The sequence below is a fragment of the Marinomonas flavescens genome (genome assembly GCF_004352835.1).
GTDB classification, from domain to species: Bacteria; Pseudomonadota; Gammaproteobacteria; order Pseudomonadales; family Marinomonadaceae; genus Marinomonas; species Marinomonas flavescens.
The window spans coordinates 1-52,336 of sequence record NZ_SJSB01000023.1 but is presented as its reverse complement, the minus strand read 5'-3'; the positions used below and the strand labels follow the sequence as shown (position 1 = coordinate 52,336).

Sequence of the window (52,336 nt, the reverse complement as noted above, 5' to 3'; positions counted from 1 at the left end):
TGGGACGAATAAACAATCGCCCAAGAAAGTGTCTAGGGTTCAAGCAACCAGCTATGATTTTCAAGGAATTATGCTTGGTTGCTTGAAATGAAAAGTGTCGCACTTCGGACTTGAATTCAGGATAAACTCGTATTAGAAACAGGTTATTATCAGAATTTTGAGGTTTTTCTTCATGCCTTACTGCCAGAATTGAAAGCCTATGCAGCTTTCAATCACTGTCAATCAATTCAGGTACTTGAAACGCTACCGACATCACTAAAAGTTAAGCTAGCTTTTATGTTAAAAGAGTAAAGCTGAAAGCAAAAAAGCGACCCAATGGTCGCCTTTTCAATATCATTATTTATAAGTAAAAATGAGTAAAAAAATTACTTATTTATCACCTTTTCCCATAGGTTTTTTGCCTTTACCGTGATTCATTTTATCGCCACACTTTTGGTGTTGTTTTTTCTCAATGTCAGCAAATTTCGCTTTTTGCTCTGGCGTTAAAATATTCAGCGTTTGGAATTGCTTTTCTAATCTGTTTACTTGGCGTTCGACTCGATTATTTTGTTCTTCTTTCACCATTGCTGTCGCTTTGGATTTATCGAATTTGTCGGCAAGTAATAATTCATTCATTTGCTTATCATGTTTCGCCATTTTGACTTTCATCTCTGCGCCATTAGCTTGACGAAGCGCTTTAATTTTCTGTTTCTGTGCATCGGTTAAGTCTAGGCGCTTAATAATGCGAGGCGTCAAATTTAGTCCTGGAGCGCATTGCTCCATACGAGGATTTTTATGATCACCTTTTTGATTGTTCTTATCTCCATTACTCGCTGCAAATGCACTCGCAGTACCTAAAGCAATTGGAAACATAATCGTAGCTAAGATAATTTTTTTTGCCATTTTCATAGTATATTCCTTATTAATAATTTAGATGTTCGCTACATCGGGTGCTTCCTAAATAGCGAGTGAGACTAGAATAGAACGTAGAAAGTAAACTGACGTATATCGAAGGTAAATTATCGTAAAGTCAGGACGACTACTGACATTTCTCAGTAAAATGAAGCCTGTTCTTGCTTATCTTTAGGCATGTATTTTTTTAGAACTCTTTTGTTAGGAATATTCCATGGCACACATTCTCTTAATCGATGACGATACTGAGCTCACAGACCTACTCAAAGAAGTCTTAACACTGGAAAACTTTACTGTTTCAACCGCTCAAGATGGCGAAGCAGGGCTAAATGCAATGGACAGCAGTATCGACTTAATCCTATTAGATGTGATGATGCCAAAATTAAATGGCATTGAAACACTAAAACGACTTCGTGAAACGTGGGAAGTGCCAGTGCTTATGCTTACAGCAAAAGGAGAAGAAATAGATCGCGTTATCGGCCTTGAATTAGGTGCTGATGATTACTTACCTAAGCCATTTAGTGAACGCGAACTGCTCGCTAGGATTCGAGCCATCTTACGCCGTGCTCAAAACACAAAAGACAACAAAGAAAGTAACAACAATAAACGCAACGACTATATTACCTACCAAAATATTAAACTTTACCCTGGTAAAATTGAAGCCTATTGCAATGATCAACTATTGGATCTGACCAGTACAGAGTTCGCTCTTTTACATCATTTTTTACTTCACCCAGGGCAAGTGATTACCAAAGATACCTTGAGTTTGGATGTCCTTGGCAAGCGTCTTGCGGCTTTTGATCGAGCCATTGATATGCACGTGTCTAATCTTCGAAAAAAACTACCAGAGAGGGCCAACAATAAGCCTCGGATTAAAACCCTTCGTGGTCGTGGCTACCTATTAGTGGAGGAAGAATGATACGTTTGCCTAAAATTACCAGCTTATACGGTCGTATTTTTGCTATTTTTTGGTTCACTATGTTTCTAGTGTTACTTGCGGTTCTGGCTTTACCACACCTTGATCCACGTAAAGTGAAAGATATTCCTAACAATAAATACAAAGAATTTTTAAACATTAGGAATCATATCGAAAATCGTTTTTCCCTCGAACATAATATTTCGAAAATCACTCAAACCATGGTATCCAAATACAATCAGAACGAGTCTAAAGAAGCACAAAAACAAATAAAAAATGATGAGAAAAATTTCAAAATCAATGGTCAACCAATGTTTTTTATCGTTAATAATGAAGGGAATGTTCTCACTCGATATAAAGCCCCAAATTTCATTTATCGAACCTTGCGAAACTTCATTACCTCGCTTGAAGATCCAACTATTCCAAGGCAAAGACTTTACGGACGTTTTATGGTTTCAGGACCAATACCAATCGTCTTAGCGGGTTCTAATTATCAATTTTATATTGGTGAAAAATGGAACCGTCCACCCAGTTTTTTAATCAATTTATTTGATCATCCATTCCAACTTTTATTAGTCGTAATGTTAGTCAGTACACCATTTTTACTCTGGCTTTCTTGGGCACTAAGCCAACCCGCCCGTCTATTAGAAAGAGCCGCTCAAAGCGTAGCAAGGGGCGAGTTTAAAATAGACCCTAAGTTGGAGAAGGGCTCTTCTGAGTTTCGTCAGGCCGGTGCTAGCTTTAACCAAATGGTGGAAGCAATTAATCAGATGATATCCCGCCAGCAACGCCTACTGTCAGATATTTCTCATGAGCTTAGATCCCCACTCACTCGCCTTAGAATGGCGCAAGCGCTAGCAATAAGAAAACAAGGAGAAAGCCAAGAATTAACACGGATTGATACGGAAGCCCAACGCCTTGAACAAATGATTAGCAAACTACTTGAGCTTTCTCATATGCAAGTAGATAGTCATTTAAATCGGCAAAATCAGCCGCTACAAAGCATTTGGGAAGCGCTATTAGAAGACACTCAATTTGAAGCAGAACAAATGGGCAAACACTTAACCTTCACGGCAATCCCTGAGCGTAATATTAACGGCCACCCTCAACTTCTGGTAAGCGCCTTAGAAAATATTGTTCGTAATGCGATCTACTATGGAAAAGACAAAATACAGGTGTCTATGAGAGTCATTGCTGAGCAATTAGTGATTCGAGTAGAGGACGACGGTGATGGGGTTCCAGAAGAAGAACTAAGTGCTATTTTCAGACCATTTTATCGAGTTTCGACAGCCAGAGATCGCCATAGTGGTGGAACAGGGCTAGGGCTATCCATCACTGAAAGTGCAGTACGCCAACATAACGGAAGTATTAAAGCCGCTCGAAGCTCTCTTGGAGGACTGCTAATAGAAATTCATCTGCCATTAAACTGATGACCATCAAATGACAGTAGACTAGAGGCCAGCAATTATCTCATTGAACGCCTCTAATCTACTTTTAGAAGTTTAATAACTATTCCGTTACTAGATCACCTATATTTCCTGAGCGTTTTTTAATCACAAAAAAGCTACAGATCAACATTACGCCTGTCACACCGATGGTGGCAAAGGTTTCAGGGCGATAGTCTGGGGAAATACACATATAACCCAGCACCATCAAAATCACGGCTATTGCAGCCCAAGTTAAGCCAGGGAAAAGCCACATTTTAAAGTCAGGCGAATTACCTTCTTTTTCCATTGCTGTGCGCATTCTTAATTGTGAAACCGCAATCACAAGGTAAACAACAAGAGCGATTGCCCCTGTTGTAGAAAGTAGGAAGCTAAATACCTCTCCTGGAAATACGTAACTGGCAAAACAACCAATAAAACCTGCAATTGTTGACGCTAGAACCGCTAAATGAGGAACACCATTTGAGGATAGTTTTTTTGCAACCGCAGGAGCATCGCCTCGACGAGCAAGCGAATAGAACATACGAGAAGCGGTATACAAGCCAGAGTTCATACAGCTACACACGGCAGTTAGCACAACAATGTCCACCAATAACTTTGCATGGGGTACATTTAGTGACATCAATACATACTGAAAAGAACCTTGTTTAAGCGCTGGATCGTTCCAAGCCACTAAGGACACAACAATAAAGATAGAAAGCAGGTAAAACAAAGCAATACGATAGAGAACAAGTTTCGTTGCTAGACGAATTTTCGCTTTTGGATTTTCTGATTCAGCGGCGGCAATTGTTACAATTTCAGCCCCAAAGAAAGAGAAAATAGTCACTAACACACCTGCCAATACAGCCCCAAAGCCTTTCGGCATAAAGCCACCATGAGAATATAAACTAGCAACGCCACTCACATGAGCAAGCGGCCAAAAACCAAAAACAGCTAAGCCTCCCACAACTATAAAAGCAATAATGCCAATAACTTTAATCAGAGCAAACCAGAATTCAAACTCACCAAAGCTCTTTACATGCCATAAATTGGAAATTGTCAAAACAATCATGATCGCAACAGCAAATTCCCAAGAGGCAATATTTTGAAACCAAGCATGAAGTATATTGGCCCCTGCAATCGCTTCAACAGGGATAACTAACACCCAAAACCACCAATATAGCCAACCAATGGTAAAACCTGCCCACGGCCCAATTGCCCGCGCTGCGTAGGTTGAAAAAGAGCCTGAGTCAGGATTAGATACAGCCATTTCACCCAACATTCGCATTACCAATAAAACCAGTAAACCTGTTAATGCATAAGAAATTAGAATCGCTGGCCCTGTTGTAGAGATCGCATTGGCAGAACCAACAAATAAGCCCGCACCTATGATTCCGGCTATTGAGATCATTGAGACCTGTCTACTCGATAGCCCTGCCCCTAATTGTCCACTTTCCGCGTTATTGCTCATCGTCAAATTATCCCGCTACTTGTATAAAGTTTTTATATAATTGAATTTTTCAGACTGATATATGCAACGGCAAGTGAGCATAATCTTAAATTTTATGAGTCTCATTCAAGGTAAAAAAGCCTCGAACGTTATATATTAGAAAGATTAAAACGCTCTCTGCCATAACAATATTGCATTAACTAGTTACATCAATGTTTGCCTTACCTCAAGCAAAGCACTCACATTAAATTACATAACTTAACGCTATTGGGCTTATTCTTGACTAAAAGATTAGATTTTAAAGTCAGTTCGTATCTGAAAATATATATACTTATTACTTCATATGTAGGGATTATTTTGAATTTGAAAAACAATAAAATGCATGACTAAAAAATAAAATTTCTTTTTATATCAATAGAACTTTATGATTTTAGTGCTTTTTTTGATAATATTATGAGTCAATTTTGGAACCACTCTTACCTCAAATTTATTTGTATTTTGTGAGTCTCCAATAAAAACGATAACAATGCTTTATTTTGAATAAAACACAAATTAGTCAATATTTAGTCAATATAATGCACTATTTATGAATTAAAAAATGAAGACACATCGCACTCCATTAAATTACTGGAATCAGCTTTTCTGCTCCTAAGAAACTTCCCTTTAAAAATACGCTTATCGTTATATGGCACTCTCGAATAGGCGCGACTGCCTGCACACGCTACACCAAGATAATAATTTACAGTGGCCTGATAATTTGCCTGTTTGTGACATTCAAATAAGATATGATTTAATTCAAAACCTTCATTCTGAAACATAGCGAGATAACACATTGCAGAAAAAAAATAGTAAAAACTTCGCTACTATTTCGGATGTTGCTAAATACGCTAAAGTCGGAAAAACCAGCGTGTCCCGCTATCTAAACGGTGAACAAGATAAACTATCTGAGCTATTAAGAGAGAGAATTTCCAGCGCGATAGAACATCTGGATTTTCGCCCAAATCATTCCGCTCGTATGCTAAAAGCAGGCCACTCAAAACTGATTGGATTATTACTTGCGGATGTCACAAACCCTTATTCCATTGATATTCTTCAAGGCATAGAGCAAGTTTGTCGACGTGAAGGCTACATGTTAATGGTATGCAATACTGATAACGAAAAAGAGTTACAGAAAAGCTACTTAGAATTGCTTGAAGCTCATCGAGTAGATGGACTCATTGTTAACACTGCAGATATGGCCTCTCAGCAACTCAATCACCTTAAACAAGTCTCTTGCCCTCTGGTTCTTGTCGATAGAATTGACACTTCCTTAGGAGTTGATTCCGTTGGTCTCGATAATGAAGCGGCTGTGATCGTCGCTTGCGAGCATTTACAAGATAGATCGTATGAAGCCATTCTTACCATTACAGAATCAATGGAAGTGGCTCCTCGTAAAGCGCGGGTAGACGCTATAGAAGCCTTTTGCCAACAAAGTTCGACTCTCTCATGCAAGTCTGTAGAAATAGATAAAAACAACGAACCTCACCTTATCAAAACCATTAGCGATTTTATGGGTGCTAACAAGGAGTTCAAAAAAACCATTTTTGCGATCAATGGAGTCACGACCTTGTGCGTAGCTAAAGCACTGCAAAAAATGGGGCTGAGTATTGGTCCACAACTTGGTCTAATCAGTATTGATGATCCAGAATGGGCTCAACTTTTCGAGGGTGGTATTACCGTTATGCGACAACCTAGCCGTGAAATCGGAGAACGAGCTTGCAATAGACTGCTGTCTCGCATCCAAGGAAATACGGAGCCTGCACAACACATCCAGTTGGCAGCAAAGCTTATTATTCGCCAATCAACCTAGATCCCAAAGCGTACTTCACAAGCAATAGACTCTATTCATGGAACCGATCCCATGATATTGTTATTATGCTTGATGTGATCAATATACATACAAAAAGAGTACTCACAGAGTCTGCTTTTTAGGTCATCATTCTCGCACTGATTCTTGTTACGGTGAGGCGCTATCTTTTAGTGGATAACCCTCTCAATATAAAAACACAGCCAAAATCGCTCTATACAGTCACTATAAATCTAAGAAGAGAGACAATAATGCAAAACAATCCTACGCCATCATTTGTCACACTGGGTGAAGCCATGGCGCTATTTATTGCGAAAAATTCTGGTGCTCTTTCTGAGGTAGAAGAGTTTAGCCGCGCGCTCGCTGGGGCAGAAGTAAATGTTGCAATAGGAATGGCACGTTTAGGATTCCCTTCTTCCTACATAAGTAAAGTGGGCCAAGATTGTCTTGGTAAATTTATCCGACAGGCTATTGCAAAAGAACAGATTGGAACCGAGAGCATCACAGAAAGTACTGAGCATGCCACCGGCTTCATGATGAAATCAAAGCAAACTGATGGTAGCGACCCTAGTGTTGAGTATTTTCGTCGTAACTCTGCCGCCTCAACATTAAATGCCTCGGACATTGATCGTGAGCTTTTCAGTGCAGGCAACCATCTACACTTAACTGGCGTTGCCGCGGCGGTTTCAAGCTCCATGAGAGAAGCCGTACAACAAGCACTGACGTTCGCAAAAGAACAAGGTTGCAGCATCAGCTTTGATACAAACTTGCGCCCTTCCCTTTGGCCGGATACCGCCACCATGGTCCGCACGATTAATCAGCTCGCCTTTGCTAGCGACATTGTTCTACCGGGCGTAGAAGAAGGTAAAATTCTCGTTGGCAGTGAAGACCCTGAAACCATCGCAGATTTTTATCTCAACCACGGAGTAAAAACCGTGATTGTAAAACTAGGTGGCCAAGGTGCTTATTACAAAACCTCAACCGGCGAATCCGCCACCATTGCAGGTTTCCCTGTCGCGCAGGTTGTAGATACGGTCGGCGCGGGAGACTGTTTTGCAGTGGGAGTGATATCTGCATTACTAGATGGAGAGTCAACAGAACATGCCACTCGCCGAGGCAACCTATTTGGCTCTCTGGCCGTGCAGGTTCGCGGTGATAGTGAAGGCTTACCAACTCGCGCTCAACTCAATGAATTAGTTCAGGTATAATCCAATGCGCAAAAAAGTCATCTTATACAAAGCCATTCCATTGCAAGAACGTAAACGACTTGATGAAATATTTGATGTCACTTACTTTGACTCGATAGATGACTCAAATAGAGACGCTTTTTTTACTGCACTAGCGGAAACCGATGGCATTATTGGTAGCAGTGTTGAGATGAGCTCTAATGTATTAAACAAAGCACCAAGGCTCAAAGCGGCTTCCACAATTTCTGTTGGTACAGACCAATACGATTTAGACTATCTTGCTAAGCGCAATATTCCATTAATGCATACTCCTGATATTCTTAATGAAACCACTGCAGATACGATCTTTACTCTTATCATGTGCACCGCTAGACGCGCCATTGAACTGTCAAATATGGTTCGAGAAGGGCGTTGGATAAAGAGCATTGGCGAAGAGCAATATGGCACAGATGTACATGGAAAAACCTTAGGTATCATAGGCATGGGGCGCATTGGTTACGCCATTGCAAAACGCGCCCATTTTGGTTTTAACATGCCGATACACTATAGTAATCGCAGTCAAAATGAGGTCGCTGAAAACGACCTAAATGCGACTTACATGAACATGGAAACCTTACTGAAAACGTCTGATTTTATCTGTGTAATGGCACCATTAACGGCCCAGACTAAGCACCTGATCGGTGAAAAAGAATTTGCTCTCATGAAAGAAAGTGCCATTTTTATTAATGGCTCACGAGGCAAAGTTATCGACGAATCAGCGCTTATTGACGCGTTAACTAGAGGCTCAATACGCGCAGCAGGGTTAGACGTTTTTGACATTGAACCATTACCAGCCAATTCACCTCTGTGCAAACTCGACAACGCAGTATTATTTCCACACATCGGCTCTGCAACCGCAGAAACCCGCCTAAATATGGTTGCTTGCGCGGTTGATAACCTTATTCGCGCGTTAAACGGAGACCTATCCAAAAATTGCGCTAACAAACACTTATTCAACCGCTAATCCTTCTATACATACGAGTTATTAAGTCACCCTCATTTAGAGGACCTCTGATATGAATTAAAAGACGTAAATGGCATTCGATTAAACATTAAAATCGTCGTCGAACCCACCACCGAAGTCATCAAAACCGCCTCCCATATTGTCAAAACCGCCTTGATCCATGCTGTTATCTGCGAAACCACCTTGATCGAAGCCTGATTGACCAAAGCCATTATTTTGATCGAAACCTGCTTGTCCGAAGCCGCCTTGATCTGCACTGCCGCTATCAAAGCCATTATTTTGATCGAAACCTGCTTGTCCGAAGCCGCCTTGATCTGCACTGCCGCTATCAAAGTCATTATTAGCAAAATCACCTTGTCCAGCATCACCTTGTCCCATTCCATCTGAATTATAGTCTTGTCCCATTCCAGCTTGCCCTGTGGGGTCTTCTTGAATGACATCTACCATTTCAGTCGGTGTATGATGCCCAAACATATTCATCAACATGCTACCGACTACCACACCGCCAGCAACACCTGCGGCGGTTTGAAGCGCTCCACCTAAAAAGCTGCGATTACCACCATTCGCGGCATAGCCTTGGTTTGGTTGACCTTGACTAGATTGACCTTGAGTAGATTGCCCTTGTGCATAACTTTGATTTTGAGAGAAGCCTTGGCTATTTTGTTGAGTACCACGACTGCCCCAACCAGATTGTCTATTAGACTGTCCATTGGATTGCCCATTATTATGAGCTCCGCCGCCAAACAAGCCTGATAAAAACCCTCCGGAACTGGGCTTTTCTGCTTGAGCTCGCTCCAAATGCTCTACTCTTGCATTTAATCGTTTCAGTGCGGCTTCCTGCATGATAATCGTTTGTGCCATGTAATAAGGGGCTGATGGCTGCTGAACCAGGTGTTTATTAATTTGAGACTCTGCCTGTGGATCTCGCTCCCCCGTTTGCTTTTCAGCCTCTTTTACACGCTCAAATAATTGGTCAATTAGTCGTCCTGCATCATCACTCATAGCCATACTCCCAAAACAATAAATCATCATATTTTTATAAGAGGTCATCTAATCCTCACTCCTTATTAGAATAAGGGCGGTCGAGAAACGAACAAGCGAGTAGAGAGTCAGGAAAAAGGAAAAATAATCAGCAATCGAGGGATTGTCTAATAAACTGGCGGGACTTGCTTAATAAGGGAGCTTACTTAATAAAAAGACGTACTTAGTAAGTAGAGTGAATCCAAGAGCTGCTAGGGGAAGGAGCGGCTAGAAACACAAGAGCCAGACTCACTAGCATGAGTCTGGCTCTTTAAAATAAAGACAGCGACTTATTCGTCGTCTGCTTCACCTTCTGGGCGTTTCATACGATTAGTAGGTGTCGCCAAGATTTCTAGATAAAATGTTTCCCAAGCTTGGCTTTCTGCAAAACTGATTTTGTCATTAATTTCAGCAACATGAATCACATCTGCGGTTTCAGCTGTTTTACCAAACTTACAGTCAAAACCCCAAAAATCAGCGTAATCAGGTAATGTCTTATTACGCTCGCGTTTTAGGTATTTTTTAACGTCTGCTTTGGCAGCTTCAATTAAACGAGGGTAAGCAATTTTTGGGTGAGATAGCTGAAATGTCTTTTTCATTGGAATCCTACAGGTTAAGAATGAGGCTGCTATTAAATGCCGCCTTCTAATGATGCGCATGATAACGGAATATCAAAGCGCTAGCCATGAATATGCAAATCTTGTACTCGAAATCATCACAGAAAACCGTAGAGAATTAAGCATGCGATTCGCCTTACGCAAAAAGACGCATGTACACCCAGTGAATATCTCAAAAGTACTCTTTTTTATCCTGATAAGCCTGCTTAAGATGCTCAATAAGTAATCTGAGTTTTTCTGGCAAATATTTAGTAAAAGGATAAATCGCGTAGACACCTAACCGTCTAGGTTGAAACTCAGTCAAAATAGCCACGAGGCTTCCTTGTTGTAAATCTTCATAGACGCTACAACGAGGCACATACACTATTCCAAAACCGGCCAAGGCGGCCTTGCGTAATGCTTGAGCATTATTGGTCGCAAAACTGCCATTGATTCGAACACTTTTTTCCTCTCCAGCTTGAGTAAAACGCCAATCAAATGAACCGTGAGCTTGGTAAGTATAAGCAAGGCAGTTATGATTTTTCAGCGATTCTAATGTCTTGGCTTCACCATGCTTTTCCAGATAACTTGGTGAACAGCAGACCACCCAGTTTGACTGGATTAGCGGTTTGGCAATCAAACTAGAATCTTCTAATTTACCAGTGCGTATCGCCAGATCTAGCCCTTCTGCGACCAAATCAACAAAGTCATTTTCTAGTCGTATGTCCACGCTGATATTAGGATATTGCTGACAAAAATCCGCCACCGCCTCAGCCAATAATAATTCACCTGAAATCGTCGGCACTGACATCTTTATCGTCCCCGTTAAACCTTGGCTGTAGGTCGAAACCGAGGCAATCGCGTCACTCACTTGGCCTTCAATATTTTTAGCATGGACGTACAAACTCTCCCCTGCTTCCGTCAGGCTTAGTCGTCGTGTGGTACGGCGAATTAATTGAACGCCAAGGGACGCTTCCAATTTACTGATTTTTTTACTCAACGCAGGCGTGGATAAGCCCACTTGCTCTGCCGCTTTATTAAAAGAACCATGATCAGCCACACTTACAAAAAGCGTTAAATCTGCAGCATTCACTTTCATTACACCGTTTTAAGAAATAGTTTATTAGTTTATGTCGTATTTATCGCAAATAAAACTCAGTCTATACTTTGTTTTTAAACAATCTATCCCTCATTAGCTGATTTCTAGGAGTAACGTAATGCGACTCAAGGACTGCCATAACTTTCAGGATTTTCGAACGCTGGCCAAAAAACGCCTGCCAAGTCCAATTTTCAATTATATTGATGGCGGCTCTGATGATGAATCGACTTATCGACGCAATACCGCCGCTTTTGAAACCTGCGACCTGGTGCCTAGCGTCCTAACTGGGGTAAAAGACATTGATTTGTCCGTCACCGTAATGGGCCAAAAATTGGCCATGCCGGTGTACTGCTCCCCCACTGCATTACAACGTTTATTCCACCATCAAGGCGAACGTGCCGTAGCAGGCGCCGCTGAAAAATACGGCACCATGTTTGGCGTGTCTTCCCTCGGTACCGTCAGTATGGAAGAAATCGCGAAGCAAGTTGATACACCGCAGGTTTACCAGTTTTACTTCCATAAGGACCGAGGTTTAAACCGCGCCATGATGGAGCGAGCAAAAACTGCCGGCGTACAAGTCATGATGTTGACGGTAGATTCGATCACCGGTGGTAATCGTGAACGAGATCTGCGTACTGGTTTTTCCATTCCCTTTCGTTTAACACTCTCAGGGATGCTGCAGTTTGCGCTGAAACCCATGTGGGGCATCAATTATGTCACCCATGAAAAGTTCCGTTTACCGCAACTGGATGAACACATAGACATGGGCTCTGGCGCGACCTCCATCGGCGATTACTTTACCAATATGCTCGATCCATCAATGAACTGGGATGACGTCGCTGAGATGGTGAAGTTTTGGGATGGCGAATTTTGCTTAAAAGGCATTATGAGTCGAGAAGATGCCCGTAAGGCGGTAGAGATTGGTTGCACAGGAATTATCATTTCCAATCATGGTGGTCGCCAACTCGATGGATCTCGAAGCTCTTTTGATCAGCTTGCTGAAATAGTGGATGAAGTTGGTGATGAAATAGATGTCATTTTCGACAGTGGCGTACAGCGCGGAACTCATGTTTTAAAGGCATTGTCACTGGGGGCTAAAGCCGTTGGTATTGGCAGAATGTATCTTTACCCTCTCGCGGCAGCAGGGCAACCTGGAGTGGAAAGAGCATTAGGCCTTATGAAAGCCGAACTAGAACGGGATATGAAATTAATGGGGAAAACGTCGGTGAGCCAACTTTCTAGAGACAATTTAAGGTTTCGATCTTAGCCTTAAAATAGGCTCCAAATCGAAAGCTAAATTCAGATACTAAGTGCGAACAAGTGGAACTAAAGGCTCCACTTGTTCATCGCATTTTTCACAATGAGCGATAACGCTATATTACGCTTTTTTCTTTAAAGATTTTTTTAGTTTATCAATTTTGCTTTTTTGTTTAGCCACTTTTTCTTTACGTACTTTGATTTCTTTTTTGATTGATTTCACTTCTTTATTAGACATACATCTTTCCTTTTATGGTTGAGGGATACACTTGAATGAAGGGCTAGACTAAAGCTTTTTCTATAAATCAGATACGTAAAAACAGAAATGTCATCAAAGATTCACGCAACTGAAACCTAATAGAAATATTTAAAATATAGAAAAACAACCGATAAATGAAACAATAACACCTACTAATACCTTACATAACCTCCTTTCAAACAGTCTAAAAAAATAGATTTTTCGTTACTATTTAGCGCTTTGATTTTAAAAAAATATTTATTTTAAATATTTTTCTAAGTTTTTCATTTCTTAAAATGACCTATCTTTAAAACAGAGTTGCACGCATTAAAATTAAACGCCATCATTAGAAATAAATTTCTAATATAAACAAATAAAAGAGAACAAAATGCACTTAGATAACATAGATATGCAACTACTTGCCTTAATTCAACACGATGATAGTATCTCCGTAGACCTGATAGCGAAGCACGTTGGGCTTTCTAAAACACCGTGCTGGCGACGTATTCAAAAGCTTGAAAAAGCAGGTTATATAAAGCGTCATGTTGCTTTATTAGACGCAGATAAATTGGAATTGGGTGTATCGGTTTTTGTTCAAGTCAAAACCAATCAACATGATGCCAATTGGGCAATGGAATTTGCCAAGGTAGTGGCTGAATTCCCTGAAATTGTTGAATTTTACCGAATGGCAGGAGACTACGATTATTTAATGCGAGTACTGGTAAAAGACATACCTGCTTATGACCGATTTTATAAACGATTAATTAGTGTAACAGCGTTGACCGATGTCACCTCAAACTTCGCGATGGAACAAATCAAGTACACCACGGAGTTACCGCTACCCTTACAGACAAGTAAGTAATGTCTAAAAGATAGCTTACATACATAAAGTAAGTACTTACTTTTAAATTGGTAGGTTTTCGCATTGGTAGAAGTAGAGAAGTGAACACACGTCGCGCTGGCATAATAACGATACCGAGGAAAAACGAATGCTGAGTACCGACCAGACCTCTTACACACAGACTAATGTAGAAAGCATTAAAAACGCTCTAATCGACCGAATTCATGAAAGTATTATTGGCAAAGATACTCAGATAAAAACACCGTTTGGTCTACGTACATTAACCTACGCAGACTACACAGCTTCCGGTCGTAGCCTTCAGTTTATTGAAGACGCTATGCTCAATTACGTACTGCCCTTTTACGCAAACACTCACACGGAAGCCAATGCGACAGGCCAACAAACTACAGCATTTCGTGAGCAAGCAAGACAACAAATTCGCCAAGCAACTCATGCTAGTGACGAAGAAGACCTTGTTCTCTTTTGTGGCAGTGGCGCTACCAGTGCTATTAACACCCTTATCACGCAGCTTGATTTACGCACTTTAACGAAAGACGAGAAAGCGAACACTTACGTATTCATTGGCCCCTATGAACACCATTCCAATGAACTCCCATGGCGCGAGTTAGGTGCTAATGTCATTCGTATTGATGAATCATCAGAAGGTGGTGTTTGTTTAAATTCATTGGAAAATAATCTCAGAAAGCACCAAGGGAAACGACTGATTGGCAGTTTTAGTGCCGCTTCCAATGTGACTGGCATATTGTGCGACCAAGACGCCATCACTTCTCTATTGCGCCAGTATAACGCCCTGTCTTTTTGGGATTTTGCGGCGGCGGCTCCCTATATCGACATCGATATGAACCCTATAGACAATAAAAAGGCGCATAAAGACGCTCTTTTCTTTTCAACTCATAAGCTCGTTGGTGGCCCAGGTACACCAGGTGTTTTGATCGTAAAACGTGCCATCATACAAAATACAACTCCTAGTACGATCGGTGGTGGAACTGTGTCGTTTGTGACACCGGATGACCATACCTTTTTACCCATAGGCGAACGTCGAGAAGAAGGCGGTACCCCAGCCATTACAGAATCCATTCGAGCGGGCTTGGTATTCCAAGTTAAGCAAAGTGTTGGGGGGAAAACCATCGAAGAACGCGAACATATCTGGGTTCAGCAGACCAATCAACGCTGGGCAAAAAATTCCGCCATAGAGCGATTAGGTCACGCAACAGCGCCAAGGTTATCCATTACCGCTTTTCGTATCCGCACAGATTACGGCTACCTACATCATGGTTTTGTGACAGCGCTATTGAATGATTTATTTGGCATTCAAGTACGAGGCGGCTGTTCTTGCGCCGGACCTTATGGCCATAAACTATTAGGAATTGATCATCAGCGTTCGCTTCGCATTCAAGAGGCTCTTTCTCATGGAGAGAAACTCGTTAAGCCAGGCTGGGTACGCTTTAACCTTAACTACTTTTTGAATCAATCTGATGTGGATTTTATTCTTGATGCCATTGATTTTATAGCAAAAAATGGCCTTACTATTCTGCCTTATTACGCTTATGACCAAGCTACTGATTTATGGCGTTTTCAAGGTCAAGAAACAGCTTGCCTTGCTCTCAACAACCTTTTTGACTGCCCTACTATTCCAACAGAAAAAAATATATCTAGTAAAGCAAGCACATTTAAAAAAGCCTATTTCGAAGAGGCTCAAAATATTATGACAAACTGTCAAAACAACGTATATATCAAACAAAATCAACCCTTTAATACGCGATACAATGATATTCGAGATTTCGTTTTGGTAGAAAATATTCTCTAGTGACTATTAGATAGTATTTTCTTATTTTGTCATTGGCTGCAGCGTTTTTTATGTTGCACCAATGACAAAATACATTGGCGTAGAGCAAACTCCTTTCATTAATTCTCATCTTTAATTTCTTTAAATACTGATAAAATAACCATATATAAGAATAGCAATCATTCTTCTCAGTGTGATTTACAACATACGATTACAGTACACCGTTATATTTTTTGTTTTTATTCAATGAATGACATAAAAAGTTGATAAAGTTCTTCCTATACCCCGAACTTGTTTACATAAAAACACTCTACAGTACATAACAATAGGCAAATCTCACAAATATACGGATATTTATCGGGATAATTTTATGTATTTTAGGCACCCTAAAACCTTATTTTCTTTTATTTTACTGATAGTTGCTGCCAGTATAAGCAGTCACGCATCGACATTGAAAAGTGTTCTTGATCGTGGGGACTTAAATTGCGGAGTCTATCCTGATGATCCTGGAAGAAGTGCAATTTCTATCAAAGGACATTGGCAAGGTTTTTACGTCGACTTTTGCCGCGCCGTTGCAGCCGCCGTTCTTAAAAACCCAAATTATGTAAATTACGTCGAAGTTCGTTCAAAAACACGCTTTACCAGCCTTATTGATAAAGCGACTGATGTAGTGATGTACAGTTCAACATGGACGTTAGGCCGAGAGAGCACTTACCATGTTAACTTCCCTGCTATTTATTTTTTTGATACTCAGGGTTTTCTAGTACGAAAAAGTTCAGGCATTCATTCAATTGCGGATTTAGACGGTAAATCCATTTGTGTCACCAATAACACAACATCTCAACGAAATCTTGAAGATTTTCTCGCAGCAAAGCAGTTTAAAACTCGTATCATCTATTCAAAAGGAGATCAGTTTTTTCGAAGTAGTGCCTGTGACGCTTACAGCGCAGACAAGATGAATTTATTAATCACTTTAGAAAATAATACGGATCGTAAAGATGAGTACTTAATCCTACCCACAAACCTTTCACGAGAGCCAATAAGCCCAACGGTTCGAGATGATGACTCACAGTGGAACCGTATCATTCGCGCTGTTATTTTGGCCACAATTTTGGCAGAAGATAAGGGCATAACCTCTGAGAATGTTGACGCCATTCGAAGCCATAGTAATGACGTAGAAGTGACAAATTTATTGGGTATTACAGGAAATATTGGTGAGGTACTTGGTTTAGATAAAAATTGGGGCTATCGTATCATCAAATCCGTTGGCAACTACTCGCAAATATTTGAGCGTAATTTAGGGGCACTCTCTCCAATAGAGGCGAATCGAGGCCTAACTGCATTATGGAAAAACGGAGGTGTTTTATTCGCACCACCGTTTAAATAAATTAATACAACAAGCTGTATGTCATAGTTACAGAAAGTGGTAGGGAGACAATGAATGATAAGTACTACCACCGTAAAATTAGACCCAAGAAAGCAATTAGGTTTTCGTCTAAATTTGGTGCTTCTTTGTGTGCTCTGCTTTTATCTTATTACCACAGCTTACAGCATTTGTGTACTCTGGCAGCAAGCACAAGAGTTTAAAAACCTTAGTAACATTCATTTTGAACGCGCTATACATGCAGCTGAACTGTCTAGAGACGCTGAACAAATAGCATCTCAAGCCTTAGAAAAAATGATCATTCAAGATTATAGCAATGTCTACTATCAGTCCTTAAGTAACACTCCGGGAAAAGTATTCGAGTCTATTAGGAGTAAGCTCTACGCCAACACGCCTAAAGAACAAGCCATTCTTAATGACATTGACAACATGACAAAGCCCTACTTCAAAACCCTTAAAATACTTGATTCCTACCTGCTTAAGGAACAGCACCTTGCTCTACAGCAGAAATTTATCTCTAAATCATTACGTAATTTACAAGTCGCTATTCCAACTGGAGAAGATCTCGCACCACAGCAGCAATTTTTTTCCAATTTGTTTTTAAAAGCCATTAATATTACTGTTCTTGTCCAGAACTCAACTAGCCGTGGAGAGCTACAACGCCAAAAAAATAATCTTAGCGCCCTCATGGCGAACATGTATTACATGAACAAATTATCACCATCACAATCATCTCTTCTTAATGATTTACAGCAGACTAGTGAGCAAGCCTTTTCAATTCGACAGCGCTTTCAAAGCCAGCATTTGGCTACACTTTCTGCGATTAGACAAACAAGGCAATATGCCCAGCGGTTAAGCGCTACTTCTTTTGACTTCTACATGCTGCTAAAAAATGCGACATCTAAAGCCACACAGAAACACGATGCATTAATTCGTCAGGTCATTATTAATATCGTGCTTTTCAGTATCGCATTTTTGGTGTTAACGGCTTTCGCATATTGGTTCATCCAGCATTATCTAATCTATCGGCTTCATCGCTTAAACTCAGTCATGCTAAAACACGTTAATGGCTTAACAGTGCCGATTCCACAAACAGGAAGTGATGAAATAGCAGCAATGGGGAAAGCTTTTTCCATTTTTGTTGAAGCGACAGAAGTGGCAAAAAGAACGTCTATTGAAGCAAGAAAAGAAGTTGAGAATACCAACGCAAAATTAATAGAATTAAACCAATCCCTGCAGACCCTAAGTCACACAGATGATTTAACTCAAATATCTAATCGGCGACATTTTTTTCAGTACTTAACAAGCTATTGGGAAAAAGCAATTTTAGGAAATTATGATGTAAGCTTAATCATGATTGATTTGGATTGGTTTAAGTTATTTAACGATCGCTACGGGCATCAAGCTGGTGATAAATGTCTTTTTCAAGTGTCGCAAATTTTTAAGGATGAAGTTGATCATGCGAAAGGCATGGTCGCACGTTATGGCGGCGAAGAGTTTATCGTTTTATTACCCAATACAAACCAATACGACGCACTCGTATTCGCGAATCAATTAAGTAAAAAGGTAAAAGAAACGAACATTATTCATGAAGGTTCACAAAAAGGCAGAGTGACTTTAAGCCTCGGTATAGCCAGTCACAACCCTAAAAAAGGAGATGATTTAGATAAATTAATACAATTAGCTGACCAAGCGTTATACCAAGCAAAACATAACGGTCGTGATCAAGTATCAGAATCAGTCATCATTTTGGGATCACCTCCAGAGCTTAGCTAAATCCTATCATCTTACCAATGACATACCGATTTTTAGAATACCTGTGGTTAACACGTTGGCTCTTAATCCACCTCGATTCAACCATGCTTTAACAACCTGGGGCGCAGTAAGCGTTCCATTTGCGAGCGACCTTCCTAGAGCAGAGCATGGTTCACACATTTCAACCCCGTAAAACTGTACCTCACCAATTGAAAACTCTTTACCCACCAGCTGATTAAGACGCACACCTTGAGTCACTATGTTTCGGCGCGTATCAGACAAGGCAATATTCTGACCGAAATTGGTATTAAAAGCCTCAATCTCTTCATACTCAACAAAAGTAATATTCAAACCGGCTTCGTAACGTTTTGCGTAGTTTCTATCCCCTACAATTCCTTTACCAGCATCCACCTTCACCGCTTCAATAGAAAGCTGAAGAGAACGCTTTTTAGGGGCAACAAAGATGGCTTTTATCAAGATGTATCCTATTAAATGGCAGAGAGTAAAGTGCATGAAAAAATGAGTGTTACTCGCTATTCTAATCACACTTTCTTTAAATAAAATTCAATCGTAACATCACTTCTTTTTGGTTTACCAATGTTTAAATGAACAGGATATGGCTCAGTATTTCCTGTTTTATGATAACCACATTTTTCATAGAATTTTTTTAGCGTATTCTGCCCAGTTAATACAGGTAAAGAGAAAAAAGTGACACCGTATTCTTTCGTCGCAATCTGCTCAATCTCAGCCAAAAGGTGCGTTCCAATACCCGACCGTTGGTAAGTCGGTAATACGGCAAACGAGCCAATGTAAGCTTCGTTACCGACAAGGGTTAGCCTAATGCAGGCCAACAAAGCGGTATCATTTCGACAAACAAAAAAGTAAGTACCGCTTTCCTTCATGCTACGCTCTACTAATGAGGGCGATGCTCTTTTTCCATCTAGTAATGTTGTTTCTTCTGTCCAATTGTCTAAGCCTCGATATGCAAGGTTTAGCAAATCGCTAATGTCACTCGCTTCATCAAATTCAGCAAATTGCCATTTAAATCTATTTCCTTTCATGAACAACCTCCTCATGATTTGACCATATGCCTAGCACACCCAACGACTTATACTTTCGTAAGTCGTAGAGGGAAACAAAGAAAGTACTGAGTAAGATTGTCTACGCGAAAACAGCCAAACGAGATCATCATGAGGATGTTTTTTAACGGATTCCAATCAACTTTTCAAAGAGTCACAGTGCTATTCTAATTTATTCCCATCTGGGTCTATTAAGTATAAAGAATCGCACTCATTTATAGTCTATTTACACTGTAACTTTGCATTAATAGCCTTATTTGGCGCTATTCATCCATGGTTGCATAGGTCGCACTAATCGCAAGTAGAGAAAGTGAAGTCTGTCTCGCTAAGGATGTCGCGTATTTTGGTGGCTTTTTCAAAGTGATTAAATCGATTTTCTTCTATCCACCAGCGAGCAACCAGCATTAAGGTCACAGGATCATCGTTCTTGTTTGCAAAAAATGCATAAAAGGAAACCTGAACCTCTACTCCTTTTTTATTGATTTTCTCTGCACAAATACGCCTCATCTTATCTTTAATATTACGATCCATAAGCTTTCCTTATTAAATTTTTAACTCTTATTTTTTGCACTATTATTACATTGGTTAACATTATTGCATTATTTTTTCTTATTCGACTAAAGTAGTGATTCTTTATTTACAAAGCACTGCTAAATTCACTAGGTGTAGAAAAAATAATTATAAATAAGGAGATCTACCGTGTCAGATCAAAATCTTAATGCACAACAATATTGGCAAGCCAACCTACGGCTTATCCTAGGTTGTTTGGTCGTATGGGCATTGGCTTCCTATGGGTGCGCCATTCTTTTTCGACCTTTACTCAGCGGAATTCATATTGGCGGAACCGACCTTGGATTTTGGTTCGCTCAACAAGGCTCCATTCTCGTATTTATCATCTTGACCTTCTTCTATGCTTGGAGAATGAACAAGCTTGATGAAAAATTTGGCCTAGAGGAGTAAGTCAGTATGAGTCAATTTACCATTAACTTGCTTTTCGTTGGCGCTTCATTCGCACTCTATTTTGGCATAGCCTTTTGGGCGCGAGCTGGCTCAACGAAAGAGTTTTACGTTGCTGGCGGCGGCGTTCATCCAGTATTAAACGGTATGGCTACCGCTGCTGATTGGATGTCTGCTGCTTCTTTCATTTCAATGGCAGGGTTAATTGCAGCCGGTGGCTACGCAAACTCCACATTCCTTATGGGCTGGACTGGTGGTTACGTTTTACTCGCCATGTTACTAGCGCCTTATTTACGTAAATTCGGTAAGTATACCGTTCCTGATTTCATCGGTGATCGATTCTATAGTCGTACTGCACGGCTAGTCGCTGTAGCCTGTTTAATTATCGCTTCGGTAACTTATGTTATTGGACAAATGACAGGCGCAGGCGTTGCCTTCTCTCGATTTTTGGAAGTTGAAAACGATACTGGATTAATGATTGCTGCTGTCGTTGTATTCTTCTATGCGGTACTCGGTGGCATGAAAGGGATTACTTATACTCAGGTGGCTCAATATGTGGTGTTAATCATCGCTTATACTATTCCTGCTGTATTTATCTCTTTGCAGCTTACTGATACCTTCATTCCAGCTATTGGCCTTTTCTCTAATCACACTGAATCTGGTATGCCTTTGTTGCAAAAACTGGATGAAGTTGTGCGCGAACTAGGCTTCCAAGATTATACTGCGGATGTTGATAACAAGTTAAACATGGTGCTATTTACTCTGTCATTGATGATAGGTACCGCTGGTTTACCACACGTTATCATTCGTTTCTTCACGGTTCCTAAAGTAGCGGATGCTCGTTGGTCTGCTGGTTGGGCATTGGTATTCATTGCCTTACTTTATCTAACAGCGCCTGCTGTTGCCTCTATGGCACGATTAAACCTATTGAGCACTATCTATCCAGATGGTCCTACATCGCAACCTATTGAGTACGCTGAACGTCCTGATTGGATTAAAAACTGGGAAACAACAGGGTTAATCAAATTTGAAGACAAAAATGCTGATGGTCGTATTGAGCTTTATAACGATACTCCAGCGTTTAAAGCAGAAGCGACGGCACGAGGCTGGAAAGGTAACGAACTAGTGGTTAACCGAGATATTCTTGTATTGGCTAACCCTGAAATTGCAAACCTTCCAAGCTGGGTCATTGGTCTTATTGCTGCTGGGGGTCTTGCTGCCGCACTCTCAACTGCTGCAGGCTTGCTACTCGCCATATCGTCCGCGATCAGTCATGACTTAATAAAAGGAACCATTAACCCCAATATTAGCGATAAAGGAGAGCTGCTCGCCGCGAGGATGGCCATGTTTGTCGCTATCGTGGTTGCTACCTACTTAGGTCTAAACCCGCCTGGCTTTGCAGCTCAGGTTGTGGCTCTCGCCTTTGGTATCGCTGCGGCCTCTATATTCCCAGCACTAATGATGGGAATATTCTCTAAACGAGTAAATAGTAAGGGTGCTGTAGCGGGCATGTTGGCTGGTTTGATTTCTACCTTGGTGTATATTTTCCTATTCCTAGGTTGGTTATTTATTCCAGGTACGGCCTCTTTTGCCAATACACCAGACAACTGGTTATTCGGTATTTCACCATTGTCATTTGGCGCAATTGGAGCTGTTATTAACTTCTCTGTTGCTTTCTTGGTATCTTCTATGACAGAAGCACCGCCAAAAGCAATCCAAGATCTAGTAGAAAGTGTGCGTTATCCACAAGGTGCGGGTAAGGCAGTCGATCACTAATATTGATGGATAAGAAAGATCGAGTGTCATAATGGTACTCGATCTTTCTATTTTGATTTATTCTCGATTGAATACAAAACACACAATAATTAAAGAGAAATAATTATGTTTTGGGAATTAATAGCAACGGTATTTGCAGGAATAGGAGGCGCAGGCATCGCCCTTTTTATTCGTACATTATCTAAGAAAAAAGCCCCTAAATGGCTGGTCCCAACGTTTGCAGGTCTTGCAATGTTAGGTTTTCAAGTACAAGGTGAATACAGCTGGTACGATCACCAAAAAAGCATGTTGCCTACAGGTTTAGTCGTTGTAAAAACGGTTCAAGAGGAAGCCCCATGGCGTCCTTGGAGCTATATATATCCACAAACCATGCGTTTTATTGCTGCTGATGTCACTAATTCAGCCCAGAATAAAATAGATCCAGATCTTGTGTTAGTAGACCTATATTTTTTCGAGCGCCGACACTTAGCAAAACGAGTGCCTCAAATAGTCGATTGTGTACAAGATGCTCGAACAGATTTCACTGAGTCTTTTAATCCTTCACATCTACAAGACAGTCATTGGTATCCGCTTAACGAAAATGATCCCCTACTCACGGCAGTGTGTCAAAAGGCAGGTTAATGATAAGAGGTGGAGTAGCTTCATCTCTTAGTCTTATCAGATCAGATCAGATCAGATCAGCAAATTGAGCAAAAAATAGGGAAATAAATTAATTTAATCGTCATTTCTTATTTATTTAATTCTAACAAATAAAATAAAATAGCATTACTTCAGTTCGCCAAAATATACCCTTCAATTCAGTAATCCCTTGCCTCAGCGCTGTTTTCTTAGCCTTAATCAAAAAAACAATCTACTTCCAGTAGTACTATGTTCAATAAAATAGAGGTTAATGTCATCTTTATATTCGACTAAAGTCGGACTGTACTCACTACCTCAGCCAACATTATAGTCTTTGGCAGTTCATTCCTGAACATAAGAACTCACGGGATGACGAGATCTAGTCATGATAAAAATACTTCTAGATCGAAATGTAACTCCTAAAATAAATATAATAAGAAGGTATCTATGGAAAACCAAACAACGTTAATCAAACAAGTTGATCTAACAGCAAACCCAGCTCCCCTTGGCCTAGTGGCCTTCGGTATGACGACAGTATTGTTAAATTTTCATAACTCTGGCCTATTTCCACTAGGTTCTATGATTTTAGCCATGGGCATTTTCTACGGTGGGATGGCGCAAGTTATTGCAGGCATTATGGAGTGGAAAAAGGGAAATACTTTCGGAACGACTGCTTTTACTTCTTATGGATTTTTCTGGTTAACTCTAGTCGGACTGCTTCTTTTACCAAAAATGGGACTTTGGGACGGCCCTAAAGGATCGTCTATGGTTGCCTATTTCATTCTTTGGGGCATTTTTACAAGTATTTTATTTATCGCCACATTACGTATTAATAAACCACTGCAAATCGTATTCTCAACATTAGCTATCTTATTTTTCTTGCTCGCTCTTGGTGATTACACAGGCAATACCACTATCCAACATATCGCTGGTTATGAAGGGATTCTATGTGGTGCTTCTGCGATTTATGCCGGTCTAAAACAAGTAATAGACGAAGTTTACGGTCAATAGAAATACCTTAAACATTAGCGTCACAATCGCTACATACACATCAAACAGTTTATAACTTACTTTAAAATGATATAAAGCCCACATTTCCTGATGTGGGCTTTATAAGAGATGAACAAAATTCATCTCTTAATGTTATCCACGCGTTAGCCTCCCCGTAAATTCAACGTCATAATGCCCACCTTTAGAATAGATCCAAAAGGCGGTTATGAAAATATCTCAAGAAGAACGGAATGCGGTGTATAAAACTATCTTTTCTCGCCGTGACGTCCGTAGTGAATTTATTAATACGCCCATTCCAGATGATGTATTAGAGCGTATTTTACTGGCAGCTCATCATGCCCCTAGTGTCGGTTTTATGCAGCCTTGGGACTTCATTATTATCAAAAGTTCAGAGACTAAAAGCAAAATCAAACAAGGCTTTCTAGATGCTCACGCTCAATCCGCTGAAATGTTTCAAGGCAATCGCAAAGAACAATATAAAAATCTAAAACTAGAGGGCATAGAAGAAGCGCCCTTAGGTATTTGTATCACTTGTGATCGCAGTCGAACGGGATCTGTTGTATTAGGAAGAACGGTAAAACCTGAGATGGATTTGTTTAGTTCTGTCTGTGCTGTGCAAAACTTATGGCTGGCTGCCAGAGCTGAAAATATCGGTGTTGGCTGGGTAAGTATTGTTCACGATGAGGTTATTAAGAAAGCATTAAATATCCCCGATAGCATTGATGTGATTGCCTATTTATGCGTTGGCTATGTGGATAAATTTCAGACAAAACCGGACTTAGAACGCTTCGGTTGGCTTCCAAGACGAGATGCAAAAAAAGCAATTCATTTTGAATCTTGGGCAGACGATAAAAGCACATAATGCTTATTATTTACAATATTGACTAATTGGTTAGTTTTATTCATCTTCTAGTGTATATTTTCTCGTTTGTCTTCCTTAGCGATACTTTCTACTATATAACCATCGAAACGGAGTTTGTTTTGATGGTTTTGAAAGTAAACAACTAACAAGGAATACATCATGAAAAACACACAATCTATTGCTACTATGCTAACAAAAGTAAACACACCTTATCTAAGTGAAGCTGAAAAATACGAAATGATTGCTCGCGCTGAACGTGCCGAATACATTGTTGCTAGTATTTCTTCTGCTGTAAAAGCCGTTAAAAAAGTAGCGATTAAAATTAAGTCTGCATTTGTATCGTCTTCTGCTCAGCACGCTTAATCTGTTCAGCTCAGTAAACCAAACATACCATTGAGTAAGCGCCTTCTTTTCTAAAAGAAGACATTTGGCTTACTCCATCCGGGAGTGGTCCTAGAATTAAAAACCCTCTGTACTCTATGCTTATCTTTTTGTGCTTCTTTATTTCTTCATAAAGAAACAACACGACTCTTACCCTATCTTGCTTTCGCTTTATTAAAAAATTCGAAACGTCATTAATTTCAAAGTGAAATTTCATCCAGTAAAAGCAAATTCCTATACCACTCGTATGCTAGAAATATTGATATTTTTCAGGTATATAGGTTGCAACGGTGACGTCTATAGCCCTTTTTTCATTCTCTATCATATTCATAAAGAGACTTCCTAGGCATAATAAGCTAACAAAAAAATCATAGGTAATAATAATGATCACATGGCATTGTCAGCCGTTTAACGCGCTATCCACTTTCATTTTATATGACTTACTAAAGCTGCGCTGTAATGTCTTTGTGGTTGAACAGAACTGCCCTTTTCCTGAATTAGATGGCCTAGACACGCTTCCTAATACTCGACACCTGTATGCTCTGAAAGACAACCATATCATTGCTTACGCTAGGCTCTTGGCAAAAGAGGATTGCTACCCAGCTCATACCAGTATAGGGCGAGTTGTTGTTGAGCAGGAAAATCGTAAAGATAAAATAGGACACATACTCATGAAGAATGCAGTGCAAGAGACACTCAAGCTATGGCCAAATATACCGATAAAAATTGGCGCACAATCGCATCTTGAAAAATTCTATCAGTCACATGGTTTTATGACGGTTTCCGCCCCTTATATGGAAGATGGAATAGAACATTACCTTATGACTCGGGATCCTGAAGCAACGAATTAACGCGCACTTTGAGCTCCGGTAGTATCTCTGTAGAAAACCATGGATTTTGCTTAAGCCAACGATTGTTTCGCGGACTAGGATGGGGCAAGGCAATTTTACCTTGTTCGAGCCAAAACTCTGAGGCTTTCACTTGCTCTGTTACTGACATTTTACCTGTTGTTTTCAAATGGTACACCTGTGCATAAGTACCAAGCACAACGGTTAGTTTTATTTTTGTCAGCTGACAAAGAAGCTTAGCGCGCCAAAGATCGGCACATTCTTTTCTTGGTGGCAAATCTCCAGACTTTCCCGTTCCCGGAAAACAAAACCCCATTGGAACTAATGCTACTTTTGTTTCATCATAAAAAACGTCTTTTGAAATACCGAGCCAGTCTCTCAGACTATCACCACTAGGATCGTCAAAGGGCAACCCTGACTCATGGGCTCTTCGACCAGGAGCCTGTCCTGCGATTAGAATTTTGGCATCTGGATGAATTTGTAGAATTGGTTTAGGGGGTAAGGGTAAAAAAGAGGCACAGGCTTCACAGGCTAATATTGTCGTTTTAAGTTCCTGAAAATTAATGTCTTCCATTACTTTATCTCCAATAATTGACTACTTTCTAGCGTGTTAAAAAACATGGTCATAGAAAACTCAGCCATAAAAAAACGGTATCTATCTAGATACCGTTTTTTATTTTAAACATGTCTTAGCGAACCACAAGAACGCTAATCAGTGCCTAGTGGTGATGACCACCTTCTCCGTGTACATGTCCGTGCTCTAGCTCTTCTGCTACTGCTTCACGAACGTCAACAATTTCTACATCAAAGTTTAATGTCTTACCCGCTAATGGGTGATTGCCATCTAGCATTACACCATCTTCTTCAACACCAATAACTGTAACAGGTTGCTCGCCGCCTGGTGTTTGCGCCATAAACTGCATACCAACTTGAATCTCTTCTACACCTTGGAAATTGTCACGAGGCACTTTTTGGATCAACTCTTGATGAACTTCTCCGTAACCTTCTTCAGGTGAAACAGAAACGGTTAGTTTCTCGCCAGCAGTTTTACCTTGAAGCGCATTGTCTAACCCATCAATAATGTTTTGAGCGCCGCTCAAAAATACAAGTGGCTCTTGACCAACGGAAGAGTCCAACTCTTGTCCTTGCTCATCTGTTAGTGTGTAGTGCATGCTTACTACGGCGTTTTCTGCGATTTGCATTGTCTTCTCCTGCTTAAATATGAATAGGGGAACGAGTGCTTGATAGAAGCAAACAGACTTTGCGATACACCGCCACAACACGAACCCAGATTGTACTCCTATGGTAACCTCCCATAGTATGAATAACTACCATAAGCCATAAAGTTGGGGACTATCGACGATTTTCCTAGGGTTAGCGTTAAATTTTTTTAATTTTAATAAAAGTTTCGCTATAAAAGCGCTGCTATATGCGCTTTAAATTTCATTTAATAAAGACCACTAGCATCAACTCAATCACCTATAAACTCGCTATTTACAGCCCAAATAAAGAGATAGGGTTTCTTAAGTTATTAACCTTTTATAGGCCTAAAGAACCATTTCCACTTAATGCCGTATGAAGGCCAAAATACATCTGAATACCGGTTAAAACGGAGTTAACAGCAACCGCAGCCAAGATTAGCCCCATCACACGACTAATAACACTAGCGCCTGCAACACCAATAATTTTTTGAATTCTGGTAGCCAGTAACATCAAAATAAATGTCACAAACAAAACACTTAGCATCACCATAGTCGTAACAAACTGATGCATTATTGAGAAGCGGTTGTTATCAGTTAAAAGGACAGCTGCCATCATCGCACCGGGGGAAGCAATAGAAGGTATCGCTAACGGAAAAACAGCGCCATGCATGCCTTTTTGTACGATCCCCATTTCTTCATCAGGCTTACTTTCACCAAAGATCATGGTCAAGGCAAAAAGAAATAACACCAAACCACCCGCTATCTGAAAGGCTTCAAGCGGTATCCCCATTTCATTTAATAAATATTCGCCAGCAATAACAAAAAATAGCAGTACTACAGCAGAAATCAACACCGCTTTTAGCGCTAATTTTCGTGATAAAGAAGGACTTCCAAGCCCAGCAGTCACCGCTAAAAAAACTGGAATAGTGCCTATCGGATCAATAACCGACCATAAAATAATAAATTGCTTAAACCAATCTTCCATAAATTACTCTGCTAAATAAGAACCCCCTATTTGGGGGTAAATTGTGATAAATCAAGAGCATGGGAGCTCCCTAACCAGCTCGCGCCTTGTGTATGATCCACATAATCATCATTAGTTAGCGGGTGAAGAAATACATCGAGAGACTGTCGATTCATCATTAGCCAAGGGACAATCTCAGCAAAAGTCGTCACGGCAAAAGATAATTGGCAACTCCACAATGGATGAGGCCCAACTGGTTTTTGATGGAAGCGCCCTATTTTGATGTCAAAAAGTTGACCGGCTTTTTCGGCAATGCCTTTTGCCATTTCCAGACCCGCTTCATCGCTGTAATAAAGATGGGCATGGTAGGCTTTAATACTGTTCACTGTTAGAGATAAGGACATGGTAGGCTTTAATACTGTTCACTGTTAGAGATAAGGACATGGTGTAATTTTCCTAATGTTGCATGACATCGCCACGTTCTGAGCCTTCATTAATGGCTCTCGTAATAGTCGCTACCTAAGTCGTAGAGGATTGTTGAATAAGCTATGCTACATTGGTCTTTTATTATCAATAATGACAAATCGAAGGAAAGGTAGTTCAATCGATGACTGTTTTTTGGGTTTTTCTAGCCATCCTCTATATCCTAGGTTTGTTTTGTATTGCTTTATGGGGTGATAAAGAAAGTCCATGGGCGAAGAAACTCACTAGTCACCCTTTAGTATATAGCCTATCACTCGCTATTTATTGTACCGCATGGACCTTTTATGGCGCTATTGGCGTAGCATCTCGTTCTGGTTGGAATTATTTACCTGTATTACTTGGGCCAATTCTACTCTATCTATTTGCCTTTCCGTTTATTCGCAAGATGATATTAGTTAGCCACAAACAAAACATCACTTCAATTGCGGACTTTATTTCATCCCGCTATGGAAAACGACCTTTAACGGCGCCTCTCGTAGTCTTAATTGCTATGCTATCCGTCATTCCTTATATTGCTTTGCAACTTAAGGCGATCGGCTCAAACTTTGCTTTATTCGCAGATCAAGAAGCGTTCTCTGTCAGCTTAGTTGTCTTTATCGCGACCCTGTTAATTGGCATATTTGCTATGCTATTTGGCACACGAAAAGTCGAAGTGACCGAATACCGCTCAGGAATGATGCTCGCGATTGGTGCTGAATCTTTGTTCAAATTAATCGCCATTGTGGCCGTTGGCATCGTTGCTATCGTGATGATGAAGCATTCTGTTACTAACTGGTCAGAGCACGCCATCGACTTTAGCGCATGGCATTCCAATCAGCTCATCTCTTTTTCTTTTATTATGCAAACCCTTATGTCAGCAGCGGCCGTTGTCTGTTTGCCACGACAATTTCACGTCACTGTTGTTGACCATCAAGATAAGCGTCAGTCAAATATGGCAAGGTTACTATTTCCTTTGTATTTATTGATTTTTGCAGTGATCATTCCGCCGATTGCCATTGCAGGACAAAGCTTATTCTCAGGCAATATCAATGCCGATACTTATGTTATTCAATTCGCATTAGCATCTGATAATTTACCATTACAAATGCTTATCTTTTTAGGTGGTATGTCCGCCACTACGGCGATGACTATCATTGCAACATTTGCGTTAAGCATCATGATTAGTAACGATGTTATCCTGCCTTTAATGATAGCTCGCGCAAGCGCTCAACACCAAGGGCTGCCCGTTTATCGGCGTCGTATATTAATCATTCGCCGTTTTGCCATGGCTGGCATTCTCATGCTGTCCTACCTCTATTATCAAAAGATGGCCAACAGCGAATCTTTGGCTGGTACAGGCTTAGTTGCATTCTCTTTAGTGCTGCAATTACTGCCCGCTGTACTCGGTGGATTATATTGGAAACGCGGTCACGCTTATGGAGTATATACTGGCTTAACTCTCGGCTTCCTGTGTTGGATTTTATTATTCATGATGCCTTTAACAGGCAGTATAGATTGGGCCTTAGGCAGCCAAGAGTCTCGGTCAGATTTACTCAGTTATGGTGCTTTTATCAGCTTAGTGGCGAATATAATCGGCTATATAGTTGGGTCTCTTTTATCCTCTGAGCGCTTGATTGATCGAATACAAGCCACGGCTTTTGTTAGTCCAACGACTGAACTGGAACATCGCTTCTTCAAACCGAAAAGCAAAGCCTTAAACAGCGACTTATTTGTCTTGTTAGAAACCTTTCTAGGGGCTCAAAAAAGCCAACAAGTACTGCGTAATTTTGAAAAAGACTATGCCCAAACGCTCGCTCCCAATATAACCCCAAATCGTTTATTTATTGACTATTGTGAACGTATTTTAGGCGGTGTTTTAGGCGGTTCTTCAGCGCGAACTATCATCAACTCTATCTTGATCGACAAGCAAATCAAGGTAGAAGAGATGGTGACTTATTTGGATGAAACGACTCAAGCGATTCAGTTCAGTCAGAACCTACTGTTTGTTTCTATGGATAATTTAGATCAAGGGATCAGTGTGGTGGATAAAGATTTACGCATGGTCGCGTGGAATAAAACCTATTTATCCCTCTACCCTTACCCCGAAGGAATGCTGAAAATTGGTCTCCCCGTTGAAGAGTTGATTCGCTATAACGCGGAGCGTGGTGAATGCGGTGTTGGCGATCTCGAAGCACTTGTCAATAAACGGTTAGACTACCTTCGTAAAGGCTCTGGTCATCGATTCTTGAGACGACGAGCCAGTGGTCGAGTGATTGAAATGGTTGGTAACCCACTGCCTGATGGTGGTTTTGTCACTAGCTTCACTGACGTTACCGAACACATTGAGAGCCAGCAAGCCCTTAAAGAGGCGAATATAGATTTAGAGAAGCGTGTAGAAGCTCGAACAGTCGAAGTTCAGGGTATTAATCAAGAGTTGATGGCAGAAATTGAACGACGCAATAGCGCCGAGCAAGCATTAATCAAAGCAAAAGCGGAAGCAGAACGTGCAAACGCCTCAAAAACAGAGTTTTTAGCCCTCGCCAGCCACGATATATTACAACCTTTAAATGCCGCCAAATTGTATATGGGAGTATTACAGTCCAGTGATTTAGCAGAAGATTCTGGCGATATTGTTGGTAAATTATCAGATTCTTTAGAATCCACCGAAGCACTTATTTCGACATTATTGGAGATTGCGAGATTAGACCAAGGTGCCATTAAACCAAGGCTAATTGATTGTAATTTAGAAGAACTTCTTTCTCCTATCATTGCGGAATTCGGCGTCATTGCCGAAAATAAAGCACTCTCGCTATCAACCCACACCTTGCCAATTCAAGTTCACAGTGACCCTATTTATTTGCGTCGTATTATTCAAAACTTTGTCTCTAATGCCGTAAAATATACCGCTAAAGGGCAGGTGCTTTTAAGTACACGCCAACGTAAAGACCATGTTTTATTACAAGTCTGGGATACCGGTATTGGCATTCCAGAATCTGAACAGAAAAAAATATTTGATGACTTCTATCGCTGGGAAAACACAGCAGAGCAAGGAATGGGCTTGGGGTTAGGGCTGGTAAGACGCTTGCAAAAACAACTTGGGTTAGAAACACAAATTCGCTCTATTCCTGGCAAAGGAAGCTGTTTTGGTATTCGGATTCCACTAGCAGTAAGTCAAGAGCAGAATAATTTGAAAAAACCATTAAACGTGGCAAAAGCACACAGTCATATTGCTCATTGTTATGTTTGGTGTATCGATGATGACAACAACAACCTCACAGCAATGCGAACGCTATTAACCCATTGGCAGTGTGATTGCCAAACATTCGAGCGCTTCGAAGAAGCAAACCAAGCGGAAGGTGAAGCAGAATTGTTATTAGTCGATTTTCAACTTGATCAGAATCAAGATGGGTTGTCGCTTATTAGCACATTGCGAAAGAAAGCCAATAAAGACATTCCTGCTGTTTTAATTACAGCGTCGCAAGAACCAGGCTTGGTTGAAAGATGTAAACAAAACAATGTCATTTATATGGCTAAACCAGCTAAACCGGCTAAATTACGCGCTTTGATTCAGCATATCCATAAACAAAGAGAGGGAGCATGATGAATCATACTCCCTCTCTTTGGAATCATTAGACCATTACACTTAAGAATGTAAAGCAGACAAATAAAAACGGTATAGGGCTTTTGTCTATTGGCCGTTTTTAGCTTGGTAAATCCAAACCCACACCAGTAAGAATAATACTACTCACGGTATCACCAATACGTTTTAAATCGTCTTCGCCTAGTGCCTCTTTATTAGTGAGCGCTAATATTTGTGCTTCAAAATCTGCGTAATGCTGAGTAGTAGCCCAAACCATAAAAATAAGACTCGTTGGGTCAATAGCGCGCATTTTGCCTGCGTCAATCCAACCCTGAATAACACTGACACGAGACGTAAGCCAAGGCACTAATTCTTCTTTCAAATAGTCGCCAATATGACTCGCACCGCCAATTACTTCCATCGCAAAAATGCGTGACGAGCGTGGGTTTGTGAAACTCAATTCCAATTTTTCTCTAATAAAACCATCTAGTATAATAGCCGGATCATCGTCAACTGTAGCCTGATTAAATAGATCATTCCAATCCGCTAATATTTGGTTGAGAACATGTTTGTATAAATTGGCTTTTGACTGGAAATAATAAACGATATTAGGTTTTGGAAGGTTAGCTCGATCCGCAATGTGCTGCAGGCTTGCACCACTGTAGCCTTTAAGACCGAATTCAATCTCTGCAGCCTCTAAAATCCGAGTGAAGACTTCTTCTCGATTACTTTGGCGCTTGCTCATTCTGTGATTACTTCCTTATCGTAAAATCAAAATCTGTAAACAACAGTTTACTAAAAAGGGGAGAGTAATATTATGCACAATGGGAAGGGTTGAGGCGAGAAACGAATTTATATTCAGGCAATATACTTATGACAGTTATAAGACGAGCAGACTGTCATAGCGATTAGTAATACAACAAGCTAGGATCATCAAATAAACGCTCTCAAAAAGCAAAAATCTACAGAGCCTTCCAGCCTTTTGAGAACAGGTGTCAATATAACAATAAATAACGCAGGCACCATTTACTAAAATGGTGCCCTATTTTTATCTTAAGATAAGTTTCACCTTAAGATAAAAGTGTTTTTAGCTCATCAGCTGAAGACAACTTGCCTTCATCTTCAATATTTGGGAATACCGCTATGGTGATTTTATCTATTGCCAAACTTGGCAACCATCCCGTCAAAAATGTCTCCAGCTCAACAGCTACTGGCTCGCAATCATCCCAATCTTCTACTGCCCATTGGCTCGCAAATTCAGCATCAGGCCAAACCATGACGCAATCACCTTCGTCCGTCTCAACCATTACAAAGCCATCTTCGTTACTCAAGCTCCATACGGTTTGGCTTTCTTTCACTTTTTCAACGAAATAAACTAAACGTTCGCTATCCGGCGCAACTAATAATTGGACGCGTTCATCCATCGATAATTCTGTAGTCATGTGCATTCTCTCATTTATAGTAGCTAAAACACGATTATCTAATTTAAAAATAGCCGACTTCGTCTTCGGTTAATTCTCTAAATTCGCCAGGATTTAGTCCCTCATCTAGAGCTAAGTCTCCGATTTGATCACGATGCAGCGTCTCAACTTTATTTCCGACTGCTGCCAACATCCGCTTAACTTGATGATACTTGCCTTCTTGAATCGTTAAGAAGATTTCGTTATCAGAAATACGTTCGACAACCGCTGGCATTGTCAGTTGAGACTCACCATTCAATAATACGCCTTTTTCAAGTTGTTCAAGCGCAGCATCGTCGATGCTATCGAGCAATGTCATTCGGTAGCGTTTATTACACGCTTTTTTAGGCGATGTAATGCGATGCAACCATTGGCCATCTGTTGTCAGCAATAATAAGCCAGTTGTATCTTTATCTAAACGCCCAACCACTTTTAAGCTTTGCCCTAGATGTGAAGGCAGTAAATCTACCACGGTAGAATGCTCAGCATCTTCCGTCGCACAGACGTAACCTGCTGGTTTATAGAGTAAATAATAGCCTTCCGATGGCCAAGCTAGACGCGTGTCATCTAAATAGATAACGTCCGTTTCTTGTACTGGGTGGTTTGCTTTTTTAATCGTTTCACCGTTTACAGTAACACGACCTTTCGAAGCGGCTATTTTCGAGGCTTTACGCGCAAGATCTGTAACATGGGATAAATAAAAATCTAGTCTCAAGGAATTATTCGCCTATGGCTCATCTATCAATTTAAGAGAAAACTTCGTGGGAAAGTTCTATTTCTTTGTAGAAAAAAGTCGAGTTATGCAAAGCGCCATTCGCACTTCGTGTGTAGTTAGGCACCTCACCAAATGGGATATAGCCTAATTTAACATACATATCGTGAGCGATATCATCACTTCTGACTTCTAACATGAGTAATTGTCTTTGCATCGACGCAGCTACACGTTCAACGCCTTGCATTAAAATACTGCCTAAACCATTTTCTCGAACGTTCGTATGTACCATCAGCTTTTCTACATCACAACGGTGTAAAGCATTTGCCTTGGGCGACATGGCAATCTGTACACTGCCAACGATTTTCTCATCTTCTCTCACCAACAAAACTTGTCTGGAGTTTACTTGTAATTCATCATTGATGGATAGCCAATACGCTTTTGCCTCTGGTTCACTTAATGGTGGTAAAAAACCAATAGGAGCACCCGATTCAACCGCATCACAAAGCAGCTCAACAAGGTCATTTAGGTAAGGGTTGAGATCATCTACTTTAAGTAGCTCCAAGCCGTGTATCCTTCTTTAATCTGATTGGTCGCTATAATACCTGAGCCGGCTGACATTAGAAACGAAGAGGCTTCAAGATCTATTCTATTTCAAGATAAGGCAATCTCATAACAAATAAGGCGACCTAAGGTCGCCTTATTTGAATCATTCTTCGCAGCACAATAACTAGATATTGCCCATGTAACGACCTGGTTTATGATTGACCGCCAGGATCATGTTTAATGCAATCGCACCAATGACAGAAACGGCGATTAAACGAAAATCAATAACGAAAATAGATAACGTTACAATCGTGCAATCCACCGCCATCTGAAATTTACCGAAAGAAATACCATATTTCTCAGCAATATAACGAGCTAAAATATTGACGCCTCCCAAGCTGGCATTGTGTCTAAAGAGCATAAGAAAACCCACTCCCATCAAAAAACCACCAGCCAACGCGGCATAAATAGGCTCGATGCTATTAAACGAGATAAGTTTCGGGGTAAGGTCCGAAAAAAACGATACACAAAATACAGCTAAAAAGGTCTTAAGTGTAAATTCCCACCCCATATGTTTAAACGCTAAAAGGTAGAAAGGAATATTAACAAGAAAGAAAGCTTGCCCAAAGGTTAACGAGGTTGTGTACTGTAAAAGAAACGCCATCCCTGCTGTACCGCCTGTTATAAGCCCTGCCTGCGTAAATAAATTTACACCCAAAGCAATAATAAGAGTACCAATAACAAGCGCCTGAATATCTTCAATTCGAGTATGGCGTTTGGCAACCATTGTACTAGCCGACATAAATTTCTCTTCCGTTTAACAATAAAAATGAACATTACATATGTTCAAATTTTAGAGAAAACTGAGTCGAATACCAACTTTTTGAAGACAGACCGTTTTTTGATTTTTACATGAAGTGTCTTTATTTCTGTACATTTTTTTATCACGACTATTTCCATCAACCTCAGCGAAAACCATCTATCTTGGGCAATATGAAGCACTTTATTGATGATCAGACCGTATGAAGCATCATAGTGGATGCTTTACTTTCGTTTATCTTTTCTTCTTTTTGTAATAGTGCTTGTAATACACACCTGTTGATAAAAAAAGGCCAGCAAGAAAGAAAAATAGATTATGAAAAGTAATTAAAGAGCTATTATCGCCTACTTCAGCGTATGTAGTAGAACTCACCATACTTGCTGATAAAACAAGACAACAAGCAATTATCTTATTTTCCATTTTCCCTCCCAGTCATCTTATTTAGTGACAAATAACGGCTTTCGCATAGGATACGGAATGTGTAATAGCCTGCACTAGAGCATTATTTTGCGTTTTAAGCTCAGCCCCTTTACTTTGTATAAAGAGATCCCATTCGAAGCGTATATGCGTCGTCGTTCGCATAATCAAATCACGTTGTTCAGCCTCAAGGTCTGAACGCATTAAAACGGCTTGTAAGAAATTCATTGCATTTTCGTACTGTAAATTTGCCGATACAAAATCACCAAGCCCTGTAAACGCTTCTGCAATATTTAAATGACTAACCACTGTCGCTGAGACAATCGTTTCAGGGTCCTGGTAAAAACCGTGATCAGATTCTCTTTCGACTTGAGCGAGTGCTTTTCGATTCAAATCTACTGCATCAGAAAAAGCGTGCTTAAAATAAGCTTTGTTGGCTTCTCTTGTTAACCTTTCCCAGTACTGCATAGTCATCTCCACTTGAGTTAGTTTTCATTTTAACAATTCAATTAAAAAGTAACGAGAATCATTATCATTAAAAACAAATAGAAAATCTACACTTTTGAAAATAAATCTCATTTCTGGTTATATTTCTGTGAAGGGAAGATCGAGATAGACCAGCCGATGGTCTGAGGTATTTTTCAATAATGTCGCTTCTTGAGAGGCTTTTTTAGGCCAAAAAACAGCTTGATTAAGAGGAAGTAATGTTTGGCTCACTCGAACATAGTCTGCTTGCATACGCCAAACTGCGGTATGACATTTGCTGATGTTTTTTTCAATTTGAGATGAGTGCTCAATGCCACCTTCACTCTCAGGAAAGGGCAAATGCGCTACTTTAGGATGATTTAATAAATTCACTATTGCCTGACGATATGAATCCCCTTCCGTAGGCGATGCATTTAAATCTCCAAGTAACACAAAATCATCTTGATCAATACCACCTGTACGGCCTTGGTCATCGTAGAAGTAAGGCTCACCAGATAGGTAATCGGTCCAAAAACGAATTTCATCGTGGTTGCGACAAGCGTTGCGTTTCTCTTTACCATCAAAAACAGGCGGCGTCGGATGTGAACATAAACATCTAAGCTTCTTGCCATAAACATCGACTGCCACGTCCCAATGGGATTTAGAAGATAAGGGTAAAATACTAAGATCTTCTGTATCGAACCACGAATCACCTCGACTATTTTTAGGCAAACAAGGGGTAGGCATGTCTTTCCAGAGAAAAGACTGAAAAGTTCGAGTGGCCACAGTATCGATGGGAAAACGAGAAAGTAAAAGCATACCGTATTGACCTGGAAACACGCCAAAACCTAATGCGTCCGCGCCTTTATCCGAGGCTATACCGTCTTTATCAAAGTCTCGACCAGAGGGCATACCTGTGTTTACAGCTTGGCTATAAGCATACGGCAGATCTAAGTTTTGATCCTTGTTAGCGTGACGGAGCGCTTTCTGTAACAGAGTAACAATACGACCACTGGGGTCAAAGTCTATCTCGTTAAGAAGAATAATATCTGGACGAATATGTTGTAAGAGAGCCACTGTCGCTAACACTTGTTTATCACATCCAGATGTTAACGCGTTTAATAAGTCGCCCTCACTAGAGCGGCTTAATGCTGTGTTGTAGCTCGCAATGCGAACTACCATTCAATTCCCACTTGCGCCTTAACTCCATTAGCAAAAGCATGACGTTCATTCGCTACTTTGCTGTGCGTATCTACACTGTCTAATAAGGCTCTTGGTGCTGTACGCCCTGTCATCATGACATTTTGATGAGCTGGTCGAGCAGCCAAAGCCGCCAGTAAATCTGCTTCGTCTAAATGGCCATATTTGTACATATAGGTAATTTCATCTAATAGTACAAAGTGAATATCAGGATTGGATAATACTTGCTTAGCTAATGCCCAAGCCTGTTCGGCCGCTTCTTTTTCTAATGCAGGATTACGAGTTTCCCAAGTAAATCCATGTCCCATCACATGAAATTCTACACCTGGATGCTCACCAAAAAAAAGCTGTTCGCCTGTGGCTTTACGACCTTTGATAAACTGGATAACCGCACACTTTTGTCCATGTCCAAGCGCTCTTGCCATGGTACCGAAGGCACTGGAGCTTTTCCCCTTACCCGTTCCTGTTAATAAAATAGTAACGCCTCGCTCTTCTGTCGCCGACGCAATACGCTGATCAACAACCGCTTTTTTCTTAAGAAGCCTCGCTTCTTGTTTTGCATCTAGCTCTGTCATAATTTATTTCTTCTTGTATAGCAGCCAACTTGGATAATAAAGGCCTTTGTGAATAGCAAACAGTCTGAGTATAAATATCAGAGCGACTGAGTAAATCGAATTATATTCATGGGAAGGAATGTTTTTTTGAAGTAATACCATCAGTACAGCGCCAATAAAAGCAGGGGTCGCATAAAATTCTCGCCCAAGCACCATAGGAGGACGATTACTCACAACATCCCGAATAATGCCACCCGCAACACCCGTGGTTACACCCATCGTAATCGCAATCGTTGGAGAGAACCCTAAGCTCAATACACGCTCTGTTGCTACGATGGTAAACAACGCCAAACCAAAAGCATCGGCATAATGAAAAACTCTCTGTCTATCATCTATAATTCGTACTGCAAAAAAGGCGAATAGAGAAGATAAAAATGCCACCCAAAGATAGGAGGTATCTTTGACCCAATAAACACTTTCAACCCCTAAAATAACATCTCGAATGGTCCCGCCACCTAAGGAAGTAACCATGCCTAAAAGGACAATACTGAACAAATCCATGTCTCGCTTACCGGATGAAATAACGCCAGTAATAGCAAACGCTGCAATGCCTATCATGCCTAAAATATATAACAGCATATTTCAATTAATCTCTGTTCTAATCACTTTATATTCGATGGAATCAAATGACCCAATCGCCCGCCCCTAAACGCTTCAAAGAAATATATTCATCTTGAATAAATAACTCTGTCACGCTCATAAACCCTACATCAATTCGATGAGATTGCGCCAAAGGCCATTGACACAACAAACTCACTAGCACTTTGATAACACCTGAATGAGTCACCACAACCAAATGCTCGGCATTACAATGTTTAATAGATGACCACCAGCACCACACTCGATCTGCAAGCACTTGTAAGGATTCTCCTTGATAAGGTGCCGTATCGACGATGTCTTCAAACCATAGGTCTATCGACTCTTTAGGAATATCTTCCCAGAGTAAATTTTCCCAGAGACCAAAATCTAATTCTTTAAGTGCGTGTTGAGGTTGTGAAGTATTCTGGCTAATTAAGCCAGCGAGCTCTGCCGCTCGACTTAATGGGCTGTGATAAAAAGCCATACTTCCCTGCAAAGTATCCAGATAGCGTCGTAATAACCTAGCCTGGGCTTGCCAACCGTCTAGAAGCGGCACATCTGCTTGCCCGTAACACAAGCCTTGCTTTATATCCGGCTTAGGATGACGAATCAAGTACAGCTTCATGCTAATGCATCCATCAAACACAATAGCAATAATACTTCACTTATCTGCTCGACGGCCCCCAATGTATCGCCATTAAACCCTCCGAGACGCTTTCTTAAGTATCGTCTAGCCCCTAACACAAACAAGGCTAAAACGCCGATGGCTTTGATTAGATGTGAAAAATCTAACAGCAGAAGAAACAGGCAAGGAATTAAAGCCAAAAACCATTCCTCTTTACCCAGCTTAGCAATCATACTCGATGCTTTACTTTGACCTGCAGTCACATAATCCATCGTATTCATGATCACCAACGGCGTAAATCGCGACACACTATGAACCATAATCCAAGCGAATAAAGCCGATCCATAATGACTCCCATCAGCCATAAGACTTGAAAGTATTTGGGTCAATAATAGCCATTTAAGTGTCATCGAAAACCAAATAGACAAGGCTGCGTAACTGCCAATCCTAGAGTCCTTCATGATCTTCAAACGCTGTTCTTTATCCCAACCACCGACCAAACCATCACAGGCATCCATTAACCCATCTTCATGAAAACCACCCGTGATTAACACGGCGGTTAGCAACATGAAGATGGCCTGAATAGCGGCTGGCAGAGCATCAAACCATAATGGCCAAGCGCTTAACAAGGCAACAACGATACCCACCGACGGTAAAAAGCACACTGCGGGAGTGTGCTTTATGCTGTCATCCCAATCAACGGAAATCGGGATACGAGTATAGGTTACAAGACTTCGTTTAAAACCTTGCCAATAAGCGTTATATATTGTCACCGTCGTTTACACCTGCACTTTCGAAACTCGCCATATTATTGAGAAACACGGCCGCACTTTGAATAAGAGGATAAGACAAAATAGCACCGGATCCTTCGCCTAAACGTAAATCTAAAGACAAAATAGGCTCTGCGTGTAAATGGCTCAACAACAATTTATGCGCTTGCTCATTAGATTGATGAGCAAAAATAGCGTATTCACGAACATTAGGCGCAATTTTTTGTGCATATAACAAAGCAACAGAACAAATAAAGCCATCCACCACAAAGGCGGTTTTACGCTGCGCAGACTGCAACATGGCTCCTGCCATTGCTATGATCTCGAATCCACCTACCTGTTCTGCTAGTGTTTGTGCGCTCCAGTCCATCATAACTTGACCAGTCTGCGTTTCAGCACGCTTTAGAGAGGCTTCAATTACCTGAGCCTTTCTAGAAACGCCATTGTCATCTAAACCAGTGCCCCGACCCGCGCTTTGCGATGGATCTATGCCTGTCAATGCGGTCATCATGCAAGAAGACACACTGGTATTGCCAATGCCCATCTCGCCAAACATTAATAAATTAACACCAGCATCAATAGCAAGATCAACTTCAACAACTCCTGCTTGAATGGCTTGGAATAACTCTTCAGACGTCATCGCCGCTTCTTGGCTAAAATCTTTAGAGCCAAAAGCCACTTTACGCTTGCTCAATAAAGGATGACTTTTTAATTCTGCATTCACACCCACATCGACAACTTGAAGAGGTACGTTATGTTGAGCACAAAAAACGCTGACCGCGGCACCGCCCATTAAGAAGTTCATCACCATTTGTGGTGTCACTTCTTGCGGAAACACGCTAATTCCTTGAGCGACAACACCATGATCTGCCGCAAAAACAATCATCTTTGGCTTAGACACATCCACGTCTACAGTTTCTTGAATGCGACCAAGTTGAAACGCTAGATGCTCTAATGCTCCCAAAGCGCCCAAGGGTTTAGTCTTAGTATCAATCTTATGCTGAAGAGACTCATTTAATGACCTTGATGGAGCCTGAATAGTAAACTGCTCAAACACACTTATACTCCCTAGCCTAGCGCCTTTTGAGCACGTTGACGTACGACTTCAAACAAACAAACGCCAGTCGCAACAGACACATTTAAACTCGAAACAACACCCGCCATAGGCAGTTTCACCAAGTAGTCGCACTGCTCACGAGTCAATCGACGCATACCATCTCCCTCAGCACCCATTACTATGGCTGTCGGAATGGTAAAGTCTTGTTCATAAACGGTTTGTGTCGCTTCCCCTGCCGTTCCAAAAATCCAAACACCCTGATCTTGCAGTTTTTTCATTGTGCGCGCTAAGTTAGTTACTGCATAAACCGGAATACTTTCCGCTGCGCCACACGCGACTTTACTAACAGTCGCATTCAAAGGCGCTGAATTGTCTTTTGGCATCACTACGGCATGCGCACCAGCAGCATCTGCACTACGCAAACAGGCGCCTAAATTATGAGGATCAGTCACACCATCTAAAATAATAATTAGCGGCGTTCCTTCTATACCTTCAACTAAAGTGTGTAAGTCACCTTCATTACCCGCTTTGGTCATTACTGTATAAGCAACAACACCTTGGTGGACTACACGCTCTTTATTTTTGGTAAAAAGCTGATCTAAATCGCGACGAGCCACTATGCTGTAGCGTACTTTATTGGTTTTACAAAGCTGCACTAAACGCTGTGTTTTTTTATCATCACGGCCTTCCTGAAAACGTATTTCATTAATACGCTCAGGTTGCTGAGTTAACGCATTTTCTACGGCATGAATTCCGTAAATCCATTCTAAATCTGACATTATGATATTTTTACTCTAATCGGATAAATCAATTAATCGTTAGCTCTAGGCTTAGCGTTATTTTTTTTCGCTTTTTTTGGCTTTTTCACTTTTTTTACCGTCGAAGCGGTTTTAGCTTTTACCGCATTTTGTGCCGTTTTCTTTTGACGGATCATTTTTCCCTTTGAAGGACCGCGACGCTTTTTCGTCTTAGGTTTCTTTTCTCCTTCTTTTTCATTCTTCTCTACGCTGTCAGTCTTTTCAGTTGGAAGCGGCTTTTTAGACTTAGTACGACCACCTAACTCAATAGGAGGCAGTTGTGCTAATTGCATCTCAAGCTCGCTTGCATCATTACGCTCAATTTTCTTACGTGGTTTAGCCTGAACATCGTCTAAACTCAAATCAATTTTTCGTTGCTCTAAATTAACACTAGAGACTTTAACTTTCAGGCGGTCCCCCAAACGGAAAACACGGCCCGTTCTTTCGCCAATAATCGCTTGATGCTCCAGATCATGAACAAAATAATCTTGTCCCAATCCTGAAATATGCACTAAGCCATCAACAAATAACCCTTGCAGCTCAACGAACAATCCAAATGAAGTGACGGCAGTAACGACGCCATCAAAAGACTCACCTAAATGCTGCTCAACATACTGACATTTCAACCACGCTTCTACATCACGAGTGGCTTCATCAGCACGGCGCTCAGTGACAGAACATGAATCGCCTAACGCATCCATATCGGCATGACTGTATCCATATATTTTACGTTCTTTAAGAGTCGGACTACCTGCTACTCGATATGCTTGACGCATAACAGGACGACCTTCACCACGTATTAAATAACGAATTGCTCGGTGAACCAATAAGTCCGGATAGCGACGAATAGGAGAAGTAAAATGCGCATATGCTTCGTAATTCAAGCCAAAATGGCCTAAATTATCTGCCTGATATACCGCTTGAGACATAGAGCGTAGCAACATGGTCTGGATACTACGTGCATCAGCGCGATGTTTAATCTGATCCGTCAGCAAAGCATAGTCACTTGGCTTAGGCTTCAGCCCACCAGTTAACTCAAGACCTAACAATCCAAGATAAGACCGTAAGGTTAATAAGCGATCTTCTTTTGGCCCTTCATGAACTCGAAATAACGCTGGTAGATCCGCTTTAATTAATAACTCTGCCGCCGCTACGTTAGCGCACAACATGCATTCTTCGATCAGTTTATGCGCATCATTTCGCTCAACAGGAACAATTTGATCAATCTTAGAATTCTCATCAAACACCATACGTGTTTCAACAGTGTCAAACTCCATCGCACCACGCTCAGCACGGGCCGCTTTCAACACATGATAAAGACCATTTAAATCATCAATATGAGTAACAATAGAGGCATAACGTTCACGTAACTCTTCACCGTCATATTCAAGTTCTGGCGCAATCATTTTCGCCACTTTGGTGTAAGTAAGACGAGCATGCGACTTAATCAAGCCTTCATAAAATTTATAGCCACGCATTTTGCCTTTGGTTGTAAGCGATACCTCAGCAACCATAGCCAAACGATCAATATCTGGGTTTAACGAGCACAAACCGTTCGACAGTATTTCTGGCAGCATAGGAACCACTCGGCCAGGAAAATACACTGAGTTTCCTCGTACGATGGCTTCTTCATCTAATGCCGTGTCTTTTTTCACATAGTGAGAAACATCCGCAATGGCAACAAATAATTTCCAACCGCCTGGTGTTTTTTCACAATAAACCGCATCATCAAAATCGCGCGCATCTTCGCCATCAATAGTAACAAAAGGCAGATTACGCAAATCTACCCTATGTTCTTTATCTTCTTCTGCTACTTCTGCCGTGAAACCCTGAACCTGTTTTTCTACGGCTTTAGGCCATTCACTGGGAATTTCATAACGGTGGATGGCCACATCTATCTCAAGGCCAGGTGCCATAAAGTCACCCAGAATTTTTTTCACTATACCTTGAGCTGGCTTACCACGCTCTGCATAGGAAACAATTTCCGTCAGCACATATTGTCCATGAACTGGCACCAAGCCAGAGTCTTTGGAGATCAATATGTCTTGAGAAATACGAGGGTTTTCAGGCGTAACAAAAGAGGTTCGACTTTCTTCGTAGTAACGGCCAACTAATTGACTGTGCTTACGCTCAATCACTTCGACAACAACACCGTCTAACCGACCTTTAACACTACGACCAGATAAACGTACCTTAACCTTGTCGCCATCCATTACGTTTTGCATTTGACGAAAAGAAAGAAAAATATCATCGTCATTTTGACGCAATAGAAAACCGTGGCCTTCTTTATTGCCCTGAACATAGCCTTCGATAAGGTCACTTTCTAGGATCGGAGTGTATTCTTCATTCTTATTACTTGTCAGCTGATGATCTCGACACATCGCAATCAGTCGGCGACGCAAAGCTTCTATTTGATCTTCACCAGTCAAGGCAAACTCTTTGCACAAGTCTAGATGGCCTAAGCTGATATTCTTTGACGCGAGAAACTCTAATATGAATTCGCGACTCGGTACGGGGTTATCGTACTTAGAGGCTTCTCGTTGTTTATGGGGATCGTTTATATTTTTATTACTCAATGTTTGTTTATCCTTGGATTAATCAATAAGCTGCACTCTTATAAATGGTCGAGCTTTAACACCTTATTGCTTAGAACATTCGCAGTGCCCAGTTACATTTCTTTAAACCAAGCTTCTGACACGTCTAATTTGTTGTCATTATAGAGCATTCTCGCCCAATACTCTTTAGCTGAAAGCCACCCTTCCTACAAACTGCACATCAACTTCTTAATCTGCCTTGTAATTTCACAACAAAACAGTCAATAAACCATTACCTACTCTCGTTTATACCAAGTTTTCATGAAACTTTTTTGAATAGATTTTACTTTTTTTATGCCTTTTTGCTCATATTTCAAACAAAACCACCAAAAACATCGAATAATTAGATAGGTATTGAAGCGTGTATTCATTGCCTATGGCGTACTAAATTCATCTCAGCCATCACTTTGGTGGAAATTTCTTCCACGGACAGTTTTGTCGAATCTAAAAAAGGTATCCGCTCTTGGCGATAAAGCGACTCAACTTCTTCTATTTCATAGCGACATTGTCGAGGTGATGCGTATTTACTGGCTGCCATTCTACCAGTACGAATTTCATGTAATCGGTCTGGATCTATGGTTAATCCAAAGAGCTTTTTCTTATGAGGTTTCAGCACTTTCGGCAAACCAGTCGCGGCAAAATCATCTTCGGTAATTGGGTAGTTTGCCGCTTTAATTCCGTATTGCATCGCTAAATATAAACTGGTTGGCGTTTTACCTGATCGAGACACACCCAACAAGATAATATCCGCTTGATCGAAATTTTTGATAGATACCCCATCATCATTCGCTAACGCATAGTTAACGGCGTCTATCCGACCGTCGTAGACCCCCTCTTTCATACCGTGGGCTTTTTGAGCCGTCGGTTGAGCTGAAACACCTAGTGCCTTCTCTATCGGCAATAATAGATCACCAAATAAGTTATAACAGTGACATTCACAGGATTGAATAATCTCACGTATTTTAATGTCAGAAATAGTATAAAACACCAAAGGAGGATTTCCAGATTCTACCTCTAAATTAATCTGTTGTTTCAACCCATTGGCCTGATCCATCGTCGCTAAAAAAGGCACGCTTTGTGTCTCTACAGCCACATCAAAAAACGACAACATCGCCGAACCAAAGACTTCTGCCGTAATCGCTGTTCCGTCTGATACAAAATACACTTTCATGTTTTTATTCTCATTTTGTTGTTATGCAACAACATTAAATTTTTTAATTGAAATAAAACTACATCGAATATTCGATTTTATTCCATGTCCCTCACCTACATACAATGATCCCAGACATAACGTTTTTACAAGCTTTAACTAATTATGTCGTTATACCAATAAGAAAATCAGATTACTCTTTTTAAGTAACTATTTTGGAGTCCCGTGTGAGCAAATTTGTTAAGTGGTTCAAAAATCTTCGTTTAGAAGACGTCGGTGAAGTAGGTGGTAAAAACGCCTCTTTAGGAGAAATGATTTCTAACCTGACTAGCCTTGGTATTCAAGTACCAAATGGTTTTGCAACTACTTCCTATGCTTATCAAAGCTTCTTAGAAGAAAGCGGCTTAGACGCAAAAATCAACCAAACTCTCGACACCTTAGATGTTGATGACGTTCATGCGCTTTCAGAAGCAGGTGTGAAAATTCGTCAATGGGTTGAAGATGCGCCTTTCTCACCAGAATTTGATGCAGAAATTGAACAAGCATTTAAAATTTTATGTGAAGATAATGCTTCAGACACTTCTTTTGCTGTCCGTTCATCCGCTACCGCAGAGGATTTGCCTGACGCCTCTTTCGCTGGCCAGCAAGAAACCTATTTGAACGTGAAAGGGCTTGCTGACATTAAAGCCTCTATCAAACGTGTTTTTGCTTCTTTGTATAACGATCGTGCCATTTCTTACCGCGTTCACCAAGGATACGAGCATAAAGGCGTTGCCTTATCGGCTGGCATTCAAAAAATGGTACGCAGCGACATAGGTGCTTCTGGTGTACTTTTCACATTAGACACAGAATCTGGTTTTGATGAAGTTGTCTTCATTACTGCTGCATACGGTCTTGGAGAAATGGTTGTTCAAGGTACCGTTAATCCAGATGAGTATTACGTGCATAAATCAACACTAGCCGCTAAACGTCCAGCGGTAGTGCGTAAGTCGTTAGGTTCCAAAGCGCAAAAAATGGAGTACGCAGAGGCAGGAAGTGAAGAATTTGTGACTATTGTCCCCGTAGCCCTTGATGACCAAAACCGCTTTGCATTAACAAATGACGAGATAGAAGACCTAGCTCGTCAAGCTTGCATCATCGAGACACACTATCAACGTCCAATGGACATTGAATGGGCGAAAGACGGTATAGATGGAAAAATATACATAGTTCAAGCGCGCCCAGAGACAGTCCGCAGTCAAGCAAACGCACAGAGCATGGAACGTTTCTCTCTCAAAGAAACCTCCCCTGTGCTCATTACTGGCCGCGCCATTGGTCACAAAATTGGTACTGGCGAAGTCAAAATATTGTCTTCTATTACTGAGATGGATCGTATTAAGCCTGGGGATATTCTTGTCACCGACATTACAGATCCTGATTGGGAGCCGATCATGAAACGCGCGTCGGCGATTGTCACAAATCGTGGTGGTCGTACCTGCCACGCTGCAATCATTGCTCGTGAGCTAGGCATTCCTGCCGTTGTCGGTTGTGGAGATGCAACAGAGACACTGAAAGAGGGACAAAAAGTAACTGTGTCTTGCGCTCAAGGAGACATGGGCTTCGTTTACCAAGGTGAATTACACTTCGACGTCATCACTTCAGAAGTCGGCAATATGCCAGAACTGCCTGTTAAAGTGATGATGAACGTGGGTAACCCAAACCGAGCTTTTGATTTTGCCATGTTACCAAACGCTGGCATTGGCTTGGCTCGTTTAGAATTCATCATTAATCGCATGATAGGTATTCACCCAAAAGCGCTGCTCAATTACGCTGATATGAGTGCTTCAATAAAAGAAGAAATAGATCACCGAATAGCTGGCTACAAAGGCCCTGTTGAGTTCTATGTCGACAAACTAGTTGAAGGTGTCGCGACTCTCGCCTGCTCCTTCTCTAAAAAGCCAGTGATAGTTCGCTTGTCTGACTTTAAATCAAACGAATATCATAATTTGGTGGGTGGGCCATTATTCGAACCTGATGAAGAAAACCCAATGCTTGGTTTCCGAGGCGCCGCTCGTTACATCGATGACTCGTTCCGTGAATGTTTTGCATTGGAATGTGAAGCCATTCGACGTGTACGTAATGACATGGGCCTAACCAACGTGCAAATCATGATTCCTTTTGTTCGTACTTTAGAAGAGGCGCAGCAAGTCACAGAGCTACTCACAGAACAAGGCTTAGCTCGTGGAGAAAATGGTCTCAAAGTCATTATGATGTGTGAGTTACCATCCAATGCCTTATTAGCAGATGAATTTCTAGAATACTTTGACGGTTTTTCTATAGGATCAAACGATTTAACGCAACTAACACTGGGACTTGATCGAGACTCAGGACTCATCGCTGACAAATTCGATGAAAGAAATCCAGCGGTTAAAAAACTGCTTAAAATGGCAATTTCAGCTTGCCGAGCAAAAGGCAAATACGTAGGGATTTGTGGCCAAGGCCCATCAGATCATGCAGATTTTGCCGACTGGCTAGTAGAGCAAGGTATTGAGAGTCTTTCTCTTAATCCTGATACCGTCATTGAAACTTGGCTGCATCTTAACGAAGTACTAGAAAATACTTCGTTAAGTCAGAATGCCGTTTAACCACGGCGCTGTTACGTTATTGTAACGTCACTCTAGTTTTATAGCCTCGCTTGCGAGGCTTTTTTTAGTCAAGAAACTGAGGGCTAATCCTTGGCTGCTAATTTTTGATTTTTCTGGCAAATCAACACAAGCTCAATGGCTGAAATTAGAATCAAAGTATAACCTAGTGTTTCCGTGCCCTCTTCTACGATATTTTTTACAACTCGAATATAGTTGTCACCCATTACAGAAGACCAGAACGAGTTACGCCCCATCATTCTGGAAAACGCCAACACAGTTACCAGCCCTGCCAAGCATGTCCCATAGCAAGCTGTTTCAGAGTACGCCTTTAAAGACCCATAAATGGAAGAAAACCTACCCCATAAAAAAACGACTACCATGACCAAAATAAAGCTAACTATCGTTTGCCACGCTCCATCGTAGGCATATTTATCTAATAATGCATCAGATTCTCTAACAAACATCATTGCCAAAAGAGCGGCTAATAAAGTACCTGCGATTTTTAATTTTGGATCAATACGCGATGCATATAAAAACAACATGCAACTAGAAAAAGTCATCATATCTTGCATGTGCTCGGTGAGTGTATGCTCACCATAAACAGCCAATGTTTTGAAATGATATCCTTCTAGACCAATAAGGTAGCCAACCCCGGCTAAAGATATTAAATATAGAAAAGCACGGACTAAAAACATAATAAACCTGCAGAGTTAATTTCAGCAGGATATTAGGTAAAAAAAGTAGAAAAAACGATAGCTTAAGTTAATTGCCTCAAACAATCCCAAGTTAATGTGGAGTTGATATCATTTCAATCTAATTAAGATAAAAAAAGGAATTTCATCTTAATCAGACGTTCTATAATTATCCATTAACTCATCTTGCATTGTTTCAACATTCTCAGCAACTTCATCAGGCGATGTGAAATGTGCAATATGGTACATAGCATCCCCTTCTTGAACCAAAGGAATATTTTGTTTCCCAATAATAATGCCTCCATTTTTACAAATAACGTCGTCCAATATTATTCCATAAGGGTCTTTAATCTGAGCAAGAAGATCACCACTTTCTACCAAATCACCAAGCTCTTTTATGTGTGTAGTAAAACCACTGTCAGTGGCTCTTATCCAGCTACTACTACGAGCAATTCTTGGTTCAGACAACGACTTTTTACGCCTTGTTTTAGGCAACATACCAAGATGACGCATGACCTCAACAATGCCCTTCACACCGGCCCTAATAGATAGTTCATCAAACCTAAGCGCTTCGCCAGCTTCGTATAAAATCACTTTAGCACCAACATCATTAGCACACTCCCTTAAAGAACCATCTCTAAGGTTTGAATTTAAAATGACAGGAACGCCGAATGCTGTTGCGATTTCCAACGTTTCTTGGTCATCTAAATTAGCTCGAATCTGAGGTAAGTTACTGCGATGCAAACTTCCAGTATGCAAATCAATGCCGTAGTCTGCTTTTGAAACAATTTCGCTTAGAAATCGATCAGCAACTCTTCCTGCTAATGAACCGCGCTGAGAACCAGGAAAAGAACGATTTAAATCACGTCGATCTGGTAAGTAACGACTTTGATTTAATACGCCATAGCCATTAACGACAGGCACAGCAATTAATGTCCCGCGAATTTTATCCATATATTTACTCTGGATAATACGGCTAATTATCTCAATACCATTTAATTCATCACCATGTATCGCCGCACTAATAAAAAGAGTAGGCCCAGAACGCTTTCCCCTTTTAACAAATATTGGCATAGACATATTAGTATCTGTATAAAGCTTAACAATTGGTAACTTTATTTTTACAGTTTCACCTAATAAAATATCAACGCCGTCGATGGTTAAAATATCATCACTCATCAACCTTTACCTTTCGTTTTAGTATTGCCACTAATCGCAGATTTTTCTATGTGATTAATGATCATAGCGGCAACGTCTTTATTAGTAGCGGATTCAATACCTTCTAACCCTGGAGAGGAATTCACTTCCATAATCAGCGGACCATCGTTTGAACGAAGAATATCGACACCACACATATTCAGCCCCATAACCTTTGCAGCTTCAACCGCAGTCTTACGTTCTTCTGGCGACAATTTAACCAGCGATGCCGTGCCACCTCGATGCAAATTAGAACGAAACTCACCTTCAGCACCTTGCCGCTTCATCGCAGCGATGACCTTCCCACCAACCACTAAACAACGAATATCAGCGCCTCCAGCTTCTTTTATGTATTCTTGGACCAGTATATTGGCCTTCAACCCCATAAACGCTTCAATAATTGATTCAGCCGTCTTATTAGATTCAGCTAATACCACACCGATCCCCTGCGTCCCTTCTAGGAGTTTAATGACAACAGGAGCCCCGCCGACATTTTTCAACAAATCACCAATTTTATCTGGGTGATGCGCAAAACCTGTTTTAGGCAGACCCAAACCTTTGCGAGACATTAATTGTAGAGATCGAAGCTTATCGCGAGAGCGGCTAATAGCCACTGACTCGTTAATACTATAAGTCCCCATCATCTCAAACTGACGCACAACAGCAGTACCATAAAAGGTAACTGAAGCGCCGATGCGAGGGATAACAGCGTCATACTTAGGCAATGGCTTACCATCATAACGAACAGAAGGGTTGTTACTGGAAATATCCATATAACAGTGCATAGTATCAATCACATCCATCTCGTGACCGAGTTTTTCACCGGCTTCCACAAGACGTCGAGTAGAATAAAGGTTAGGATTACGAGATAGAATAGCAATTTTCATAGGTGTTCCTTGCACTAAAAGAAAGAAGCTTTATCGAAAAGCTTCTTATAAAAATATAGGTGTATCTTGAGCGCGAGAATAGTTAATAAGCTGATGCTAGGGAAGCAATATTTTAGCTAAATAGAAAAGATCTCACTTCAAGCTTAGTCTAGCAAGAGAGCGCTAACCACCCTACTCAACAGAGAAGTATCAGCACAATAAATTGCCATCAAAATGACCGTTAAATTGGTTTACGAACCAGTAGTTACATAACAGCTTAGCCTACTTATCACTTTATTGATCTGCTTAATCATAGGCTTTTATCAATGACAAAGCGCCCACAACCCTAGACACAAAACATGATTCTTAAAAAAGTCTAATTCTGTAGCTAGCAAAGGGACTGACAAGAAGCGGCCTTTGGTGCCAAGCAGGCCCACGCGATCGTTTGGTGCTGACGCGTCGAGGTACGAGACAGGCGCGAGTAAATGGAAGATAAGAAACGACTTTTGGTGCTTACGACGAGGGTCAGAGCCCTTAAACGGCGGGTGATGTGGTTGGTTGGATTCTATGCCACTATTTAAGGGGTCTGACCCTGCTCATCTGTTATAGGTATTTGATGTTAGAGGTTCTTGTTTTGCATTTGTGCTGACGCGTCGAGGTACGAGACAGGCGCAAGCAAATGGAAGAACAAGAAACG

The 52,336-nt window shown here is 40.9% G+C and carries 50 protein-coding genes; 19 read left to right on the top strand and 31 right to left on the bottom strand.

What is annotated here, in order from left to right; genetic code table 11:
• Nucleotides 1-369: 369 nt before the first annotated feature.
• Nucleotides 370-888, bottom strand: a complete 519-nt coding sequence (locus tag E0D70_RS16555; protein ID WP_133013383.1) for a Spy/CpxP family protein refolding chaperone — start codon at nt 886-888, stop codon at nt 370-372.
• Nucleotides 889-1,105: 217 nt separating this feature from the next.
• Between E0D70_RS16555 and E0D70_RS16550 the strand changes: the two genes are divergently transcribed.
• Both E0D70_RS16550 and cpxA read left to right on the top strand, forming a co-directional pair.
• A complete protein-coding gene (locus E0D70_RS16550; protein WP_133013382.1) occupies nt 1,106-1,810 on the top strand; it encodes a response regulator in 705 nt (234 codons plus the stop codon).
• Nucleotides 1,807-3,237: an envelope stress sensor histidine kinase CpxA gene (cpxA, locus tag E0D70_RS16545; RefSeq protein ID WP_240537177.1), complete on the top strand. Its 1,431-nt coding sequence runs from the start codon at nt 1,807-1,809 to the stop codon at nt 3,235-3,237. The genes E0D70_RS16550 and cpxA overlap by 4 nt, the downstream gene beginning before the upstream one ends.
• Nucleotides 3,238-3,316: 79 nt before the next feature.
• On the opposite strand, the gene E0D70_RS16540 is transcribed toward cpxA, so the two are convergent.
• On the bottom strand, nt 3,317-4,702 hold the full coding sequence (locus E0D70_RS16540; RefSeq protein WP_133013381.1) for an amino acid permease: 1,386 nt from the start codon (nt 4,700-4,702) through the stop codon (nt 3,317-3,319).
• An 811-nt stretch (nt 4,703-5,513) separates the two neighbouring features.
• Here E0D70_RS16540 and E0D70_RS16535 point away from each other — a divergent pair.
• The 3 genes from E0D70_RS16535 to E0D70_RS16525 all read left to right on the top strand — a co-directional run bounded on the left by E0D70_RS16535 (nt 5,514) and on the right by E0D70_RS16525 (nt 8,717).
• A complete protein-coding gene (locus E0D70_RS16535) occupies nt 5,514-6,530 on the top strand; it encodes a LacI family DNA-binding transcriptional regulator (protein ID WP_133013380.1) in 1,017 nt (338 codons plus the stop codon).
• 248 nt (nt 6,531-6,778) lie between these two features.
• Nucleotides 6,779-7,735 (top strand): sugar kinase, encoded by a 957-nt coding sequence (locus E0D70_RS16530; RefSeq protein ID WP_133013379.1) that lies wholly within the window; start codon nt 6,779-6,781, stop codon nt 7,733-7,735.
• A gap of 4 nt (nt 7,736-7,739) precedes the next feature.
• Nucleotides 7,740-8,717 carry an NAD(P)-dependent oxidoreductase gene (locus tag E0D70_RS16525; RefSeq protein ID WP_133013378.1) on the top strand — a complete coding sequence of 326 codons (978 nt, stop codon included), beginning with the start codon at nt 7,740-7,742 and terminating at the stop codon, nt 8,715-8,717.
• A gap of 81 nt (nt 8,718-8,798) precedes the next feature.
• Here E0D70_RS16525 and E0D70_RS16520 read toward each other — a convergent pair whose 3' ends face one another.
• The 3 genes from E0D70_RS16520 to E0D70_RS16510 all read right to left on the bottom strand — a co-directional run bounded on the left by E0D70_RS16520 (nt 8,799) and on the right by E0D70_RS16510 (nt 11,432).
• On the bottom strand, nt 8,799-9,719 hold the full coding sequence (locus E0D70_RS16520) for a DUF2076 domain-containing protein (RefSeq protein ID WP_133013377.1): 921 nt from the start codon (nt 9,717-9,719) through the stop codon (nt 8,799-8,801).
• Nucleotides 9,720-10,027: 308 nt separating this feature from the next.
• Nucleotides 10,028-10,336: a DUF6172 family protein gene (locus tag E0D70_RS16515; RefSeq protein ID WP_133013376.1), complete on the bottom strand. Its 309-nt coding sequence runs from the start codon at nt 10,334-10,336 to the stop codon at nt 10,028-10,030.
• 190 nt (nt 10,337-10,526) lie between these two features.
• Nucleotides 10,527-11,432, bottom strand: coding sequence for a LysR family transcriptional regulator (locus E0D70_RS16510; protein WP_133013375.1), 906 nt, complete (start codon nt 11,430-11,432; stop codon nt 10,527-10,529).
• Between the two features lie 118 nt (nt 11,433-11,550).
• On the opposite strand from E0D70_RS16510, the gene E0D70_RS16505 reads away from it, so the two are divergent.
• The 5 genes from E0D70_RS16505 to E0D70_RS16485 all read left to right on the top strand — a co-directional run bounded on the left by E0D70_RS16505 (nt 11,551) and on the right by E0D70_RS16485 (nt 18,735).
• On the top strand, nt 11,551-12,699 hold the full coding sequence (locus tag E0D70_RS16505) for an alpha-hydroxy acid oxidase (RefSeq protein ID WP_133013374.1): 1,149 nt from the start codon (nt 11,551-11,553) through the stop codon (nt 12,697-12,699).
• Between the two features lie 616 nt (nt 12,700-13,315).
• Nucleotides 13,316-13,789, top strand: a complete 474-nt coding sequence (locus tag E0D70_RS16500) for an Lrp/AsnC family transcriptional regulator (RefSeq protein ID WP_133013373.1) — start codon at nt 13,316-13,318, stop codon at nt 13,787-13,789.
• A gap of 127 nt (nt 13,790-13,916) precedes the next feature.
• Nucleotides 13,917-15,596: an aminotransferase class V-fold PLP-dependent enzyme gene (locus E0D70_RS16495; RefSeq protein ID WP_133013372.1), complete on the top strand. Its 1,680-nt coding sequence runs from the start codon at nt 13,917-13,919 to the stop codon at nt 15,594-15,596.
• A gap of 349 nt (nt 15,597-15,945) precedes the next feature.
• Nucleotides 15,946-16,962 carry an amino acid ABC transporter substrate-binding protein gene (locus E0D70_RS16490; RefSeq protein ID WP_133013371.1) on the top strand — a complete coding sequence of 339 codons (1,017 nt, stop codon included), beginning with the start codon at nt 15,946-15,948 and terminating at the stop codon, nt 16,960-16,962.
• Nucleotides 16,963-17,016: 54 nt separating this feature from the next.
• Nucleotides 17,017-18,735 carry a diguanylate cyclase gene (locus tag E0D70_RS16485; protein WP_133013370.1) on the top strand — a complete coding sequence of 573 codons (1,719 nt, stop codon included), beginning with the start codon at nt 17,017-17,019 and terminating at the stop codon, nt 18,733-18,735.
• Between the two features lie 6 nt (nt 18,736-18,741).
• Here the strand turns inward: E0D70_RS16485 and E0D70_RS16480 are convergent, their stop codons facing one another.
• The 3 genes from E0D70_RS16480 to E0D70_RS16470 form a co-directional block, all read right to left on the bottom strand.
• Nucleotides 18,742-19,191: an MOSC domain-containing protein gene (locus E0D70_RS16480; RefSeq protein WP_133013369.1), complete on the bottom strand. Its 450-nt coding sequence runs from the start codon at nt 19,189-19,191 to the stop codon at nt 18,742-18,744.
• Nucleotides 19,192-19,256: 65 nt separating this feature from the next.
• Nucleotides 19,257-19,775 (bottom strand): GNAT family N-acetyltransferase, encoded by a 519-nt coding sequence (locus tag E0D70_RS16475; RefSeq protein WP_165942921.1) that lies wholly within the window; start codon nt 19,773-19,775, stop codon nt 19,257-19,259.
• 309 nt (nt 19,776-20,084) lie between these two features.
• On the bottom strand, nt 20,085-20,324 hold the full coding sequence (locus E0D70_RS16470; protein WP_133013367.1) for a DUF6500 family protein: 240 nt from the start codon (nt 20,322-20,324) through the stop codon (nt 20,085-20,087).
• Nucleotides 20,325-20,492: 168 nt separating this feature from the next.
• On the opposite strand from E0D70_RS16470, the gene E0D70_RS16465 reads away from it, so the two are divergent.
• The 7 genes from E0D70_RS16465 to E0D70_RS16435 all read left to right on the top strand — a co-directional run bounded on the left by E0D70_RS16465 (nt 20,493) and on the right by E0D70_RS16435 (nt 26,249).
• Nucleotides 20,493-20,753 carry a DUF4212 domain-containing protein gene (locus tag E0D70_RS16465; protein ID WP_133013366.1) on the top strand — a complete coding sequence of 87 codons (261 nt, stop codon included), beginning with the start codon at nt 20,493-20,495 and terminating at the stop codon, nt 20,751-20,753.
• A gap of 6 nt (nt 20,754-20,759) precedes the next feature.
• Entirely contained in the window at nt 20,760-22,526 is a 1,767-nt protein-coding gene (locus tag E0D70_RS16460) for a sodium:solute symporter family protein (RefSeq protein WP_133013365.1), read from the top strand.
• Nucleotides 22,527-22,631: 105 nt separating this feature from the next.
• Nucleotides 22,632-23,147: a hypothetical protein gene (locus E0D70_RS16455; RefSeq protein ID WP_133013364.1), complete on the top strand. Its 516-nt coding sequence runs from the start codon at nt 22,632-22,634 to the stop codon at nt 23,145-23,147.
• A gap of 444 nt (nt 23,148-23,591) precedes the next feature.
• The gene (locus E0D70_RS16450; protein WP_133013363.1) at nt 23,592-24,155 is read left to right on the top strand and encodes an acetate uptake transporter; all 564 of its coding nucleotides are present in this window, start codon (nt 23,592-23,594) and stop codon (nt 24,153-24,155) included.
• A 205-nt stretch (nt 24,156-24,360) separates the two neighbouring features.
• Entirely contained in the window at nt 24,361-25,017 is a 657-nt protein-coding gene (bluB, locus tag E0D70_RS16445; protein WP_133013362.1) for a 5,6-dimethylbenzimidazole synthase, read from the top strand.
• A gap of 159 nt (nt 25,018-25,176) precedes the next feature.
• The gene (locus E0D70_RS16440; protein ID WP_133013361.1) at nt 25,177-25,380 is read left to right on the top strand and encodes an RSP_7527 family protein; all 204 of its coding nucleotides are present in this window, start codon (nt 25,177-25,179) and stop codon (nt 25,378-25,380) included.
• Between the two features lie 401 nt (nt 25,381-25,781).
• Nucleotides 25,782-26,249 carry a GNAT family N-acetyltransferase gene (locus tag E0D70_RS16435; protein WP_133013360.1) on the top strand — a complete coding sequence of 156 codons (468 nt, stop codon included), beginning with the start codon at nt 25,782-25,784 and terminating at the stop codon, nt 26,247-26,249.
• Here the strand turns inward: E0D70_RS16435 and E0D70_RS16430 are convergent.
• The 4 genes from E0D70_RS16430 to E0D70_RS16415 form a co-directional block, all read right to left on the bottom strand.
• The gene (locus E0D70_RS16430; protein WP_133013359.1) at nt 26,218-26,820 is read right to left on the bottom strand and encodes a uracil-DNA glycosylase family protein; all 603 of its coding nucleotides are present in this window, start codon (nt 26,818-26,820) and stop codon (nt 26,218-26,220) included. The two genes, E0D70_RS16435 and E0D70_RS16430, sit on opposite strands and share 32 nt — an antisense overlap.
• A 145-nt stretch (nt 26,821-26,965) precedes the next feature.
• Nucleotides 26,966-27,448, bottom strand: coding sequence for an FKBP-type peptidyl-prolyl cis-trans isomerase (locus E0D70_RS16425; RefSeq protein WP_133013358.1), 483 nt, complete (start codon nt 27,446-27,448; stop codon nt 26,966-26,968).
• A gap of 337 nt (nt 27,449-27,785) precedes the next feature.
• Complete coding sequence (locus tag E0D70_RS16420; RefSeq protein WP_133013357.1) at nt 27,786-28,433, bottom strand: MarC family protein; 648 nt, start codon at nt 28,431-28,433, stop codon at nt 27,786-27,788.
• A gap of 26 nt (nt 28,434-28,459) precedes the next feature.
• A complete protein-coding gene (locus E0D70_RS16415) occupies nt 28,460-28,816 on the bottom strand; it encodes a DOPA 4,5-dioxygenase family protein (RefSeq protein ID WP_133013356.1) in 357 nt (118 codons plus the stop codon).
• Nucleotides 28,817-29,019: 203 nt separating this feature from the next.
• Between E0D70_RS16415 and E0D70_RS16410 the strand changes: the two genes are divergently transcribed.
• Nucleotides 29,020-32,475: a hybrid sensor histidine kinase/response regulator gene (locus E0D70_RS16410; protein WP_133013355.1), complete on the top strand. Its 3,456-nt coding sequence runs from the start codon at nt 29,020-29,022 to the stop codon at nt 32,473-32,475.
• 100 nt (nt 32,476-32,575) lie between these two features.
• Here the strand turns inward: E0D70_RS16410 and E0D70_RS16405 are convergent, their stop codons facing one another.
• The 16 genes from E0D70_RS16405 to ppsR all read right to left on the bottom strand — a co-directional run bounded on the left by E0D70_RS16405 (nt 32,576) and on the right by ppsR (nt 46,281).
• A complete protein-coding gene (locus tag E0D70_RS16405) occupies nt 32,576-33,199 on the bottom strand; it encodes a TetR/AcrR family transcriptional regulator (protein WP_133013354.1) in 624 nt (207 codons plus the stop codon).
• A 325-nt stretch (nt 33,200-33,524) separates the two neighbouring features.
• Nucleotides 33,525-33,896: a DUF2750 domain-containing protein gene (locus tag E0D70_RS16400; protein WP_133013353.1), complete on the bottom strand. Its 372-nt coding sequence runs from the start codon at nt 33,894-33,896 to the stop codon at nt 33,525-33,527.
• Nucleotides 33,897-33,939: 43 nt separating this feature from the next.
• A complete protein-coding gene (locus E0D70_RS16395; protein WP_133013352.1) occupies nt 33,940-34,629 on the bottom strand; it encodes a 16S rRNA pseudouridine(516) synthase in 690 nt (229 codons plus the stop codon).
• A gap of 31 nt (nt 34,630-34,660) precedes the next feature.
• Nucleotides 34,661-35,191: a GNAT family N-acetyltransferase gene (locus tag E0D70_RS16390; protein ID WP_133013351.1), complete on the bottom strand. Its 531-nt coding sequence runs from the start codon at nt 35,189-35,191 to the stop codon at nt 34,661-34,663.
• 165 nt (nt 35,192-35,356) lie between these two features.
• The gene (locus tag E0D70_RS16385) at nt 35,357-35,974 is read right to left on the bottom strand and encodes a YitT family protein (protein WP_133013350.1); all 618 of its coding nucleotides are present in this window, start codon (nt 35,972-35,974) and stop codon (nt 35,357-35,359) included.
• Nucleotides 35,975-36,226: 252 nt separating this feature from the next.
• Nucleotides 36,227-36,412, bottom strand: coding sequence for a hypothetical protein (locus tag E0D70_RS16380; RefSeq protein ID WP_133013349.1), 186 nt, complete (start codon nt 36,410-36,412; stop codon nt 36,227-36,229).
• A 21-nt stretch (nt 36,413-36,433) separates the two neighbouring features.
• Nucleotides 36,434-36,877 carry a tetratricopeptide repeat protein gene (locus E0D70_RS16375; RefSeq protein ID WP_133013348.1) on the bottom strand — a complete coding sequence of 148 codons (444 nt, stop codon included), beginning with the start codon at nt 36,875-36,877 and terminating at the stop codon, nt 36,434-36,436.
• Between the two features lie 117 nt (nt 36,878-36,994).
• A complete protein-coding gene (locus tag E0D70_RS16370) occupies nt 36,995-38,056 on the bottom strand; it encodes an endonuclease/exonuclease/phosphatase family protein (protein ID WP_133013347.1) in 1,062 nt (353 codons plus the stop codon).
• On the bottom strand, nt 38,050-38,649 hold the full coding sequence (gene cobO / locus E0D70_RS16365; RefSeq protein WP_133013346.1) for a cob(I)yrinic acid a,c-diamide adenosyltransferase: 600 nt from the start codon (nt 38,647-38,649) through the stop codon (nt 38,050-38,052). The genes E0D70_RS16370 and cobO overlap by 7 nt, the downstream gene beginning before the upstream one ends.
• A gap of 3 nt (nt 38,650-38,652) precedes the next feature.
• On the bottom strand, nt 38,653-39,267 hold the full coding sequence (locus E0D70_RS16360) for a trimeric intracellular cation channel family protein (RefSeq protein ID WP_133013345.1): 615 nt from the start codon (nt 39,265-39,267) through the stop codon (nt 38,653-38,655).
• Nucleotides 39,268-39,310: 43 nt separating this feature from the next.
• Nucleotides 39,311-39,892, bottom strand: a complete 582-nt coding sequence (locus tag E0D70_RS16355; RefSeq protein WP_133013344.1) for a histidine phosphatase family protein — start codon at nt 39,890-39,892, stop codon at nt 39,311-39,313.
• Nucleotides 39,889-40,665, bottom strand: a complete 777-nt coding sequence (locus E0D70_RS16350) for an adenosylcobinamide-GDP ribazoletransferase (protein ID WP_133013343.1) — start codon at nt 40,663-40,665, stop codon at nt 39,889-39,891. The genes E0D70_RS16355 and E0D70_RS16350 overlap by 4 nt, the downstream gene beginning before the upstream one ends.
• Nucleotides 40,652-41,719 (bottom strand): nicotinate-nucleotide--dimethylbenzimidazole phosphoribosyltransferase, encoded by a 1,068-nt coding sequence (cobT, locus tag E0D70_RS16345; protein WP_133013342.1) that lies wholly within the window; start codon nt 41,717-41,719, stop codon nt 40,652-40,654. The genes E0D70_RS16350 and cobT overlap by 14 nt, the downstream gene beginning before the upstream one ends.
• Nucleotides 41,720-41,730: 11 nt before the next feature.
• Nucleotides 41,731-42,498, bottom strand: a complete 768-nt coding sequence (gene rlmB / locus E0D70_RS16340; RefSeq protein WP_133013341.1) for a 23S rRNA (guanosine(2251)-2'-O)-methyltransferase RlmB — start codon at nt 42,496-42,498, stop codon at nt 41,731-41,733.
• Nucleotides 42,499-42,530: 32 nt separating this feature from the next.
• Nucleotides 42,531-45,092 (bottom strand): ribonuclease R, encoded by a 2,562-nt coding sequence (gene rnr, locus E0D70_RS16335; protein WP_133013340.1) that lies wholly within the window; start codon nt 45,090-45,092, stop codon nt 42,531-42,533.
• Between the two features lie 385 nt (nt 45,093-45,477).
• Nucleotides 45,478-46,281: a posphoenolpyruvate synthetase regulatory kinase/phosphorylase PpsR gene (gene ppsR / locus E0D70_RS16330; RefSeq protein ID WP_133013339.1), complete on the bottom strand. Its 804-nt coding sequence runs from the start codon at nt 46,279-46,281 to the stop codon at nt 45,478-45,480.
• A 206-nt stretch (nt 46,282-46,487) separates the two neighbouring features.
• Here ppsR and ppsA point away from each other — a divergent pair, with 206 nt between their 5' ends.
• Nucleotides 46,488-48,884 (top strand): phosphoenolpyruvate synthase, encoded by a 2,397-nt coding sequence (ppsA, locus tag E0D70_RS16325; protein WP_133013338.1) that lies wholly within the window; start codon nt 46,488-46,490, stop codon nt 48,882-48,884.
• A gap of 83 nt (nt 48,885-48,967) precedes the next feature.
• On the opposite strand, the gene E0D70_RS16320 is transcribed toward ppsA, so the two are convergent.
• The 3 genes from E0D70_RS16320 to rimK all read right to left on the bottom strand — a co-directional run bounded on the left by E0D70_RS16320 (nt 48,968) and on the right by rimK (nt 51,660).
• Nucleotides 48,968-49,579, bottom strand: coding sequence for a hypothetical protein (locus tag E0D70_RS16320; RefSeq protein WP_133013337.1), 612 nt, complete (start codon nt 49,577-49,579; stop codon nt 48,968-48,970).
• Nucleotides 49,580-49,726: 147 nt separating this feature from the next.
• Entirely contained in the window at nt 49,727-50,755 is a 1,029-nt protein-coding gene (locus E0D70_RS16315; protein WP_133013336.1) for a succinylglutamate desuccinylase/aspartoacylase family protein, read from the bottom strand.
• Entirely contained in the window at nt 50,755-51,660 is a 906-nt protein-coding gene (gene rimK, locus E0D70_RS16310; protein ID WP_133013335.1) for a 30S ribosomal protein S6--L-glutamate ligase, read from the bottom strand. Before rimK ends, E0D70_RS16315 begins: the two co-directional genes overlap by 1 nt.
• Nucleotides 51,661-52,336 lie beyond the last annotated feature (676 nt).

What these genes read in the sequence shown, in the direction of transcription:
- E0D70_RS16555 (WP_133013383.1), bottom strand. Translation starts at nt 888, where the DNA reads ATGAAAATGGCAAAAAAAATTATCTTAGCTACGATTATGTTTCCAATT.
- E0D70_RS16550 (WP_133013382.1), top strand. Translation starts at nt 1,106, where the DNA reads ATGGCACACATTCTCTTAATCGATGACGATACTGAGCTCACAGACCTA.
- cpxA (WP_240537177.1), top strand. Translation starts at nt 1,807, where the DNA reads ATGATACGTTTGCCTAAAATTACCAGCTTATACGGTCGTATTTTTGCT.
- E0D70_RS16540 (WP_133013381.1), bottom strand. Translation starts at nt 4,702, where the DNA reads ATGAGCAATAACGCGGAAAGTGGACAATTAGGGGCAGGGCTATCGAGT.
- E0D70_RS16530 (WP_133013379.1), top strand. Translation starts at nt 6,779, where the DNA reads ATGCAAAACAATCCTACGCCATCATTTGTCACACTGGGTGAAGCCATG.
- E0D70_RS16525 (WP_133013378.1), top strand. Translation starts at nt 7,740, where the DNA reads ATGCGCAAAAAAGTCATCTTATACAAAGCCATTCCATTGCAAGAACGT.
- E0D70_RS16520 (WP_133013377.1), bottom strand. Translation starts at nt 9,719, where the DNA reads ATGAGTGATGATGCAGGACGACTAATTGACCAATTATTTGAGCGTGTA.
- E0D70_RS16515 (WP_133013376.1), bottom strand. Translation starts at nt 10,336, where the DNA reads ATGAAAAAGACATTTCAGCTATCTCACCCAAAAATTGCTTACCCTCGT.
- E0D70_RS16510 (WP_133013375.1), bottom strand. Translation starts at nt 11,432, where the DNA reads ATGAAAGTGAATGCTGCAGATTTAACGCTTTTTGTAAGTGTGGCTGAT.
- E0D70_RS16505 (WP_133013374.1), top strand. Translation starts at nt 11,551, where the DNA reads ATGCGACTCAAGGACTGCCATAACTTTCAGGATTTTCGAACGCTGGCC.
- E0D70_RS16500 (WP_133013373.1), top strand. Translation starts at nt 13,316, where the DNA reads ATGCACTTAGATAACATAGATATGCAACTACTTGCCTTAATTCAACAC.
- E0D70_RS16495 (WP_133013372.1), top strand. Translation starts at nt 13,917, where the DNA reads ATGCTGAGTACCGACCAGACCTCTTACACACAGACTAATGTAGAAAGC.
- E0D70_RS16490 (WP_133013371.1), top strand. Translation starts at nt 15,946, where the DNA reads ATGTATTTTAGGCACCCTAAAACCTTATTTTCTTTTATTTTACTGATA.
- E0D70_RS16485 (WP_133013370.1), top strand. Translation starts at nt 17,017, where the DNA reads ATGATAAGTACTACCACCGTAAAATTAGACCCAAGAAAGCAATTAGGT.
- E0D70_RS16475 (WP_165942921.1), bottom strand. Translation starts at nt 19,775, where the DNA reads ATGAAAGGAAATAGATTTAAATGGCAATTTGCTGAATTTGATGAAGCG.
- E0D70_RS16470 (WP_133013367.1), bottom strand. Translation starts at nt 20,324, where the DNA reads ATGGATCGTAATATTAAAGATAAGATGAGGCGTATTTGTGCAGAGAAA.
- E0D70_RS16460 (WP_133013365.1), top strand. Translation starts at nt 20,760, where the DNA reads ATGAGTCAATTTACCATTAACTTGCTTTTCGTTGGCGCTTCATTCGCA.
- E0D70_RS16455 (WP_133013364.1), top strand. Translation starts at nt 22,632, where the DNA reads ATGTTTTGGGAATTAATAGCAACGGTATTTGCAGGAATAGGAGGCGCA.
- E0D70_RS16450 (WP_133013363.1), top strand. Translation starts at nt 23,592, where the DNA reads ATGGAAAACCAAACAACGTTAATCAAACAAGTTGATCTAACAGCAAAC.
- bluB (WP_133013362.1), top strand. Translation starts at nt 24,361, where the DNA reads ATGAAAATATCTCAAGAAGAACGGAATGCGGTGTATAAAACTATCTTT.
- E0D70_RS16440 (WP_133013361.1), top strand. Translation starts at nt 25,177, where the DNA reads ATGAAAAACACACAATCTATTGCTACTATGCTAACAAAAGTAAACACA.
- E0D70_RS16435 (WP_133013360.1), top strand. Translation starts at nt 25,782, where the DNA reads ATGATCACATGGCATTGTCAGCCGTTTAACGCGCTATCCACTTTCATT.
- E0D70_RS16430 (WP_133013359.1), bottom strand. Translation starts at nt 26,820, where the DNA reads ATGGAAGACATTAATTTTCAGGAACTTAAAACGACAATATTAGCCTGT.
- E0D70_RS16425 (WP_133013358.1), bottom strand. Translation starts at nt 27,448, where the DNA reads ATGCAAATCGCAGAAAACGCCGTAGTAAGCATGCACTACACACTAACA.
- E0D70_RS16420 (WP_133013357.1), bottom strand. Translation starts at nt 28,433, where the DNA reads ATGGAAGATTGGTTTAAGCAATTTATTATTTTATGGTCGGTTATTGAT.
- E0D70_RS16415 (WP_133013356.1), bottom strand. Translation starts at nt 28,816, where the DNA reads ATGTCCTTATCTCTAACAGTGAACAGTATTAAAGCCTACCATGCCCAT.
- E0D70_RS16410 (WP_133013355.1), top strand. Translation starts at nt 29,020, where the DNA reads ATGACTGTTTTTTGGGTTTTTCTAGCCATCCTCTATATCCTAGGTTTG.
- E0D70_RS16405 (WP_133013354.1), bottom strand. Translation starts at nt 33,199, where the DNA reads ATGAGCAAGCGCCAAAGTAATCGAGAAGAAGTCTTCACTCGGATTTTA.
- E0D70_RS16400 (WP_133013353.1), bottom strand. Translation starts at nt 33,896, where the DNA reads ATGACTACAGAATTATCGATGGATGAACGCGTCCAATTATTAGTTGCG.
- E0D70_RS16385 (WP_133013350.1), bottom strand. Translation starts at nt 35,974, where the DNA reads ATGTCGGCTAGTACAATGGTTGCCAAACGCCATACTCGAATTGAAGAT.
- E0D70_RS16380 (WP_133013349.1), bottom strand. Translation starts at nt 36,412, where the DNA reads ATGGAAAATAAGATAATTGCTTGTTGTCTTGTTTTATCAGCAAGTATG.
- E0D70_RS16375 (WP_133013348.1), bottom strand. Translation starts at nt 36,877, where the DNA reads ATGCAGTACTGGGAAAGGTTAACAAGAGAAGCCAACAAAGCTTATTTT.
- E0D70_RS16370 (WP_133013347.1), bottom strand. Translation starts at nt 38,056, where the DNA reads ATGGTAGTTCGCATTGCGAGCTACAACACAGCATTAAGCCGCTCTAGT.
- cobO (WP_133013346.1), bottom strand. Translation starts at nt 38,649, where the DNA reads ATGACAGAGCTAGATGCAAAACAAGAAGCGAGGCTTCTTAAGAAAAAA.
- E0D70_RS16360 (WP_133013345.1), bottom strand. Translation starts at nt 39,267, where the DNA reads ATGCTGTTATATATTTTAGGCATGATAGGCATTGCAGCGTTTGCTATT.
- E0D70_RS16355 (WP_133013344.1), bottom strand. Translation starts at nt 39,892, where the DNA reads ATGAAGCTGTACTTGATTCGTCATCCTAAGCCGGATATAAAGCAAGGC.
- rlmB (WP_133013341.1), bottom strand. Translation starts at nt 42,498, where the DNA reads ATGTCAGATTTAGAATGGATTTACGGAATTCATGCCGTAGAAAATGCG.
- ppsR (WP_133013339.1), bottom strand. Translation starts at nt 46,281, where the DNA reads ATGAAAGTGTATTTTGTATCAGACGGAACAGCGATTACGGCAGAAGTC.
- E0D70_RS16320 (WP_133013337.1), bottom strand. Translation starts at nt 49,579, where the DNA reads ATGTTTTTAGTCCGTGCTTTTCTATATTTAATATCTTTAGCCGGGGTT.
- E0D70_RS16315 (WP_133013336.1), bottom strand. Translation starts at nt 50,755, where the DNA reads ATGAGTGATGATATTTTAACCATCGACGGCGTTGATATTTTATTAGGT.
- rimK (WP_133013335.1), bottom strand. Translation starts at nt 51,660, where the DNA reads ATGAAAATTGCTATTCTATCTCGTAATCCTAACCTTTATTCTACTCGA.